This window comes from Veillonella sp. VA137, from assembly GCF_003992015.1.
In the GTDB taxonomy this organism is placed as follows: Bacteria; Bacillota; Negativicutes; order Veillonellales; family Veillonellaceae; genus F0422.
The window spans coordinates 57672-115342 of the sequence record NZ_RQVK01000007.1; the positions used below are offsets into that span (position 1 = coordinate 57672).

The 57671-nt window shown below is 38.4% G+C and carries 55 protein-coding genes (2 of these 55 cut by a window edge); 49 read left to right on the forward strand and 6 right to left on the reverse strand.

All coding sequences use genetic code 11. The features are described from left to right. The 6 genes from EO116_RS04725 to trxA all read left to right on the forward strand — a co-directional run. Positions 1-66 carry the end of a lytic transglycosylase domain-containing protein gene (locus EO116_RS04725; RefSeq protein WP_127160862.1) on the forward strand. It extends 498 nt beyond the left edge of the window, so only the last 66 of its 564 coding nucleotides appear in the window; the start codon falls outside the window, past its left edge; its stop codon occupies positions 64-66. 11 nt (positions 67-77) lie between these two features. Beyond that, entirely contained in the window at positions 78-722 is a 645-nt protein-coding gene (locus EO116_RS04730; RefSeq protein WP_127160863.1) for a hypothetical protein, read from the forward strand. Between the two features lie 112 nt (positions 723-834). Then, complete coding sequence (locus tag EO116_RS04735) at positions 835-2847, forward strand: ABC-F family ATP-binding cassette domain-containing protein (RefSeq protein ID WP_127160864.1); 2013 nt, start codon at positions 835-837, stop codon at positions 2845-2847. A gap of 9 nt (positions 2848-2856) precedes the next feature. After that, positions 2857-3783, forward strand: a complete 927-nt coding sequence (gene gluQRS, locus EO116_RS04740; protein ID WP_127160865.1) for a tRNA glutamyl-Q(34) synthetase GluQRS — start codon at positions 2857-2859, stop codon at positions 3781-3783. A 24-nt stretch (positions 3784-3807) separates the two neighbouring features. Next, on the forward strand, positions 3808-4179 hold the full coding sequence (locus tag EO116_RS04745; RefSeq protein ID WP_127160866.1) for a CoA-binding protein: 372 nt from the start codon (positions 3808-3810) through the stop codon (positions 4177-4179). A gap of 12 nt (positions 4180-4191) precedes the next feature. Continuing rightward, positions 4192-4515, forward strand: a complete 324-nt coding sequence (gene trxA, locus EO116_RS04750) for a thioredoxin (protein WP_009354160.1) — start codon at positions 4192-4194, stop codon at positions 4513-4515. Between the two features lie 187 nt (positions 4516-4702). Here the strand turns inward: trxA and EO116_RS04755 are convergent, their stop codons facing one another. After that, positions 4703-6031: a threonine/serine exporter ThrE family protein gene (locus tag EO116_RS04755; RefSeq protein ID WP_127160867.1), complete on the reverse strand. Its 1329-nt coding sequence runs from the start codon at positions 6029-6031 to the stop codon at positions 4703-4705. Between the two features lies 1 nt (position 6032). Beyond that, positions 6033-6299: a DUF896 domain-containing protein gene (locus tag EO116_RS04760; protein WP_240629133.1), complete on the reverse strand. Its 267-nt coding sequence runs from the start codon at positions 6297-6299 to the stop codon at positions 6033-6035. Between the two features lie 152 nt (positions 6300-6451). On the opposite strand from EO116_RS04760, the gene nth reads away from it, so the two are divergent. The 15 genes from nth (at position 6452) to EO116_RS04835 (ending at position 19580) form a co-directional block, all read left to right on the forward strand. Next, positions 6452-7087 (forward strand): endonuclease III, encoded by a 636-nt coding sequence (gene nth, locus EO116_RS04765; RefSeq protein WP_127160868.1) that lies wholly within the window; start codon positions 6452-6454, stop codon positions 7085-7087. A 1-nt stretch (position 7088) separates the two neighbouring features. Then, positions 7089-8600 carry a hypothetical protein gene (locus EO116_RS04770; protein ID WP_127160869.1) on the forward strand — a complete coding sequence of 504 codons (1512 nt, stop codon included), beginning with the start codon at positions 7089-7091 and terminating at the stop codon, positions 8598-8600. A gap of 2 nt (positions 8601-8602) precedes the next feature. Beyond that, entirely contained in the window at positions 8603-8893 is a 291-nt protein-coding gene (locus EO116_RS04775) for a YdbC family protein (protein WP_009354108.1), read from the forward strand. 86 nt (positions 8894-8979) lie between these two features. Then, on the forward strand, positions 8980-9177 hold the full coding sequence (rpmE, locus tag EO116_RS04780; protein WP_009354094.1) for a 50S ribosomal protein L31: 198 nt from the start codon (positions 8980-8982) through the stop codon (positions 9175-9177). Positions 9178-9249: 72 nt separating this feature from the next. Continuing rightward, positions 9250-10140: a DUF1385 domain-containing protein gene (locus tag EO116_RS04785; protein ID WP_127160870.1), complete on the forward strand. Its 891-nt coding sequence runs from the start codon at positions 9250-9252 to the stop codon at positions 10138-10140. 12 nt (positions 10141-10152) lie between these two features. Next, a complete protein-coding gene (gene prfA / locus EO116_RS04790; RefSeq protein WP_062402531.1) occupies positions 10153-11235 on the forward strand; it encodes a peptide chain release factor 1 in 1083 nt (360 codons plus the stop codon). Then, complete coding sequence (gene prmC, locus EO116_RS04795) at positions 11228-12184, forward strand: peptide chain release factor N(5)-glutamine methyltransferase (RefSeq protein ID WP_127160871.1); 957 nt, start codon at positions 11228-11230, stop codon at positions 12182-12184. The genes prfA and prmC overlap by 8 nt, the downstream gene beginning before the upstream one ends. A gap of 264 nt (positions 12185-12448) precedes the next feature. Then, positions 12449-13543 (forward strand): L-threonylcarbamoyladenylate synthase, encoded by a 1095-nt coding sequence (locus tag EO116_RS04800; protein WP_127160872.1) that lies wholly within the window; start codon positions 12449-12451, stop codon positions 13541-13543. A gap of 18 nt (positions 13544-13561) precedes the next feature. Next, positions 13562-14005 (forward strand): low molecular weight protein arginine phosphatase, encoded by a 444-nt coding sequence (locus EO116_RS04805; RefSeq protein WP_127160873.1) that lies wholly within the window; start codon positions 13562-13564, stop codon positions 14003-14005. 175 nt (positions 14006-14180) lie between these two features. Next, on the forward strand, positions 14181-14618 hold the full coding sequence (gene rpiB / locus EO116_RS04810; RefSeq protein WP_127061067.1) for a ribose 5-phosphate isomerase B: 438 nt from the start codon (positions 14181-14183) through the stop codon (positions 14616-14618). A 171-nt stretch (positions 14619-14789) separates the two neighbouring features. Continuing rightward, positions 14790-15551 carry a 5'/3'-nucleotidase SurE gene (surE, locus tag EO116_RS04815; RefSeq protein WP_127160874.1) on the forward strand — a complete coding sequence of 254 codons (762 nt, stop codon included), beginning with the start codon at positions 14790-14792 and terminating at the stop codon, positions 15549-15551. A 265-nt stretch (positions 15552-15816) separates the two neighbouring features. Beyond that, positions 15817-16401, forward strand: a complete 585-nt coding sequence (locus tag EO116_RS04820; protein ID WP_127160875.1) for a biotin transporter BioY — start codon at positions 15817-15819, stop codon at positions 16399-16401. Positions 16402-16492: 91 nt separating this feature from the next. Further along, on the forward strand, positions 16493-17197 hold the full coding sequence (gene bioD / locus EO116_RS04825) for a dethiobiotin synthase (RefSeq protein WP_127160876.1): 705 nt from the start codon (positions 16493-16495) through the stop codon (positions 17195-17197). 131 nt (positions 17198-17328) lie between these two features. Continuing rightward, the gene (gene bioA, locus EO116_RS04830; RefSeq protein WP_127160877.1) at positions 17329-18675 is read left to right on the forward strand and encodes an adenosylmethionine--8-amino-7-oxononanoate transaminase; all 1347 of its coding nucleotides are present in this window, start codon (positions 17329-17331) and stop codon (positions 18673-18675) included. Positions 18676-18752: 77 nt separating this feature from the next. Continuing rightward, complete coding sequence (locus EO116_RS04835; RefSeq protein ID WP_127160878.1) at positions 18753-19580, forward strand: Rpn family recombination-promoting nuclease/putative transposase; 828 nt, start codon at positions 18753-18755, stop codon at positions 19578-19580. Between the two features lie 154 nt (positions 19581-19734). Here EO116_RS04835 and EO116_RS04840 read toward each other — a convergent pair whose 3' ends face one another. Continuing rightward, positions 19735-21462, reverse strand: coding sequence for an NFACT family protein (locus EO116_RS04840; RefSeq protein WP_127160879.1), 1728 nt, complete (start codon positions 21460-21462; stop codon positions 19735-19737). A gap of 497 nt (positions 21463-21959) precedes the next feature. Between EO116_RS04840 and EO116_RS04845 the strand changes: the two genes are divergently transcribed. The 18 genes from EO116_RS04845 to EO116_RS04930 all read left to right on the forward strand — a co-directional run bounded on the left by EO116_RS04845 (position 21960) and on the right by EO116_RS04930 (position 34700). Next, on the forward strand, positions 21960-22841 hold the full coding sequence (locus EO116_RS04845) for a YicC/YloC family endoribonuclease (RefSeq protein WP_127160880.1): 882 nt from the start codon (positions 21960-21962) through the stop codon (positions 22839-22841). 24 nt (positions 22842-22865) lie between these two features. Further along, a complete protein-coding gene (gene gmk / locus EO116_RS04850; RefSeq protein ID WP_127061051.1) occupies positions 22866-23498 on the forward strand; it encodes a guanylate kinase in 633 nt (210 codons plus the stop codon). 30 nt (positions 23499-23528) lie between these two features. Continuing rightward, positions 23529-23741 carry a DNA-directed RNA polymerase subunit omega gene (gene rpoZ, locus EO116_RS04855; protein ID WP_009354099.1) on the forward strand — a complete coding sequence of 71 codons (213 nt, stop codon included), beginning with the start codon at positions 23529-23531 and terminating at the stop codon, positions 23739-23741. A 179-nt stretch (positions 23742-23920) separates the two neighbouring features. Continuing rightward, positions 23921-24415 (forward strand): YajQ family cyclic di-GMP-binding protein, encoded by a 495-nt coding sequence (locus EO116_RS04860; protein WP_062402554.1) that lies wholly within the window; start codon positions 23921-23923, stop codon positions 24413-24415. A 54-nt stretch (positions 24416-24469) separates the two neighbouring features. Next, positions 24470-25588, forward strand: a complete 1119-nt coding sequence (cbiD, locus tag EO116_RS04865; protein ID WP_127160881.1) for a cobalt-precorrin-5B (C(1))-methyltransferase CbiD — start codon at positions 24470-24472, stop codon at positions 25586-25588. Continuing rightward, positions 25564-26190 (forward strand): precorrin-6y C5,15-methyltransferase (decarboxylating) subunit CbiE, encoded by a 627-nt coding sequence (gene cbiE, locus EO116_RS04870; protein WP_127160882.1) that lies wholly within the window; start codon positions 25564-25566, stop codon positions 26188-26190. The genes cbiD and cbiE overlap by 25 nt, the downstream gene beginning before the upstream one ends. After that, a complete protein-coding gene (cbiT, locus tag EO116_RS04875) occupies positions 26187-26768 on the forward strand; it encodes a precorrin-6Y C5,15-methyltransferase (decarboxylating) subunit CbiT (RefSeq protein WP_062402561.1) in 582 nt (193 codons plus the stop codon). Before cbiE ends, cbiT begins: the two co-directional genes overlap by 4 nt. Position 26769: 1 nt before the next feature. Continuing rightward, positions 26770-27528 (forward strand): precorrin-4 C(11)-methyltransferase, encoded by a 759-nt coding sequence (gene cobM / locus EO116_RS04880; protein ID WP_127160883.1) that lies wholly within the window; start codon positions 26770-26772, stop codon positions 27526-27528. Next, entirely contained in the window at positions 27528-28628 is a 1101-nt protein-coding gene (locus tag EO116_RS04885) for a cobalt-precorrin 5A hydrolase (RefSeq protein WP_240629134.1), read from the forward strand. The genes cobM and EO116_RS04885 overlap by 1 nt, the downstream gene beginning before the upstream one ends. Further along, positions 28625-29314, forward strand: a complete 690-nt coding sequence (gene cobJ / locus EO116_RS04890; protein ID WP_240629136.1) for a precorrin-3B C(17)-methyltransferase — start codon at positions 28625-28627, stop codon at positions 29312-29314. Before EO116_RS04885 ends, cobJ begins: the two co-directional genes overlap by 4 nt. Continuing rightward, a complete protein-coding gene (cobK, locus tag EO116_RS04895) occupies positions 29311-30063 on the forward strand; it encodes a precorrin-6A reductase (protein ID WP_127160885.1) in 753 nt (250 codons plus the stop codon). The genes cobJ and cobK overlap by 4 nt, the downstream gene beginning before the upstream one ends. Positions 30064-30073: 10 nt before the next feature. After that, positions 30074-30739, forward strand: coding sequence for a precorrin-8X methylmutase (locus EO116_RS04900; protein ID WP_009354093.1), 666 nt, complete (start codon positions 30074-30076; stop codon positions 30737-30739). Positions 30740-30774: 35 nt separating this feature from the next. Beyond that, positions 30775-31737, forward strand: coding sequence for a FecCD family ABC transporter permease (locus EO116_RS04905; protein ID WP_370447265.1), 963 nt, complete (start codon positions 30775-30777; stop codon positions 31735-31737). Beyond that, positions 31737-32510 carry an ABC transporter ATP-binding protein gene (locus EO116_RS04910; RefSeq protein WP_127160886.1) on the forward strand — a complete coding sequence of 258 codons (774 nt, stop codon included), beginning with the start codon at positions 31737-31739 and terminating at the stop codon, positions 32508-32510. The genes EO116_RS04905 and EO116_RS04910 overlap by 1 nt, the downstream gene beginning before the upstream one ends. Positions 32511-32877: 367 nt before the next feature. Next, the gene (locus EO116_RS04915; protein ID WP_127160887.1) at positions 32878-33060 is read left to right on the forward strand and encodes a hypothetical protein; all 183 of its coding nucleotides are present in this window, start codon (positions 32878-32880) and stop codon (positions 33058-33060) included. 59 nt (positions 33061-33119) lie between these two features. Beyond that, a complete protein-coding gene (locus EO116_RS04920; RefSeq protein WP_206168324.1) occupies positions 33120-33320 on the forward strand; it encodes a hypothetical protein in 201 nt (66 codons plus the stop codon). A gap of 103 nt (positions 33321-33423) precedes the next feature. Next, entirely contained in the window at positions 33424-34137 is a 714-nt protein-coding gene (locus EO116_RS04925) for a DUF4241 domain-containing protein (RefSeq protein ID WP_127160888.1), read from the forward strand. Between the two features lie 89 nt (positions 34138-34226). Then, on the forward strand, positions 34227-34700 hold the full coding sequence (locus EO116_RS04930) for a DUF2004 domain-containing protein (protein ID WP_127160889.1): 474 nt from the start codon (positions 34227-34229) through the stop codon (positions 34698-34700). 63 nt (positions 34701-34763) lie between these two features. Here the strand turns inward: EO116_RS04930 and EO116_RS08770 are convergent, their stop codons facing one another. After that, positions 34764-34853, reverse strand: a complete 90-nt coding sequence (locus tag EO116_RS08770; protein ID WP_370447266.1) for an ATP-binding protein — start codon at positions 34851-34853, stop codon at positions 34764-34766. 250 nt (positions 34854-35103) lie between these two features. On the opposite strand from EO116_RS08770, the gene EO116_RS04935 reads away from it, so the two are divergent. After that, positions 35104-35970 (forward strand): BRO family protein, encoded by an 867-nt coding sequence (locus tag EO116_RS04935; protein ID WP_127160890.1) that lies wholly within the window; start codon positions 35104-35106, stop codon positions 35968-35970. 154 nt (positions 35971-36124) lie between these two features. On the opposite strand, the gene EO116_RS04940 is transcribed toward EO116_RS04935, so the two are convergent. Together EO116_RS04940 and EO116_RS04945 are read right to left on the reverse strand one after the other, a co-directional pair. Beyond that, positions 36125-37069, reverse strand: a complete 945-nt coding sequence (locus EO116_RS04940) for an ABC transporter substrate-binding protein (protein WP_127160891.1) — start codon at positions 37067-37069, stop codon at positions 36125-36127. 74 nt (positions 37070-37143) lie between these two features. Next, positions 37144-38115, reverse strand: a complete 972-nt coding sequence (locus tag EO116_RS04945) for a sirohydrochlorin cobaltochelatase (RefSeq protein WP_370447267.1) — start codon at positions 38113-38115, stop codon at positions 37144-37146. A gap of 373 nt (positions 38116-38488) precedes the next feature. Between EO116_RS04945 and EO116_RS04950 the strand changes: the two genes are divergently transcribed. From EO116_RS04950 to trpC, 9 genes are all read left to right on the forward strand, one after another. Next, positions 38489-40807, forward strand: coding sequence for a YadA-like family protein (locus tag EO116_RS04950; protein WP_127160893.1), 2319 nt, complete (start codon positions 38489-38491; stop codon positions 40805-40807). A gap of 288 nt (positions 40808-41095) precedes the next feature. Continuing rightward, entirely contained in the window at positions 41096-46234 is a 5139-nt protein-coding gene (locus tag EO116_RS04955; protein ID WP_240629135.1) for a TonB-dependent receptor domain-containing protein, read from the forward strand. 424 nt (positions 46235-46658) lie between these two features. Beyond that, positions 46659-51893, forward strand: coding sequence for a TonB-dependent siderophore receptor (locus tag EO116_RS04960; protein ID WP_127160894.1), 5235 nt, complete (start codon positions 46659-46661; stop codon positions 51891-51893). Positions 51894-52137: 244 nt separating this feature from the next. Beyond that, the gene (locus tag EO116_RS04965; protein WP_127160895.1) at positions 52138-52566 is read left to right on the forward strand and encodes a YbaN family protein; all 429 of its coding nucleotides are present in this window, start codon (positions 52138-52140) and stop codon (positions 52564-52566) included. 354 nt (positions 52567-52920) lie between these two features. After that, positions 52921-53676 carry a type I 3-dehydroquinate dehydratase gene (aroD, locus tag EO116_RS04970; RefSeq protein WP_127160896.1) on the forward strand — a complete coding sequence of 252 codons (756 nt, stop codon included), beginning with the start codon at positions 52921-52923 and terminating at the stop codon, positions 53674-53676. A gap of 574 nt (positions 53677-54250) precedes the next feature. Continuing rightward, positions 54251-55714 (forward strand): anthranilate synthase component I, encoded by a 1464-nt coding sequence (trpE, locus tag EO116_RS04975; protein WP_127160897.1) that lies wholly within the window; start codon positions 54251-54253, stop codon positions 55712-55714. 1 nt (position 55715) lies between these two features. Next, a complete protein-coding gene (locus EO116_RS04980; RefSeq protein WP_127160898.1) occupies positions 55716-56294 on the forward strand; it encodes an aminodeoxychorismate/anthranilate synthase component II in 579 nt (192 codons plus the stop codon). Positions 56295-56308: 14 nt separating this feature from the next. Then, positions 56309-57325, forward strand: coding sequence for an anthranilate phosphoribosyltransferase (gene trpD / locus EO116_RS04985; protein ID WP_127160899.1), 1017 nt, complete (start codon positions 56309-56311; stop codon positions 57323-57325). 25 nt (positions 57326-57350) lie between these two features. Beyond that, a protein-coding gene (gene trpC / locus EO116_RS04990; protein ID WP_127160900.1) for an indole-3-glycerol phosphate synthase TrpC crosses the window boundary here: on the forward strand, positions 57351-57671 show its 5' end (the start). Its footprint extends 1293 nt past the window's final position; only the first 321 of its 1614 coding nucleotides appear in the window; its start codon is at positions 57351-57353; its stop codon lies off the right edge, out of view.

Genomic DNA, 57671 nt, shown 5'->3' on the forward strand with positions numbered 1-57671 from the left:
GATTACGTGAAACGCGTGATGGCGCATGAAGCACAGTATCAAGCATTGTATAGTCAATTACGATAAAGGTAAATAGTATGGATGCAATAATAAAAGAATGTGAGGAACTTGACGTATCTTGGTTAGAACCTACCTTGGGTGACTTTCAACTCGTGGTGGAGAAAAAAGCCCTATCATCTACAGTATATAGCTTATTTTATTATATAAATGATGCCAATTGGCGGTGGTGGGTCCTCTATGATAAAGAAGTAGGAGATTACATGGTGCGCATTACGGTGCCTTTGGTAGACTTTGTAGACATTGCATTCGTTCGCGAGTCATTAGCGCCTTTTATGGACAATTTGAAAGCTAACTACAAAGTATCGATAACGAAACGGTTCCTAGAACCACAAGAGGGCTTTGTCTACGAATATAAGAAGAAGGGTATACCACAGTGGAATTATACAGAGGTATTACCACAAACGGTGGAAGGATATCATTTAGATGTAACGCCTCGTACAGCCTTAGATATGATCAATGGGTCTTATGTCATTGGTACCTATATCAAAGATAATGAGGAAACAGGAGTCGTCTTATTTTACAATACATTCCGAGATGAATTTTTTGGAGAAACTAGACAACAAGGCTATCCAGGAATTACACATGACTTAGATGCCACAACCATAGATAAGTTTGAACAAGCGATACTTAATCATTTACAAGACGTATTACAAAGTTTATAGCCTATCTGTAAGAATATATTTTCTAAGATGGAAACTAGTATGTCAGAGATAGGATTTACTTGTAATATCTATGCATAACTAATATAGATACAAACAGGATAGGAGCAGTATTTTGGAACAAATCCGAATAGAAAAATTAGGGAAATCCTTTGGGGTACGAGAAATTTTTTCGAATGTATCCTTTACTATACAACAAGGAGAGAGACTTGCTTTAGTTGGTCCTAATGGAGCAGGCAAATCGACGCTAATGAAATGCATACTAGGCATAGAAGAACATGATGCGGGCATCATTGTGAAAGACAGCAGTATCACCATTGGTTATTTACAACAAGATGTAAATTTAGGTGATGCTAGTTTAGAAGAAGAAATTCAAACGGCTTGGGCTGATGTACAGCACTTAGAATCTCAGTTACAAGCGTTAACGACAGAATTAGAAAATCGAGATGCCACAGAACAAGACTTGCGTCGTTTATCCTATTTACAAGAGCGATTAGAATGGCTTGGTGGCTATGATTATGAAAAACAAAGCCAACGTATTGCTTATGGTTTAGGATTTAATGACGAAGATTTAAAGAAGAAAGCTAGTGAATTTTCTGGGGGACAAAAAACGCGTATTAACTTGGCGAAAGCCTTGGTGCGTCGTCCTGACTTTTTATTTCTTGATGAGCCTACTAACCATTTAGATATGCTAATGTTAGAGTGGTTAGAGGGATATTTAAAATCCTACAAAGGTGGCATTGTTATTATTAGCCATGACCGATATTTCTTAGATCAAGTGGCGACAGAAGTAGTGGAATTATCTCATCATAAAGTACATACCTATAAAGGTAATTATAGCCAGTTCTTAAAACAACGAGAACAGCAACGAGTGGCGTATCAACGCGCCTATGAAAAGCAACAAGAACACATTCGTAAAACAGAAGAATATATTGACAAATATCGAGCAGGTATAAAATCTAAAATGGCACGGGGTCGTCAATCACAGTTAGATAGACTAGAGAGATTAGAGGCACCAGATCAAGATAGAGAGTTTACCTTTAGTTTTCCTAAGCCAGAAATGAGTGCAGACCGAGTATTGATGGTGGAAGATGTGTCCATTGGATATGATGTAGAACATCCAGTGGCTACCCATATTACGACGACCTTACGTCGAGGAGATGTGGTAGGCTTAATTGGTGCGAATGGAGCTGGAAAATCAACTCTTGTAAAAACAATTATGGGGGAACTTAATACACTTGATGGATCGATTATCACAGGCAATCGTGTGCAGACAGGCTACTTCTCACAAGAACATGAAGAATTACATCCTAGTTGGTCTGTGTTACAAGAGATTATGGCTCCTTATGATATGTCAGAAGAATCTGCTCGCAGCGTATTAGGTGCCTTTCAATTTAGAGGGAATGATGTATTCAAGTTAGTAGGAGATTTATCAGGTGGCGAACGGGCAAGGGTAGCCTTATTACAGTTATTTTTAGAAGGTCGTAACTTCTTAATCCTCGACGAACCAACAAATCATTTAGACATCCCTACACGAGAAACAGTGGAGCAAGCCTTACAACAGTTTGAGGGCACATTGCTCATTATTTCTCATGACAGATATTTGCTGGATGCTGTGGCAAAACGCATTGTGGTCTTAGATAATGGTGGCATTGAAGAGTTCCATGGTAATTATTCGTATTATAAAGAAAAAATGTTGGAACGATCTGTGTTAGCAGCACAACGATTAGAAGCGGAGCAGATGAAGTGCAACAATATGTCCAGCAATACAGTAGGAAAGGCTGACAATGCTAGAGATACAGCAGTGCGTGCAGATTCTAATGCTGAGATACATAAAGGTATATTAGAGGCTGCTATAACAGAGAAACAAGATACTAGCTATTCAGAAGCAGTGACAGCCCCTAAAAAGAAAACGAATTTTTTTATGCTAGAAAAGGAATTAGCCAAAGTAGAATCAGATATTGCACGGTATGAGGCGACTGTTAAAATGTATACGGTACAGCTACAGGACCCATCTATCCAAGGAGATATAGCAGAATATGAACGATTATCTCAAGAGTTAGCCAATACAACGTCACAGTTAGAGGCTCTCTATGAGCGGTGGGAACATCTTAGTGAAGAGGCTTAGGAGGTTTCTATGAAAGGTCGTTTTGCCCCCAGCCCTACAGGCCATATGCATGTAGGGAATTTGTGGGTTGTTTTCCTCTCGTATTGGTCCACACGACGTCAAGATGGTGAATATATAGTGCGCATAGAAGATGTAGATACACAACGATCTAAAGCAATCTATGCAGATCATATACTAGAAGATTTATCTTGGCTTGGTTTTACTTGGGACGAAGCACCTACGTATCAATCCGAACGTTTGGATATATACGAGAGATATTTACAAGAATTACGTAACCAAAAACGGTTATATCCATGTTATTGTAATCGAGCTCGCTTACAGGAAATTAGTAGCGCTCCTCATCAAAGTGAAGCCCATCATGTGTACGATGGATATTGTTTAACTCATGAGCCGACTATAGGTGAAAGATCTCCTTCATGGCGATTTCATATGAAGAATATAAGAGGATCCTTTCAGGATATATATCGAGGCGCGGTAGATTATGAAATCCAATCTTGTAGTGATGATATCGTGTTAAAACGATGGGATGGAATGATTGCCTATCATTTGGCGGTGGTCATTGATGATTATGAAATGGGTGTGACAGAAGTCATTCGAGGCAATGATTTACTGCCTGTGACGGGTCATCAAATTGCGCTGGCCCAAGCCTTGAGGCTTCCTGCTTTGCAATATGGTCATGTTCCTATGCTAGTAGATGCAGAAGGGTATCGTCTGTCTAAACGGCAACAAAGTATCACCATACGTGATCTGCAGAACCAAGGAGCTACACCAGAGAGGCTGTGGGCATGGTTTGCACTGGAAACGGGACTACTCACAATAGGAGACCTACCGATTTGCAAGAAAATTACACTTTCAGAGTTACTCGCAATTGACATTCCGAAAAATCGATTAGAACAAGATACAATTAAATTGACAAATTTCGATATTGTGGTATGATAGTACAGTAATGAGGTGATACGTATGTCAATGGAAACAGCGATCCAAGAAAAAACGTGGGCCGTCTTAGGTGCCACAACGAGAACCGATAAGTTCGGATATAAGATTTTCAAACATCTTGTGAATAAAGGATATACAGTGTATCCAGTGAATCCTAATATTACATCTATCGATGGCATACAATGCTATCCAAGCTTGCATGAGTTGCCAGTAGTACCTACTGTAGTCGACTTTGTTGTGCCAGAAAAAGTTGGTTTAGAAGCTCTAGATAGTTGTAAAGAGTTAGGGGTTAAGACCGTTTGGCTACAACCAGGTGCGGATAAACCGGCAGTAGTGAAAAAGGCAACTGAGTTAGGTCTTGAAGTGATTCAAGATTGTGTATTGATTCAAATTTAATAGGAGGCTTACATGAGCGCAATTATTGATGTAACATCTGCAAATTTTAAAGAAGTAGTAGCAACAAATGATAAAGTAACTGTTGTAGATTTCTGGGCACCATGGTGTGGATACTGTGTTCGCATGATGCCAGTATATGATGAATTAGCTGCTGCATTGGGTGACAAAGTGACATTGACAAAAGTAAACACTGATGAACAACCTGAATTGGCACAATTCTTCAAAATTGAAATTCTTCCTACATTTGCTATCTTCAAAAATGGTGAAATCGTAGATCGCAAAATCGGTTTCATTCCATTAGAAGAATTAAAAGCAGCTGTAGAAGCACATCTATAATACATACTAAGGACTGATACATTCAGTCCTTTTTTGTTTGCCTTAATGAGGTTATACTTCTAGCATATTAATACGTCTGCATTAGGTAACAACATGTATTCTTAAACATAGTATGCACGTTATTAATTATGGATTATAGAAAAAGCATGTATCTCAATGACAATGCGTCAAAAGATACATGCTTTTCTTATGTATACCGTTTATCTAATAAACTTTCTAATTTTTTTTCTTTTCGAGCGTCTAATACTTTGCCTGCCAAAATGGATGGTATTGCTACGCCCACACCAATGGATATAATGATAAGAATTGCGGTAACACCACTTTGAATCGCTTCTACGAGTGTAGTAGAAGTCAATGAGTTAATGTGTAACATGGCATATAAAAATCTATAGATGAATACACCAGGTACGAGAGGTATTGCTGAAGGTATAGCTAAGACAAGAGAAGATGTTTTAGCATATCGAGCGGCTTTCAAACAGAATAAACTTACCATAGCAGCTGCGATGAAAGTAGCACCGAATACAGAAAAACCTAGATGTAATATAAGTGTGTTTTTTACTAAGATTGCGATAAGACCACCAATGCCTATTAATGGTAATAGTCGTTTTGGTGTATAAAACATAACAGCATAGCCCGCAGCGCCCACAACAGCAGCTCCTAATAAAACGGGTGAAATACTGTCTGGTACAATGCTTAAATGGGTGAAGTCATAGGAATGATTAAAATATTGAGCCATACTAATGCCAACGGTCATACTTCCTACGATGAGTAGGGTATGTACAGCCCTAGAGATACCTGCCAAAATATGATTATTTAACAAGTCGTCCACTGTATTGATGAGAGGTATTCCGGGCACCATGAACAATGTACAAGCAATCATGGCATAGATGACATCAGCAGAGTCAAAAACACATCCGGATAGAAATGCTAACCCAGAGGATACTGCAGCAGCAGAGGCAATACTGATATAGCCATTAATTTGGAAACGTTTCAAAATTAATAGGACAATAAAGCCAAGGAGAGCGCAAAATGTTGTAATCCAAGCAGAGATGATGGTGCCACCAAATAAAATAGGAAAGGCACCACATGCAAAGCCTGCAAACACAGCAGAGGTTGCATTGGAATAGGGTGGATCGTTTTTGGCAATTTCTTCTAACTTTTGGGAAAACTCATCTAATGTATATACTTTTAGTAAAGCAGTCCAAGTTAATACGCTGATAGCTGAAATAACTTCCATATTGGCACCCATATATTGTACCTTACGGAAGGATGTAATACATTCACTTTCACCATGAATATTGATGAGAATATTAGAGTAGGCAATATGAATATGTAAATAGTCTTTAGGGATGCCCATATAAGCTGCAGCACGGCGCATATCACGAACAATTTGGTTCGCATTAGCACCATTTTCAGATAGCAAACAGCCCATACGTAATAAGATAGTTACCTTCTTGCGAATTTCTACAAAAGGTTCTTCTAAAATCTGTAGGTCTTGCTTTGTATACTGGGCCATCTTAATGAGACTTCCGTAAATATTTTGTGTCTAAATCTACATCAACTTCCACAGTATCTGCGTCAGGTTCAGCATCTACAAACTCAATTGATTCCAAATGTTGTACCACTTGGGCACGGATAAAACCTAAATACACTTCATATAAATCTTTTTTTTCTGCTAACTCTTCTTCTGTTAAGCTTTGGCCAGATTTTTTTTTCGCTGCCAATGCATTAATGCGTGTTAACGCTTCTTCCATAGTCATATCTTTTTTTTCTTGTTCTGTCATAGATAATCTCCTTATTTGTTAGCGCACACCCTTTGTGGTATGATACACTATATATTAGTGTTAGATGAAAGTATCTAACTGATGATATTCATTGTAGATTTATATTATAACACAGTTTATATAGTTTTTTCATCTTAGAGGAGAAGGCTCCGATGCGAATCACAAAAGCCATCAAGGCAGAGCAAATACGAATATTGGGAGAAGTCTACCATGATGCAAAACCGGCACTAGAGTTTACTACGCCTTTTGAATTACTAGTAGCGGTAGCATTATCTGCACAATGTACTGACGAACGAGTCAACATTGTAACAAAACGACTCTTTCCGAAATATAGCGATCCTAAAGACATGTATGAATTAGGTATACCTGGATTAGAGGCGCTCATTAAAGATTGCGGGTTATATCGTTCCAAAGCTAAACATATTCATGAAACATGCAAAATTTTAGTGGAACAATACAATAGTGAAGTGCCCCGAGATTTTGATACCTTAGTCACATTGCCAGGGGTTGGTCGTAAAACAGCCAATGTATTAGTATCCATACTATTTGATACGCCAGCCATTGCGGTAGATACTCATGTGTTCCGAGTGTCCAATCGGTTAGGTATTGCCAAGGGTAAAACACCAGACGAAGTAGAAAAGAAACTGAAAAAAGCAATTCCTATGGAACACTGGAGTGCTGCACATCATTGGCTGATCTGGCATGGCCGAAAGATTTGCAAAGCACGAAAACCATTATGTGACGAATGCCCTTTATATGATGTATGCCAATCGGCGGGGAAGGTATAATATGACAGAACAAATGAGACGTCTCATTGAGACTTTTACAAAAGTAGGTATTACAGGACCAGCTATCGTACAAGAAATAGCAAGATTTAGAGTATTAGATCAAATCATTTCCCAAAGTGGTGAAGTCCGTGAGTGGGGCATTACACCGAAAGAACTATTTGAGCTTGCTCAAACATCCACAGTAGATATGTTTGGACCCCTGCCATATGATGAAACAGGATTCAAGGAAATTTATGGAATTTCTTTTAGTGTTGAGCTAATGGATTTCATCAGTGCCACAGGTTATTATGAAGGCGTGTCTGCAGGTCGTCAGTGGTCTGTACCGATGCAAGAAGTGATTGACTTTCATAAGAATACAGAGGGGATTATTCTCTTTGCCTATTTTGAGGAATATGCAGCCATTGCAGAAGAAATAATGCAAACCCTTCCCACAGATCGTTTGCTGTTTTATACAGCCTCTGAAAGCTGCTATGACCTATTCCGTAGTCTATATCCATTAGCACCAGTGATCAATGAATGGCCAGAAGATGTCATCTTTGACCACATTGTAGCAGCTACATCCGGCATGTTCACAGCCCCAGTAACGACGATAGAAGAAATGGCGGCTCGTGTGAATAATGTAAGCGAAAAAGGCACTGTACGTTACTTCATTCCAGTGTCTGCAGTACAAGATCAATTGAATATGAATCGAGTAGCCTTGCAGTTCATGATTCTTCAAAATCATTTAGAAGTAGTTCGAGAATGGGCTCCATTGCAAACGTATGAATTCCGTTATGGAGTAGGTCCTGTGAAAAAAGTAGATCTTTCTATTTGTGAAATTGTTGAAGATGGATACAAACAAACAAACTTTATTCCACTACCGCATGAAGTATTAGCCTCTATGGAAACATTTAGCTTAGCTCATTATGGACTTTCATTATATGGAGTGCAAGTAAGTATGAATCCGAAGCATCCAACTATGGGTGAGGATGGATACATGCATGGCGATTATCGGATTCCAACCTATATGCAACGCATGTTTGAAGCCTTGGAAGGATACTATTTACGAGTGTCTATGAAAGGTATCGATGTATCGGTTACATTGGAACACAAACAGGGTATTCCATTAGGTGCTTCTCCAGAAGATGCAACTGTACAAGAAGTAATGGAACAATCAATTTTACAAGATGATACAGTAGCATATCATTGGTATTTTAATCATCCAAGTGCACCATTCTTGTGGTATACCTATTTCAACAGTGAAGAAGGAAAACAAGTAGTACGTACATTAGCATCCATGGTAACTACTACACCAGCCTTATTGCAATTAATGGGTAGTTGTCGTCGTCAAGTAGTGAAAGAAGAGGCGCTAGCTACATTTACTACAAGCTTTACCAATTCATTACAACAATATGAAACAGAAAAAACGCAAGCTGAAACAAACTGGGCCAATGCTTTGGTAGGATTGGCTAAAGATATTGTGCCAGAACCAACTGTCTTATCAGATGAAACAAAAGAAGTAGAGGAGGGCTAATCATGGCTGTGGTTAATTATTCAATTTATAAAGTACTAGGTACACTTTCAGAAAATAAAGATGGCATGAAAAAGCAACTAACATGCACAAGTTGGGGACGTTACAATCCTAAATTCGATATCCGTGCTTGGGATGAAGATTACTCACAAATGACAAAAGGTGTAACCTTAACATTAGAAGAAATTTTAGAACTAAAAGAAATCTTAAACTCTGTAGATTTAGAAGAAGCTTTAGAAGAAGCAAAACAAGAACGAGCAGAGGCTAAAAAATTAGAAGCAGAAAAATCTGAATAAGTCACAGTCCCTAGTATTGCATAGAGTATAGCATTCGTGATATAATCTATAGGAAAAGTTTAGACGTTGAAAAGAGGTGTATATACATGAAAGAAGGAATTCATCCTAATTATGCGGAAGCAACTGTAACTTGCGGTTGTGGAAACACATTCAAAACTGGTTCTGTTAAAGGTGATCTTCGCGTGGACGTTTGCTCCAACTGCCATCCATTCTTCACAGGCCAACAACGTGCGGCTAAAGCTCGCGGTCGTATCGAACAATTTAACAAACGTTACGGCAAATAATTACGTAAATAACCTATACAAATTAATTGGCAGAGCTAAGGCTCTGCCTATATTTGTTTTACAGGAGACCCTATGACTCAACAGCGAGTAAAAAAATATGTAGGTGGACAAGCCGTCATTGAAGGGGTTATGATGCGTGGTCCTAAGATTATGGCCACAGCTTGTCGAAAACCAGATGGAACCATCACGGTTAAAGAAGAACCTACGAAATCTATCCAAGACAAGTATCCCATATTAAAGTTGCCATTTCTGCGTGGAGTAGTAGCTTTATTTGAATCCTTAGTGATTGGTATGAAAGCCTTATCCTTTTCGGCACAGGCCTCTGGAGAGGAAGAGGAAGAGGTATCTAATAAAGAAATTGCCATCACTATGGCTGTATCTGTACTCATTGCAGCTGCATTATTTATCGCCTTACCGACATGGTTGGCAAAATTTATGCCAGGTGCAGGCACAGATCATATGATATTGAATTTATATGAAGGAATTATTCGTTTAATCCTTTTTTTATTATATATTTTTGCTATTGGACTCACTCCAGATATTAAGCGTGTCTTTCAGTATCATGGGGCAGAGCATAAAACAATACACACCTATGAAAATGATATGGAATTAACCGTGGAAAATGTGCGAAATCATTCTAGATTACATGCACGCTGCGGTACTAATTTCTTATTATTCGTCATGGTAGTGAGTATTATTGTATTCGCATTTCTAGGTTGGCCTAATTTAGTGGAACGTATAGTATCTAGATTAGCCTTGATGCCAGTGGTGGCTGGAATTTCCTATGAATTGATTCACCTAGCTGGACGGACACAGCATCCACTCATGAAAGCCATCATTGCTCCTGGTTTAGCCCTACAATATATGACTACGAGAGAGCCAGAGGATGACCAAATTGAAGTGGCTATTCGTGCCTTACAATCTGTGCGACCTAGTGAAGAAGATGCTTACGAAGAAGATTAGAAAGGAGTCACCGTGTTAGTAGATAAACTGCAAGTGATTGAAGATAAATTTTTAGACTTGGAACAGCGCATTTCTGACCCAGATGTGATTGCTCGCCAAGAAGAATGGCGTAAACTGACTCGCCAACATGCATCATTAACGGATACAGTGAACACATTCCGTCAATATAAACAAGTCTTAGCCGGCATTGAAGAAGCCTTAGAAGTATTAGGTGATAAAAGCCTAGATGAAGACTTCCGTGCTATGGCACAAGAAGAATTGAATGAATTAAAAGTTCGTCGAGATGAATTAGAGGCAGAATTACATATTTTGCTATTACCAAAAGATCCGAACGATGATAAAAATATTATCGTCGAAATTCGTGGCGGTGCCGGTGGTGATGAAGCAGCTTTGTTCGCAGGAGATTTATTCCGCATGTTTACAAAGTACGCAGAAACACAAGGCTGGAGATGTACCATCATCGATGCGAACGAGCCTGAATTAGGAGGCTTCAAAGAGGTCGTATTCTCTATCGAAGGCGACAGTGTATATTCTAAGTTAAAATTTGAAAGTGGCGTACACCGTGTGCAACGTGTGCCAGATACAGAATCTTCTGGACGTATTCATACGTCTACTGTAACTGTTGCGGTATTGCCAGAAGCAGAAGACATCGATATCGAAATCAATGAAAAAGATTTAGAGATCGATACGTACCGTGCATCTGGTGCAGGTGGACAGCACATTAATAAAACAGAGTCAGCTGTCCGTATTACACACAAACCATCTGGTATTGTGGTAGCTTGTCAGGATGAGCGTTCTCAGTTGAAAAACCGTGAAAAAGCCATGCGTGTATTGCGTGCTAAATTACAAGATAAGGCAGAGCAAGAGGCGACATCCGCTATGGCAGCAGACCGTAAAAGCCAAGTGGGTACAGGGGATCGCTCCGAGCGTATTCGTACGTACAACTATCCACAAGGTCGTGTGACAGACCATCGCATTAACTTAACTTTATACAAATTAAATGCTGTATTAAATGGGGATATGGATGAATTAATCCAAGCTTTAATCACAGCAGAACAAGCCGCTAAAATGCAAGAGGCAAATCAACATGGATAATGAGTTATGGACAATTAGTCGCATGCTCCAATGGACAGAGCAGTATTTTCGCTCCAAAGGCATAGAATCAAGCCGCTTGGATGGGGAAGTACTGCTTTCTCATAGTTTGGGCTGTGACCGCATGTATTTATATGTCAATTTTGATCGACCTTTGGACAAAGCTGAATTAGATGCCTATCGACCTCTAGTGGTACAGCGTGCGAATGGGTATAGCGTAGCCGCTATTACAGGGCATAAAGAATTTATGGGGTTAGACTTTCATGTGAACGAGCATGTATTGATTCCACGTCCTGATACGGAAACATTAATTGAGGATATACTAGCTCTTTATGATGTGGATGCATCGCCACGCGTTTTAGACTTATGTACAGGTCCCGGTACCATTTTATTAAGTCTATTGCATTATTTGCCCAATGCCACTGGTGTAGGTGTAGATATTTCGAACAAAGCTTTAGCAGTAGCTGAGGAGAATCGCATATCTCTGGAATTAGCCGATGTTTCAAGGTTCTGTGAAAGTGATATAAAGCAACTATTAGAACAGGTGAAAGTAGGCAAAGGTACTGAATTTAGTGCGGTATTGGATGCTTGTAAGTCTCTATTTGGTGAAGAACTAACATCCTTAGAAGGTATATTTGATGTGCTTGTGTCAAACCCACCATATATTACCACCGCAGAGATGAACACATTATCTCAAGAAGTATTGCATGAACCTCATATTGCCCTTCATGGAGGAGATTCGGGATTAGAGTTTTACATTCCTATCATTCGTGAAGGCTGGCGTTTTGTAAAAGACGGCGGATACCTTGCCGTCGAAATTGGACAAGGCCAAGAAGAGGCTGTATCAAAGCTAGCCGCAGAAACAGGATGCTATGGAGAACCAGTGTATCAACAAGATATAGCTGGTATTATTCGTGAAGTGCGTTGGGAAGTACGACGCTCTTCTATATAAAATTTTGTCCGATACATGTGATAGCGTAGATAGAGCGCCATATACTTCTCCACAAATTTACGTTCCACTGAGATTTGCTCCGAAGTATATGGCACTCTATCTGTAGTAATCAACAATATACTGTACAAATAAAAGTTTATATACGGCTCGCTTTGTGGAGGAAGGATGAGAATTGAAAATTACTGGCTCATATAGTTTAAAATAAGTTTGTTATAAGTGATATAATAGTAAATAGGAAACAGTACATAGGAAAGGAGGTACGATATGGAAGCATTAGATCGTATTGAGACACAGTTATTAACTGCAAATGATATTGAGTTAGCGGGCACTTTGCTTCGTGTAGGCGATTTAGTAGCTATACCTACGGAGACGGTCTACGGCTTAGGTGCTAATGGACTGGCAGCAGATGCGATGGATCGTATTTATGCCGCCAAGGGACGACCTTCTGATAATCCTTTAATTTTACATGTATGTGACCAGTCTATGGTACATCGTTTAGTGAAACATATCTCTCCTTTAGAACAAAGATTAATGGATACCTTTTGGCCGGGTCCATTGACGATCACCTTTGAAAAGTCTGCGCTAGTGCCAGAGCGTGCGACTGGTGGACTTTCACGGGTGGCATTACGATGCCCAGACCATGAGGTGTGTCGTGAGATGATACGTATTGCGGGTGTGCCTATTGCAGCGCCTAGTGCCAACCGTTCAGGTCGGCCAAGTCCGACTACGGCAGAAGCAGTCTTACACGATATGAAAGGACGTATTCATGCAATAGTGGATGCAGGTCCCTGTGAAATAGGTGTAGAATCTACAGTTGTACAAGTCGAAGATGATACTGTGATTATCCTACGTCCCGGTGGAGTTACAAAAGAGATGCTAGAAATGGTGGCAGACCAGGTGATATATGATACGGCATTGCATGATCCTACAGAGGCGCCGAAAGCGCCAGGGATGAAATATCGCCATTATGCTCCAGATATGCCGGTACAAGTACTAGTGGGACAGTCATTAACAGTAGCGGAACACATGAAAAACATCATAGATACGATAGTTCAGCAGGAACCTATGTTACAGGAAGATTGTACGGGAAAACCGAGAATTGGGTTATTACTTTCAGAGGAAACTTTGGAAAACTTAAATGCAGTAATTCCTAATTTTACACTGTCAGTAGATATCATTGTATATGGTGAACATGCAGAACCTACTGCATTGGCTAACCGTTTATATGATAGTTTGTTACAGTTTAACGACATTGGTGTGGATATATTACTTGTGGAAGGCTGTGCACCGGCAGGACTTGGTGTAGCTGTTATGAATCGCTTAGAGAAGGCCAGTGGTGGTCATGTGAAATTTGTGTAAAGTATAGTAGAGGTAATTATGAATTTATTATTTGTTTGCACAGGGAATACCTGTCGTAGTCCCATGGGAGAAGGAATTGCCCGTGCTGTAGGGCGTGAACTTGGAGTAGAGGTAGTGACCTTATCCACAGGGCTATTTTGTGTTCCTGGAGCTAAGGTGACCGACGAAGCTGTGGAGGCAGTTCGTGAATTAGTAGGCGAAGATATTAGTGCCCATAGTTCTCGCCCATTAAAAGTAGATTTTGTGAAAGCCGCAGATTATGTATTGGCAATGACAGAAGATCATAAAAAAATATTACTTCGCCAATTTCCTTTCGATAGTAAAAAAATTATGACTCTTGCTGAATTTGGTGGCGAAGTTGGGGATGTGGAAGACCCATTTGGACAATCTCAAGACATATATACTAAAACAGCGGAACAGATTGTACGGTATGTACAACAAGGACTTGCATTGCATAAATAAGAATGCTCCAATTGATTCATCAAATAGATTGGATACCATAGTATATAAAGAATACTATAATTGCTTGTATGTATACATCAACAATGCGGATATGTATCTACAATACAGGCGTATCATAGATATATATTAATAAGATACTATTTTATGAAGCTAGTTTTAAATAAAGGAGGACGAAATGAAAGTAGCAGTTGGTTGTGATCATGGTGGATTTCATTTAAAAGAAGCGATTAAAGGCTTACTAGAGAAACAAGGCATTGAGTACAAAGATTTTGGTACGTACTCCACAGATTCCATGGATTATCCAGATGTGGCAAAACCATTGGCAGAAGCAGTAGCAGCTGGTGAATTTGATCGTGGTATTTTGACATGTGGTACAGGTATCGGTATAGGTATTGCAGCGAATAAAGTAAAAGGGGTTCGTGCGGCATTATGTCATGATACATTCTCTGCTCATGCTAGTCGCGAACATAACAATGCTAATGTACTAACTATGGGTGAACGTGTTATCGGTCAAGGTTTGGCATTAGATATCGTGGATATTTGGTTGCATACTGAATTTGAAGGCGGTCGTCATGCAAAACGTGTGGATAAAATCTCCGCTATTGAAGAATAATAGAATAGAATAATATCGAACAAAGTAACGGCTAGTCCTAAAAATGGGCTAGCCGTTTTTATGTTCGATATAATTTTAAAATAAATATATTCGGAATCTTACAAATATAGAAATATTAGTCAATTTACTATACAATAGTATATGTAATATTACTATTAGATAGGAGACACTATGCATATTTTATTAACAAATGACGATGGCTTATGGGCCCCAGGTATACAAGGATTAGCACAGGAATTAGCAAAGCACCATCGAGTAACAATGGTGGCACCTAAGGTGGAGCAAAGTGCAAAATCTAGTGCGTTAACGGTACAAGTGCCGATTCGAGCAAAAGAGATGAGTGAAGAGGGTGACAACCCAAGAATGCTCTTTGTAGAGGGCACACCAGTAGACTGTGTGAAGTTTTCTTTATCTTATTTATTAAAAAATGATCGTCCTGATCTAGTTGTATCTGGTATCAACCATGGATTTAATTTGGGATCTGATGCAGTGTATTCAGGTACTGTCGGTGCCGCATTAGAAGGATTGATGTACGGCATTCCATCCTTGGCGCTATCTTTAGAGAAATATAGCGTGAAACGGATGGAAGAAATACTTCCTTTCATTATTGATTTTCTCAAAGTCATGTACGAAGAGGGACAATACCAAGGGTTATTGAATGTTAACTTCTTAAAAGAAGGTCCTGTGGGTTGGGAACAAGTGAAGGTATTCCATCAAGGCTTTCAAGAGTATACGAATGTCATTGATGTGCGCCAAGATGCTAAGGGTAGAGAGTACTATTGGATTGTAGGGGACCAAGGATTCCATAAGGAAGATAAACCAACCGATGTGGGACATATCAAAGAAGGATATATATCTGTGGTGCCTTTGACGTGGAAACAAGAAGATACGGCTCAAATTCCTGTGGTGGAACAGTTAATTGCATATAAATAGCGTGCAGTCATTAAAGCCTTACAACCCTGTGGAGGGAGTATTAACTTTTGGATATATTTATTATAGTATAGTTATAAATCTTTGATGTATCTAATAATATACAAACGATCTATCTATCATGATATATGATAGGATAGGTCGTTTCTTTTTATTGTAAACTCATAGTGATTATATTGGAGTTGACAATGAAAAATAATAGTGTTTTAATACTACTTGAAAGACATTTTTTATCATCTTATGTTGTGGCTCAAGGGAGGGTCCTATCATGAAAGAAGAATCAAATGTAGCAGGTACGATGAGTGCAAGGCAAATCACGATGACCGCATTATTTGTGGCGTTGGTAGCAGTAGGAGCATTTATTAAGATTCCTATTCCGTATTTGCCATTTACGTTGCAGTTATTGTTTACTACACTAGCAGGCTTAATTTTAGGTAGTCGACTTGGCGGAATGAGTGTGGTCATGTATTTAATTCTTGGGCTGGTAGGAGTTCCAATTTTTACAGAAGGTGGCGGACTTATGTATGTTGTAAAACCTACATTTGGCTATCTTCTAGGTTTTGCTATTGGTGCTTTTGTGGCGGGGCGCATGGTAGAAACTTCAGTGATATTAACATTTAAACGATTATTAGCAGCTTCGTTTGTAAACCTAGCGATTGTCTATGGTGTAGGGATGATTTATTTATATGAAATAAAGGATTTATATTTAGAAAAACCAATTGGATTAGATGTATTATTTATCTACTGTTTTGCATTACCAGTGATACCAGATATTTTCCTCTGTATATTGGCGGCAGTGATTGCAAAACGATTACTTCCGATTTTAAAACGAGAGTATACAGAACAGATGTGACATAAGGTGCATATACAGGTTGGTATGCACCTTATGTTGATAATTGTGAAAGTCACCGCAGGTGATGAACACCGTAGGAAAGGATAAAATCATGACAATAACTCAAAGCCCAAAAGGTTTATATATATTAGGAACAGGAACAGATGTAGGTAAAACATATATCACTGCTCTATGGCTTAAAAAACTTCATGAAGCTGGCCATGATGTGGCATATTATAAAGCAGCGGTTAGCGGTGCCCCTAGCATTTCTGAAAGCGATGCAGGCTATGTAAAACAAGTGGCAGGACTTTCACAGGATGATGAAACGTTACTGTCCTATGTATTTGGTGAGGCGGTATCTCCCCATTTAGCGGCTCGTCATGAAGGAAAAGTGATTGACAGAAGTGTGGTGACCCAAAATTTCTGTAACGTCGCTAGATCACATGCCTATACAACTGTAGAAGGTAGTGGTGGCATTATTTGTCCTCTATATGTAACAGATACAGAGCTATATATGCTAGAAGATGTAGTAAAAGATTTAGGCTTGCCAACTATTGTGGTGGCTACTGCTGCACTGGGCACAATTAATAGCACTGTATTAACAATCCATTATTTGCAATCCAAAGGTATACCTGTAAAAGGAATTATTGTGAATCAATATACAGGAAACACAATGGAAGAAGATAATTGTGTGATGATAGAACGATTGACAGGGGTTTCTGTGTTAGATAGAGTAGGACCTGGTGCGACATCATTGCATATGGATGTGAAAACTATGTTAGATTGCTATGATCATATAGTGAATCCCCATGCATAACTAAGTATTTGGGATGTTTTATTTACATAGCTTTATCATGTTAATATTACAACATAGGCACACTGACTTTACTGGTGTTTAAGTATATTAAATTAATCATTAGCATTTGTACGAGAGGTATAGGTATACACATGAAAGATTGGGCAAAAAAGGATTTAGAATTAATTTGGCATCCATGTTCTCAAATGAAAGATTATGAAACATTGCCACCTATTGTGATCGACCATGCAAAAGGTTGTTATTTATATGATGTAGAGGGAAAAGAATACATAGATATCATAAGTTCTTGGTGGTGTAATTTATTGGGTCATTGTCATCCAAAAGTAAACGAGGCTATTAAAAGCCAATTAGATACATTGGAGCATGTTATTTTTGCTAACTTTAGTCATCGCCCTGCCATTACGCTGGTGGAACGATTGAAAGAAGTAGTGCCAGAAGGATTAACACGCTTTCACTTTAGTGATAATGGGTCTGGTGCTGTTGAATGTGCCTTAAAAATGGCGTTTCAATATCACTATCAAACAGGTCATCCAGAACGTCAAAAATTCTTATGTCTTAGTGAAAGTTACCATGGTGAAACTATTGGTGCTTTATCTGTAGGCAGTATGGATCTATTTGCAGAAATTTACAAACCAATGTTGATGGATCAAACAATCCATACACAAGGACCAGACTGTTATCGTTGCCCTTATGATAAAACTCGTGAGACTTGTTCCTGTGAATGTTTTGAGCATATGGAAAAAGATTTTGCAGAACATGGTTCCACATTAGCAGCTGTTATCGTCGAACCATTGATTCAAGGTTGTGCAGGTATGAAAATGTATCCGCCAGAATACCTACGTAAACTACGTGAGTTGTGCGACCGTTATGGAGTGTTACTGATTGCTGATGAAATTGCTACAGGATTTGGTCGTACAGGCAAGTTATTTGCCTTTGACCATGCAGGAGTTTCTCCAGATATTATGACTGTCTCCAAAGCATTGACTGGTGGCTATATGCCGATGTCAATTACAGTAGTAGCTGAAAAAATTTATCAGGCCTTCTACGATGATTACCATACGATGAAAGCGTTCATGCATAGTCATACCTATAGTGGTAATCCATTGGGCTGTGCCGCAGCATTGGCAGTACTAGATACGTTGCGAGATGAACATATTTTGGAACAAGCTGAGGAAATGGGTAACTATTTACATGATGCTTTAGTGAAAGCCTTAGGTAATCATCCCAATGTAGGAGAAATCCGTCGTATGGGATTAATAAATGCCATCGAACTTGTTACCAATAAAGAAACAAAAGAAGGATTTGATGGCTCCTTGCGCATGGGCTATCAGATTTATAAAAAAGCATTGGATAGAGGTCTATTATTACGTCCATTAGGAAATGTTATCTATTTCAATCCACCTTTAACCATTGATAAAGAGATCATAGATATCGCCATCGAACGAACAGTACAAGCTATGGCAGATGTATTGGGATAAGCTTAAATCATTAAATATAACTCGTTAAACGATCATCTTTATGCTATAATTTAGATAGAAAAAGGAGTGTGAATCCTATGTCTATCAAGCCTTTTGAAGATCTTACGATACAAGATAATTTTATCTTTCAGAAAGTGATGCGTAATAAACGCATTTGCAAGCAAACGATAGAAAGACTTTTGGATATTGATATTAAGGATATTGAATATCTGGAAGAAGAGAAGACTATTGATGTTCGCTTAGATAGTAAGAGTGTGCGACTAGATGTATTTGTCAATGATGATGAAGGAACTATCTTTAACATTGAAATGCAGACTAGCAAAGATATGAAGGAGCTTGTCAAAAGGGCTCGTTATTATCAAAGTGCGATAGATATTGATAGTTTAGAAAAGGGACAGCACTATTCAGAACTAAACGATGTATACGTTATTTTTATATGTACATTTGAGGTATATCCAGATAAGCTTCATAAGTATGACTTTAAAAATGTATGCTTGCAGAATACGTGTAGACACTTGAATGATGGAACTCATAAGATTTTCTTGAGTACTAAGGGTGAATTGGATGATATCTCTAAACCCTTAAAATATTTTTTAGATTATATAGATGGAAAAGAACCTGAAGATAGTCTGATGTGTGAGATTGATAGTGAAGTTCATACGATAAAACAATGTGATGAATGGAGGCGAGATTATATGACGTTAGCATTTGAAATGGATCGAAAATTAAAAGAGGGAATTGAAATAGGACGAGAAGAAGGTAGAGAAGAAGGCCGAACTGAAGGTAAGGTAGAAGCTGTTATTGGAATGCTTAAAGAGAAATTGTCCGTAGAGATGATTTCTCGTATTACAAAATTAACAGTAGAACAAATTACTGAAATTGGCAAAATGAATGCATTGTTATAGAAGTGCTATAGATAATGAATTAGAATGATAAAAAGGCTGTAAGCAAACGGTTTGAATGCTTACAGCCTTTTCTATATTCTGATTATGTTGTTAGGAATCAGTAGCTCTATTAGATTACAAAGAGCCTTCTATCTTGCATGTAAGATATTCTAAACTAGTTGTTTTCTATATACCCCTCAGGTGCTTTCGGTTCTACCACAATGTCGTTGTGCGTATTAAAAATAACATACCCCAAAGGAGATCCAGGTGGCTTTTTAATGTGCTTCACTAAGGTGTAGTCCACGGTTACCTTTGATGTATCTTTTCCTTTGCTAAAGTACGCAGCGATTTGCGCAGCGGCTTCAATCATTTTAATATCTGGCTCAACGTTAGACCGTAAGATAACGTGAGATCCTTGTATATGCTGTGTATGTAACCATAGGTCATTAGGTTTTGCCCAGCGGTTGGTGAGGTATTCATTTTGCTGGTTATTTTGTCCTACATATACGTCACCATTAGGAATAGTAAAGTGCAAGAAATTATCTTTTTTAATCTTGAAAGGAATCGGCTTTTTAGATTGACGCAAAATGCCTGCACTTTCACATTCGCTGCGAATTTCTTGAACAGATTGCTTGGTCGTAGCCAAAGATAAACTGTATTGAATGGATTCCAAATACGAAAGGCGCATGGTGCTTTGTTCTAGTTGGTATTGACCATTTTTCATGCGATTTTTCATCTTACGATATAGTTTATAATAGGCCTGGGCATTTTCTGTAATGGATAATGGAGGATCCAATGGGATTGTAATATCTTCAGTCGAGTCAGATAAAACATTTTGCACCGTCACTTCCGACTCATAGTGATGAGGCAAGTAGCTATAAATCATGAGCAAATCCCCATAGGATTTATACATATCCGCTTTGGATGTGTCGTCTAGTTCAGCTTTAATTTTTTCGTGACGACCTTCCTCTTTTTTGATAGCGGCGGAAATAATTTTTTCTAACTCTTTTCCTGCCGTATGTATGGCTCCTAACTTTGCCACGTCCTGTGAAAGGGCCTCAGAAATTGTTGGATACTGGGTAGTATCAACAATGGTGTGGGGAGAACTTTCACAGAGTGGGATAGGCGTTAACAAACGTTTACCAGTAGCCGTGGTGTATTGCAATAATCCTTGTGCCCTAAGAAGTTGGGATTGCAAATTAGTAAGTCCTTCGGTGATACTGTTGATGAGCTCTGATGCCATTGGTGTCGTAGGAGTTAGCCCCATACGATAACATAGATCATCTAATAAAACTGGACCAAAGCCATTGAAGATATGACGAATGGTATTGGCTACTGTTTCTTGTGAAAAGGATTGGAGTAATTGTGTGATCTCAGGACCGGAGAACTGCATAAGATCCACACGAGATGTATTAGGAGGTAATTCATAGGGTAATTTAGGCGCCACAGAACGTACACGGTTCATAAGTGGTGTCACATGAACAAGGGATTCTAAAATGGTGCCATCTTGCACGAAAATGCAGTTGGAATATTTGCCCATTAGTTCTACATAGATTTCATTTACAACGATGGAACCATCTAAGCCTAATTTGTCAGCGGTGATACGGATGATACGGTCCCCGTGTAGTTGCTCAATATTTGTGATACGAGCTCCTTCAATGTGTTTCCGTAAATACATAATAAGTGAGGTGGGCTCCTTTGGGGCATCCACTATCGTATCTGTAACATAGATGGACGGAGCACTGCCTACGGTAATCACCAAGTAGGGACTTGTGGTAGGTGTATTAATTTTTAAAAGTATACTTGTTTTATCGATCTGCTGAATACGTTGAATCTGACCGTTTCCGACTTGCTCGTTCAGTTCTCGTATCAATACAGATAATGTTAAACCATCTAAATTCATGGGAATCCTTTCGTTATAGGTGTATTGTATTGCTATATCTGAAAGTGTAATATATCAGTGAAATCATACTCCGATACTATACAAAACTATACAAAAGACATAGCTATGTATTTATAAGATTAAAAAAATAATTGACATTACATGGTATCTTACTAGGGATACAATGCGCATGTACTATTTATTAAGAAGGGGATAAATTTTAAAAACCATCCCTATACTAGTATACACTAATCTAGAACTAGTAGATATAGGTATGTTTTGAATTAAAGGTATGACAGCCAAAATATAGCTGAATAGAGACATCGTTAAACTTGATGTTGCATTGAGAGCGATATATAAGAGAAGGATAATGCATATTTGGATTAGCAGTGAAATAAAATTTCTAACTATATTAACGTTATGGTCGATATAGATTAGAGCAAATAAAACGTTTTATTTTTAGTCTTACCGTGCTATACTGAAAGATAAGAAATAGAACGGAAACGCGAGGTAAATCCATGAACAGTATGACAGGCTTTGGTCGCGGCATAGTGACTACAGAAACAGGAAGTTTTCAAGTAGAGATAAAAACGGTAAACACAAGATATTGTGATATTACAATTAAAAGTCCTAAACAATTTAATATCTTTGAAGAAAAAGTACGACGGTTAATTCAATCTGCTTTTCAACGTGGTAAGGTAGAGGTGTCTATTTTATACAAAGAGTCCGGCGAACAAAAGAAAGAATTATTTATGAACCGAGCCTTATGTGGACAGATTAAACAATTTTTGGTAGAAGAAGGATTCTATGCAGATGTGAAAGAGGTTCCTCTATCGGCGATTATGTCCATTTCTTCGGAGTGGATCTCTGTTGAAGAACCACCTACTGATGAAGAGGCGATAGGACGAGCTTTAGAAGAGGCAACAAAATTGGCCATTGATGGTGTTCTTGCGATGCGTGCCAAAGAAGGCGTTGCGATGAAAGAAGATATTACGAAACGCCTACAAGGGATTGAAACATTATTCGCTTACATGGAAAGTCGAAGGGATGTGGCCTTAGCGCACCATGAAGAGCGATTATTGCAACGAATCCAAACTATGCTAGATAAAGTGGGCGTAGACTTTCAAGAAGAACGATTTATGCAAGAGGTGGCTATACTTTCAGATAAAGTAGATATTTCAGAAGAGATTGCCCGATTTGCCTCACATGTGGTACAATTAAAGGAAATCCTTGAGGAAGAAGGGCCTATTGGACGCAAGTTAGATTTCTTGTTACAGGAAATGAACCGTGAGGTCAATACCATGGGATCTAAGGGGAATGAAATTACAATTGTAGATACAGTTGTACAATTGAAAGTAGAGTTAGAAAAAGTAAGAGAGCAAATTCAGAATATAGAATAATATGTAAGTAGTATTGGAGTTATCATGTCTGATAAAGGAATATTAATCGTCATTTCAGGACCATCTGGGGCAGGAAAAGGCACGATTTGTGCAGAACTCCGCAAACAAATGCCAAACTTGGTCTATTCTGTATCAATGACCACACGTCAACCACGAGTGGGTGAAGAAGAGGGTATTAGCTATTTCTTCCGAGATGTAGAGACGTTTGAAAAGTTAATCAAAGAAGATGCATTCTTAGAATATGCAAAAGTGTACGATAATTACTATGGTACACCGAAAGAGCACGTCATGAACTTATTAGAAGAAGGTAAGAGCGTGATTTTGGAGATTGATATTCAAGGCGCTATGAAGGTAAAAGAATCCTACAGCGATGCTGTCTTTATCTACGTTGTGCCACCATCCTTAGATGTGTTAACATCTCGTCTGCATGGTCGTGGTACGGATGATAAAGAAGTGATTCATAAACGTTTATCTTTAGCTTGTTCAGAATTAGCATTAGCACATCGTTACGACTACATAGTGGTGAATGATGATTTGGAAGATGCCATTGAACGAACAGCATCTATCTTGCGGGCTGAAACATGTAAGATTAGTCGCAACAAAGAAAAGATTCAATACATTTATAAACGTTATAGCAATGAGCAAGGACAGCAATAATATAGTAAGTAGACAAAGGAGACTTTCATTATGATGGTAGAACCGCATTTAAAAGATTTGGAAAAACAAGTGGATAGTAAATACACGTTGGTAACATTAGCAGCTAAGCGTGCTCGTGAATTGACAGATGGAGATCCATCCCTTGTAGGTGAAGTAGGAACAGAAAATCCTGTATCTATTGCTTTATATGAAATCGCTGCAGAACAAGTAGGGTTTGAACGCACAAAAGATGGCGTAAAATAATTTGATATAACGATACTAGATACCTAATGAATAGAGGAATTAAAACTGTATTCATTAGGTATTTTTTTAACGTATACCACATTCCTAAAAACTATAATAAAACGTACTCTAAAGGTAGAAAATATAAGGGAAGTAGGGTATAATTAAACTGTTCATGTAAATAATTATTGGAGGTTTATATGGCTAAAGATTGTTCATTTGACGTTGTATCCGAAGTGGATATGCAAGAAGTAGATAATGCAGTAAATCAAGCGAAAAAAGAAATCGGCACACGCTATGATTTCCGTAATAGTAAAGCAGATATAGAACATGATGGTGATACCATTAAAATTCATTGTGATGATGAATACAAATTAGGTGCTATCATCGATGTGCTAAAAGGTAAAATGGTAAAACGTAATGTTGCTATTAAAAACTTAGAATATGGTAAAATTGAACCAGCATCCGGCGGTACTGTACGTCAAGTTGTGACCATTAAGAATGGTATCTCTAAAGAGGTGGCTAAAGATGTTGTCAAATTAATTAAAAATATGAAATTAAAAGTGACGGCTCAAATTATGGAAGACCAAGTACGTGTAGCAGGTAAAGATAAAGATCAATTACAAGCAGTGATTACCATGCTTCGTGAGCAAGACTTGCCTGTAGAATTACAATTTGTGAATTTCCGTTCTTAATCAAATAGAGGAGCATCACCCAATAGATGCTCCTATTTTATCATGTGAGGGACTATGAACGTTGAAGATATGCGTGGTGGATACACCACTGGTTCCTGTGCAACAGCAGGGGTGAAAGCTGGACTCTTAGCCCTAATCGAAGAAGAAATAGTTGATCAAGTTTCTATACGAAACCCTCAAGATGCTTTCATTACTGTGCCTATTGCGAAGGTAGAAGTAATATCGCCTACTGAGGCTATGGTAACCGTTGTGAAAGATGGTGGGGATGACCCAGATGTAACACATGGTACAGATATTGTGACCACGGTGACATTAAATCAATCGGGAAATATTACGTATGATGCAGGATTTGGAGTGGGTATAGTGACTAAGCCGGGCCTAGCCTTACCTGTAGGAGAACCTGCTATCAATCCGGGCCCTAGAACGATGATTTCCTATGTATTCGAGGAATTAGTACCTAAGGGCATGGGCATTCATGTGAAAGTATCCGTACCAGCGGGGGAGACATTAGCTAGAAAGACATTAAATGGCACTCTTGGTATAGAAGGTGGTATTTCCATCATTGGTACAACAGGTATTGTAAAACCAATGAGTGAAGAAGGGTTCAAAAACTCTTTAGTACCGCAATTGCGTGTCATGAAAGAAGCAGGCTATACAACAGCTATCTTAGTGCCGGGGCGTATTGGTCAAGAAATTGCAAAAGAACAACTTGGGATTTCTATCAATCAAATGGCAGAAACAAGTAATTTTATCGGTTTTATGTTAGAACAATGTGTCAAAATTGGATTCAAAAATATCCTCATCATTGGTCATATCGGTAAAATTATTAAATTGGCTAGCGGTAGCTTTCATACCCATAATCGCATGAGTGATGGACGTATGGAAACGATCGTGGCCTATGCAGCCTTAGAAGGGGCATCTCGAGAAGTTTGTGAAGAGTTGATGGAGTGCCGAACTACAGAAGCAGCTATGCCAATTATTGAACGGGAGCACCTAGAGGGCATTTATCAGCGCGTTGCGGAGCGGGCGTCCTTGCGCTCTATGCGCTATATTGCGCAAGATGCAAAGGTTGGTATTATCATATCTACCTTAGATGGCACTATATTGGCCATCGATGAGGTAGCGAAGGAAATAGGAGAAGAAGAATCATGGCACATACCTTGTATGTCGTAGGTATTGGCCCTGGGAATCCAGAGTATGTAGTACCTAGAGGATTACATCTAATCAAACAGGCTAAAGTTCTGGTAGGAAGTGAGCGAGCATTAGAAGATTTTGCTCAGCCAGGTCAGAAAACCTTTCCTATTGCTAAATTAGCACCTATGGCAGAGTGGATGGGACAACAACTGCAATCTAATGACATTGTAGTCTTAGTCAGCGGTGATACAGGATATTATTCTTTATTGCCGTATTTAAAAACTAAGTTTCCTAACAATCCTATTGATGTGACACCGGGTATAAGTTCTATGACATTTGCCTTTGCTAGACTTGGAGAAGTATGGCACAATGCAGATTTAATGAGCTTTCACGGTCGTCGACCAGAGGAAAAAGATTTGTATTATGCAGAAGGACGTAAGTTGGGTTTCTTAACGGATCCCGAACAAAATCCTGCGTATATTGCAAGATATTTAATCGAAGAGCATGGTTGGCCGAAGGATACAAAAGCGGCAGCCTGTGAACGATTGAGTTATGAAGATGAGCGTATTGAACGCGGTACATTAGAAGAATTACAGAAATTGGAGGGCTTTGGGCACTCCGTAATGGTGGTATTAGGATGAGACATTTTTTTGGAATTGAAGACGAGGAATTTATTCGTGGCGATGTGCCCATGACGAAAAAAGAAATTCGTATGGTAGTTATGAATGCAGCTCGTGTAGAAGAAGATAGCGTGGTTCTTGATGTGGGAGCTGGTACTGGTTCCATTTCGATTGAGGCTGCCATAGCTGCTCCGAAAGGACATGTGTATGCTATTGAACGCTTTGAGAAAGCAACAGACTTAATTCGTCAAAATCAAGAAAAATTTGGCGTAAAAAACTTAACAATTATTGAAGCCAAAGCGCCAGAAGGTATGGAAGATTTACCAGAATTAGACGCTGTTATCATCGGTGGTAGCGCTGGTGGTATGGGGACGATTATGGACGAAGCCACACGGTTGTTAAAAGTGGGCGGTCGTCTTGTAGTAACTGCTGTGACTATGGAAACAGGATATACCATTTTAAAAGAACTAAAAGGTAGACCGTATACTTATGAAGGGTTTCAAATGCAAGTGAGCCGTTTCAGAAAGGCTGGCCCGTACCATTTGTTAAACCCATTGAGCCCTATTTTTATCGTAACTGCAGTGAAACAGGAGGCATAATATGGCACAAGTACATATCGTGGGCGCAGGCCCTGGCGATCCAGAATTAATTACCCGTAAGGGGTATCGATTGGTACAAGAAGCAGATGTAGTAATTTACGCTGGTTCCTTGGTGAATCCAGCGATTTTAGAAGCTTGTAAAGAAGGCTGTGAAATACATAATTCTGCCTCTATGAGCTTAGATGATGTATTAGCAGTCACAAAAGCTAGTGTAGCAGAAGGTAAAACGGTAGTGCGTTTACATACTGGTGACCCTGCTATCTACGGAGCTATCCAAGAACAGATGGATGCCTTAAAAGAAATGGGAATTACCTACGATGTAACACCAGGGGTAAGCTCCTTCTTAGCTACGGCAGCAGCCTTGCGACAAGAGTACACATTGCCAAATGTAACCCAAACTGTCATCATCACTCGCATGGAAGGCAGAACACCTATGCCGGAGAAAGAAAAATTATCTATGTTGGCTAGCCATGGTGCGACTATGTGTATTTTCTTGTCTGTCCAAATGATTGATAAAGTGGCAGCAGAATTAATCGAAGGTGGCTATGATAAAACAACACCTGTGGCTATCGTTGTGAAAGCATCTTGGCCAGATCAACGCATCATTCGCGGTACTTTAGAAACCATTGCTGATGTGGTGGCAGAAGAAGGTGTTATTCGCCAAGCTATGATAGTGGTAAGCCGTGTGTTAGATACAGATTATGAACTATCTAAACTCTATGATAAAGGTTTTGCCCATATGTATCGAGATGCTAAGTAATGAAGATTGCTATCGTATCTGTTACAAAACGTGGGGCTAAACTAGGCCAACAAGTACGTAGTGCCTATGCGCATGATCATGTGGTAGATTGTTATGAAAAGGAAGACCGTGAAAGTGGAGACACTGCCATATCCTTTTCTTCCTTGAAAGCACATATTGAAAACTTGTGGAAAGACTATGACCGCATCTTATTTATCATGGCTACAGGCATTGTAGTACGTATGATTGCACCTTTCATAAAGCATAAATCGGAAGATCCAGCCATATTAGTGATGGATGAAGGTGGTCACTTTGTGATTAGCCTCTTATCTGGACACCTAGGTGGTGCTAATGAATGGACTAGTGAGGTGGCAATGATTACCGGTGCTACTCCGGTGATTACGACAGCTACAGACGTGAATCAGTTGCCTGCACCAGATGTATTGGCCCGAAAAATTGGTGCTAAGGTAGAAGACTTCTCTATGCTTATTAAGGTGAATGCAGCTATCGTCAATGGTGATGCTGTTAAATATTATTTGGATAGCACCTTGGCAGATGACTTTGAAAGGGCTGTACAAGCACATCAAGTGGACTATGCACTCTTTCACCCAGAGGAACCATTCCCATGGGGGGATGAGCCAAAGATTGTGATTACAGATAGAACCATTGATTGTATAGGTGTCACACTGGTGCTGCGACCACCGACTATGACGGTAGGTATCGGATGCCGTCGTGATACACCGAAAGAATTGATACTTTCAGCTGTATCAGAATCATTGCAAAATGTAGGACGATCCCCATTAAGCGTCAAAGGAGCGGCCTCAGTCATCGTAAAAGCTGATGAAATAGGATTATTGGAAGCCATGGAAACACTAAAATGGCCTATCCAATTTTATACACAAGAAGAAATGGCCCCTTGTATTGAAGAGGCACAGATTATTGAATCAAATTTTGTTAAACAAACTATAGGAGTAGGAAACGTATGCGAAACGACAGCACTATTACTAGCGCAGGGGCAGGAGCTACTGCAGCACAAAACCATATTTCCGAGAACAACCGTAGCCATTGCACGGGTTCATTACAAGTCATCGGAATCGGACCAGGTAACCCAGAATTCATGACACCAGAAGCACGTGAAGCCATTTTACAAGCAGATCGTGTGGTAGGTTACATTACCTATTTAGATTTGATTAAAGATTTGGTAGCAGACAAAGTGACTGTAGGAACAGGCATGATGCAAGAAGTGGATCGTTGCCAACAAGCAGTGGACTTGGCTGTAGAAGGTTATAGAGTGGTTGTGGTATCCAGTGGTGACCCTGGTGTATACGGTATGGCTGGTCTCGTGATTGAATTGGCTAATAAAGTGGCAGAAGAAAAACGCCCTTCTGTACATATCGTACCAGGTTTGAGTGCTGTGAACATGGCAGCAGCTGTGTTGGGAGCACCATTGATGCATGACTTCGCTGTTATCAGTTTAAGTGATTTAATGACACCATGGGATTTAATCAAAAAACGTGCCGCACTGTGTGCCGAAGGTGATATGGTTATCGCTTTATACAACCCACGCAGTAAAAAACGTATCACCCACTTAGATGAAGTTCGTGAACTAGTATTGCAACATCGTGACCCTAAAACACCAGTGGGTATCGTACAAAAAGCAGGCCGTGCAGGTCAACATATTATCATTTCTGATTTAGAACATTTCCACAAAGAAGAAATCGATATGCAAACATTAGTTATCATTGGTAATAGCCAAACATACGTGGAAAATGGTCAAATCATTACACCACGAGGATATAAACTGTGATTTGGGTTATAGCGGGCACATTAGACGGCCGTAACCTAGCAGTAGTAGTGCAAGAACATACAGGATTACCTGTGTTGGTGTCCGTAGTGAGCCAGTATGGGGCACAGTTGGCATCCCATCCAGGTATTGAAGTACACGAAGGGCGATTGAACCTTGAAGAGATGAAAGCTCTCATAAAAAATAAAGGCATTACCATGCTCGTCGATGCAAGTCATCCTTATGCAGCAATTGTGACGGCCACAGCTCGTGAGGCAGCAGCAGATTTGGAGATTCCTTTCATTCGTTTTGAACGGAAAGAAGTGCCATTGCCAGAGTATGATAAATTACATCATGTGAGTAATGAGGAAGAGGCAGCTACTTTAGCGGGTAAACTAGGTAAAGTGGTATATCTTACGACAGGTAGCAAAACTATGCATGTCTTCGCCAAGTCTGAAGCTCTACAAGATGCAGAAGTATGGACCCGTGTATTACCGACGGCGGAAGTGCTACAAATGATGGAAGATTTAGGGGTATCTCCTAAGCATACCATCGCTATGCAAGGACCATTTTCTTATAACATGAATAAGGTTATGTTCCAAGATACAAAAGCAGAGGTAGTAGTGATGAAAAACTCTGGCCTTGTAGGAGGTTCAGACACTAAGTTACAAGCTGCTATCGATTTAGATGTTCATGTCATTGTTATCGATCGCCCAACACCGGCGAAAGGGGCAGTGACAATTTCAACAGTAGAAGAATTTAAAACTATATGAGAGGATTACGATGGATTACATTAAAAACCCGAAAGCAATTGAAGATAAAAGTATGGAAATTATTTACCCATATGTGAAAGACATGGGATTTACTGAGGACGAAATTCGTGTAGTATCTCGTACCATTCATGCGTCTGGTGACGTAGAATATGCGAAATTATTCCGTACTAGTGAAGGTGCTGTAGCGGCAGGTATTGCAGCTGTTAACAATGGCGCTCATGTTTACACTGACGTGGAAATGGTGCGCACAGGGATTTCTAAACCAGCGTTGAAACTTCATAACAGTGAAGCACATTGCTTAATTCGTGACGAAAAAGTGGCTGAAATGGCAAAAGAATTAGGCGTGACACGCTCTATTGCTGCGATGCGTACATTCGGTAAAGAATTAGAAGGCCAAATCGTGGCGATCGGTAATGCACCAACTGCTTTATACGAAGTATTGCGCCTTGCCTTAGAAGAAGGTATTCGTCCTGCTTTGATTATCGGGATTCCAGTAGGCTTCGTAGGCGCTGCAGAATCTAAAGATTATTTAGCAGAAGTATCTCCAGTTCCTTATATTACAATTCAAGGTAACAAAGGTGGTAGCTCCATTGCTGCATCCGTTGTTAACGCATTGTTCTACACAGATGTAAAACGTAACGACATGTTATTTGTAGAAGGAAAAGAAAAGAAATAATGAATAGAACGAGTCAAACACGCAATGCATGGCGTATGTTTCTCGTTCTAGTGTTTGGGGCAGCAGCGATTGCTGCCCTAATCTTATCATTAGTATTTGGGTCCGCCCAGACTACATTGGCTCAAATTTGGCATACATTGTGGTCTCCCACTTTATCTGATACGAACTCACTAGTTATATGGAACATTCGCTTACCGAGAAATATAGTAGCGGCCCTAGTAGGCTCAAATCTAGCAGTAGCAGGTGCTATTTTACAAGCAGTTATGAAAAATCCATTAGCAGATCCGCAAATCGTAGGTGTTTCCTCAGGCGCAGGATTAGCTGGTGTGATTGTATTGATTCTATTTCCTTACCTAGAATATGCAGTGCCATTCATCGCCTTTATTGGCGCTTTGACGGCAGCCATTCTTGTGTATGCCCTAGCCTGGAAACAGGGCATACGACCAAGCCGTATTATCTTGGCAGGTGTGGCGGTAGCTGCATTCCTAGGGTCCATGATATCTGCCTTGCTTGTGTTCTACGGGGATCGCGTACAAGGGGCATTATTATGGATGGTGGGTGGTCTAGCCGCTCGTAGTTGGCCACAAGTATATGTCTTAATTCCGTATACCATAGGGGGCTTGTTATTTGCCTTCTTAGGGGCAAAACGATTGACCATACTCAGCTTAGGCGATGAAACAGCACGCAGTTTAGGCTTAGCCGTTGAAAAAACACGGTTTATGATGACTGCCGTGGCAGCATTACTAGCAGCCAGTGCCGTATCAGTAGCGGGCTTGATTGGCTTCGTAGGATTGATTATTCCGCACATTGCACGGATGATGTTGGGCACAGATTATCGATTCCTGTTACCGGGGTCTGCCTTCTTAGGAGCTTTTGTACTAGTCATTAGCGATACTGTGGGACGTACACTGTTTAGTCCTATTGAAATTCCAGTGGGTATCATCATGGCTTTCTTCGGTGCTCCATTCTTCTTGTATTTATTGAGGAGGGATGACTAATGAAACCAGTAATTTCTGTGAAAGATTGTCGTGTCTCCTTTGGTGAAAAAGAAGTCTTAAGGGGTATTGATTGGACGGTCTATGAAGGGGAAATCGCTACCTTAATCGGCCCTAATGGCTGTGGTAAAAGTACTTTATTACATGCCATTACTAGTGCTATTAAAAGTACTGGTACCATCCAAATTGCAGGGAAAGCAGCAACGGAGTATTCGAATAAAGAATTAGCTAGATATATGGCGTTCTTACCACAAGTACCATCTATCCCAAAAGATATGTTAGTAGAAGAACTCGTCAACTGTGGCCGATTCCCTTACCAATCTTGGTGGAAGCAACAAGGATCTCATGATAAAGAAGTAGTAGATGCTGCCTTAGAGGCCACACAAGTGAGTCATTTGCGTAATCAACTAGTATCTTCTTTGTCTGGTGGTGAACGGCAACGTGTATGGATTGCCATGGCATTGGCACAGGAGCCTAAGGTATTAATTTTAGATGAACCAACCACATATTTGGACATTAACCACCAATTGGAGATTATGGAGTTATTACAGGACTTAAATCGTCGTGAAGGGTTAACAGTTGTCATGGTTCTTCATGAATTGAACCAAGCAGCACAATATTCCCATCGGGTCGGTGTACTCTATCAAGGACAGATTTTGGCCGATGGATCACCAAAAGATGTGATGACTGAAGAATTATTAGAAAAAGTATTTGCTGTTAGAACAGACGTAGAAGTAGGGGAGTTTCCTTATATACGGATACAGGGATTGTTGTAGTACTTGAATAAAACTTAACAAGAGATCTATCATTTTGTGTATCGGCATAGTCATAACCATTGGCTATGCCGGTTTTTTGAGTTAGGATATGTACTGATGGTGTTAGTATATAAATCAATAATTGTATGATACAGTATTCGTGAATTAGTTACAATACAAAGCCTATTGACCTAGATATATCAACGGTTAATAGGCTTTTTTATTATATAGATTCCTTGACTTTTGGGTTACGAAAGCGATACAATATAAGATAAGAAATAAAAAAATAGAAGTCACACTATAAATAGTATGACTTCAAGCAAATTTGTAGAAAGGGTGCTTGCCCACCCTTTCTCTATACTATAGCATAGAGGAGGGGAAAAGCACAATGGATATTATGGAAAAGAAAAAGATGGGGCGACCAACTGATAACCCAAAAAGTAGACCAATACACGTAAGATTAGATGAAAAAACAAGTACAATAATAGATAAATATATGGATCGATATAAAGCAAGTAGAGCCGAGGCAATCCGATTAGGTATACAGCAGTTAGAAAAGTACTTGCAATAACAATATATTAATGAGTAAAATTAACAAATAATTTTAATTCCGTCGAATATTTAGGGATTGTGGAGAAGTTTAATAATCCAGAATTTAACCCCCTCGAATTAGAGGGGTTTTTAAAAGAAGCAGGTAGCAATGCCTTTACATTATCCCCACAGAAATGGGCAACGACTACAAATGCCAAAGGCTTATTTGTAAAAGTTGGTAGAGGTGGTGGTACGTTCGCACATAAAGATATTCCTTTTAAATTCGCTTCTTGGATCTAATTTTCAAAAGCAAGATGTTTGATATGGATGTGGATACTACTTTTAAAATACGTGGTGAAAGATTAGGAATAGGGTAGAACGATAAATTTTTAAAGGAGTATATATGAATACAACAAAAGAATGGATTGAAAAATATGAAACAGTAAAACATTTATTAGTTGCCCCTATGAACTATGCAGAAGTTTTTGAAAAAAATGAAATTCATGGAAAAAAACTATTTGTTTTAGAAATGGGAGAAATCATATTTCCTACGGGAGAACTTTTGGTAAGAGATCCTTTGGTTTGGTTGAGTAGAACAGAAAAGCCTTACTTAACCAAAGTACCAAGAGGAAAGTATAGCATTGAAACTTTGGTAGTAGAAATTGAAGAAGAACACTATCGTTATGTACTTACAAGAGTAAAATTTAATGAAAATAAGCCTGTGATTTATTATGAAGCTTTAAAAGGTGATGAAAACCTAGAAGGTGTAGATAATGAAAGTATTTTTGGATTTATGGTTGATGCAGGATTGGCAACTATAGTTGATGTGGAAACAAGAGATAAATATTGTGATTTTGTAGAGAAGTGGTATAAAGAAAATACTGAAAAAAATATTTATAATGATTTTTTTGCAAAGGAATTTAAAGAAAGTGCCGTGAAATATCCAAAATTTCAAAGAGAAGATGGAGACTGGATAAACTTTAAAATTCCTAATACAGATTTATCAATTCCTATGATTCAGTCTGGTTTTGGAGATGGACAGTATCCTGTATATTTTGGGTATGATGAAAAGGGAAATCTTTGTGATATTGTTTTAGAGTATATACCGATAAATTAATTTCAAAGGGGGATATAAAGTCTAATTTAAATTAGATAGATGTAACAAGTGAATTTACAGAATAAATAAAAATTATAATGAGGTAGAATATGGAAAAAATAAAACATGAATTTTTTGGAGAATTAGATTTAGTAAATGGATTAGACGATGGTATGGGATTTAGTAACGATGTTGTTGTATTGTGGGAAGAAGAGGTAAATGGAATTAATACAACACTTTGGTATGGTAAACCAGGTAAAATCACAACAGAATTATTAGATAATTTTACGAAGTTTTTACAAAATTTTGGTGAATATAACAAAAAAGCTAGAAAAGTAATAGGAGAATATCTATTAGAAGATAATACATATATTACATTTCATAAAGAAGAATTAGAACTTGATTTACCAGAAGATGTAAATGAATTTGTACAATGTATGAAAGTTACGAATATTGGATTATGGGCAGATGGAGAGAATGTAATGATTGTAGATTATATGATTTCTCCAGAAGAAAGTGATGAAATTTTAGCTGTTAAATTTGATGAGAATCTTGATATTATAGATATTTCTTGGGAAAGTTAAAATTTAAAATTAAAGGGTAACTATTAGAATATTTTGTGTAAATGTCAATATAAGAATGTACAATTACTCCATCATTTGAATATGATGACGTAATCGGTAGGAATCTTCAGATATACTAATGACATGAACATGATGAAGTAGTCGATCAATAATTGCGCTAGCTACTTGTCAGAAGAAGAGAAAACGTTAAAACTTTCTGCGAAAAACCTCTTTAGTAAGTTGCTGGATAATCGTAGTAGCCTTCTTGTAGTTGATTGGTACTGAACAGATAGTGTGTCTTTTATATTATTGAGGATATGTATTTTGTGAATTAAGGTAAAATTGAGATTATCTTTTTTGTAGAAAAAGTTCTACAATTCATGAGGACAGGGAGATCGTTGGTAGAGAAGTAAAGGAGACATAAATGGATAGCGAAACAAAATTGTTTGAGGGTAACCATATTCGATCTATTTGGGACGAAGAAAAAGAGGAATGGTATTTTTCAGTGGTTGATATAGTTGGAGTACTTACGGAACAAGAAAATGCGAGAGGTGCCAGTACCTATTGGGCAGTATTAAAAAAGAGATTAAAAGGAGAAGGAAGTGAACTGCTTACAATTTGTAAGCAGTTGAGAATGAAAGCAACAGATGGTAAACTGCGTTTGACTGATGTAGCAGATATGCAAGGAATATTTCGTATTATCCAGTCTATTCCATCACCGAAGGCAGAGCCTTTCAAACTGTGGCTTGCAGAAGTAGGAAAAGAAAGAATTGATGAAATAGTAGATCCAGAATTAATAATTGATCGAGCCTTAGAAACATATGTAAAAAAAGGATATACGAGGGAATGGATAAACCAAAGACTACAAGCTATTCAAGTACGTAAAGAATTAACAGATACTTGGCAAGATCATGGAGTTAAAGAAGGTAGAGAATATGCAATTCTAACCAACGAAATCACAAAGGCATGGTCAGGTATGACAACAAGACAATACAAAGACCATAAAGGGCTAAAAAAACAAAATCTTAGAGATAATATGACTACAACAGAGCTTATATTAAATATGCTTGCAGAAACTGCAACTAAAGATATAGCTAATGCTACTCATCCACAAGGATTAGAAGAAAACAAAAAGGTAGCAAAAGAAGGTGGCTCAATTGCTGGAGATGCAAGAAAATCTATCGAAGTAAAAACAGGCAAACCTGTCATTACTTCAAAAAATGCAATTGACTTAGGTAAACTAATAGAAGACGTTTCAAAAGCTTCAGAAGATGGAGGTGATACAAAGTAAACAATTAAACCAAAAAGTTAACTTTAAATGGACGAATAACTTGTCAATTTCCTTATAACAAAAATGACCACAAAAGAGTAATTACATACTCAGTGTGGTCATTCTATTTATTATTTACTTTGAAGCCATAGTTTAAAAATTGTTATTGTATCATCTATAATTGTACTTTCACACCATAAATGATCTTAACTAATTCAGCCATAGCCTCTGGTGTTTCCAAGCCTGGATTCAATAAGAACCATTGAGATGGTAAGAAAATAACTTTGTCATTTTTCACAGCTTGTAATTGATTCCAAGCTGGGTTGCTAGTCATTTCTTTGGCAAAGGTTGCATTGATTTCATCCTTTTTACCCATGGTAACAACAAGGATTATGTCCGGGTTATCAACGGTTAATGTTTCTAAGGAATAAGGCACTGTTTTAGAAGTTACATTATCTTTTAAATGTTGTTCTACTACATTAGTAATACCCAATTCACGAACCATGGACGCCGTGATTGCTAATGGAGTTTCTGCTGTTACCGATTTACCAGTAGCTCGTAATACAGCAACTTTGACAGGTTTATCTTTAGGGATAGCAGCTTTCACAGTATCGATTTTTTTATTGTAATCTTCGATGACAGATTTGGCCTTATCTTCTGTATGGAAAATATTGCCCAATAATGTTAATAGTGGAATATTATCATTGATTCCATCGTAGTTAATCAAAATAGATGGAATGTTATTGCTATCTAATTGTCCTTTGAATTTTTCATGTTGGCTAGGTAATCCTAATACTAAATCAGGATGTAGACCCACTAATTGTTCCATATTAGGATTGGCTGTGTGGCCTATGCTTGGTAATGATTCAATTTCGCTAGGTAATTTTTCATTACTTTCAACACGAGCGATGGCTTTGCCACCTACAGCATAGATCATTTTGGAAATAGAATTAGATAGAGCTACTACCTTGGATGGATTAGTAGGGATTGTGTAGGACTGATCTTGGTAAGATACTGTACGAGTTGTTTCGGTTGTAGTAGGGCTTGTTTTTGTACATCCACCTAGTAACAAAGAAGTGGAGAGTAGAACAGCACTACAAATTTTTAAATATGTTTTCATTGTTTATTTCTTTCAAATAAGGGGATACGAAACGTATCCCCTTATGTTTTTAGTACTATAGTATTGTTGGTAAATTATTTTACTAATGCATCATATGCTTCGGAAGCACGTTCTGCAAAGATATCACGGATTTGTTGATTTTCACCAGCACCATGGATATAAGTATCTACAGTAAATCCTTCTTTCATAAGGATATTTTTATGAGAATCAGGTTCGTCACCAGCCATATCGTTGTTTGCATGGTCACCAGCCACCATCATTAATGGCATTAATGTAACGTGTTTGATACCTTTTTCTTTCAATTGAGGGATTACTGTTTCAAGGTTTGGCCATCCTTCAACTGTGTAAAGGTATGTATTTTGGAATCCCATGGAATCGATACGATCTTGGATTACTGCATAGTACGCATTAGATGGATCTGGAGTACCATGAGCCATGATCAATACAGCAGAATCTTTTGTTTGGATCATAGGGAATTGGGAAGAGTATGCTTTTAATGCTTGTTCAATATCATCGCGTTGTTCTTCTTGGCCCATCCAGTACATTAAAGGTAAACCTAATGTCATTTTTTTGAAATCTTGTTTATGATGGTTGAATACAGCCCCAGCATAGTTATATTCCATACCTGGAATCATGTTTAATGTTGTTAAAGCAACACGAGTGTATCCATCAGCTTTTAATTGATCTAGTGCTTCTTCTGGAGTTGGATATGTAATACCTTCTTTAGCCTTAATACGGTCAATGATGATATGGGATGTGAAAGCAGTGACTACTTTCACATTTGGATGTTGTGCTTTGATTTCATTGATTGTAGCATCAATTGTTTTTGCACGAGTATCTTTGAAAGTAGTGCCGAAGGACATAACTACGATAGCATCTTTATCCATTGCGTCTTTCATCATTGGATTTTCGTATGTGCGAACACCAATAGAAGCTGCTTCTTGTAATGCTGGAGTTGCATCTTTTACTTCAGAGTTTAACATGTACGCTGCATCAGTAGATTGAGAAACGCCGAAAGCTGCAGTTACTGCTAATGCCGCAATCATAGCGCTTTTAGAAAAGAATTTCATAATAATTCTCCTTACCTAAAACTAGAATATACCCAAAAGCATGAATTTTTATTTCTCTATTCATACTTATGTATTATTATATTCCTACCTGTGATAAGTGTCAATGAAATATAAACATATAATCATGAAAGTTAGCTATAATCAAATGAAAAATCTTAGTACTTAGGGTATCAATGAGTATCAACAAAAATGAAGGGATACAAACAGGCCATTCACTCTCTGTTTAGACAGTAAACCACTATGATTTTATTGACTTAAAAAAATCACTGTGATAGACTTAACAAGTTATAAAATTATCAAGAACAATAAGAAGTCTGAGAACATAATAGAAAGGAAGACATAAGTATCTATGAAATCTATACATAATACAAAGAAAATAGCAGCAATGACTGTTATCGTAGGGGCCATGACGGCACAAGTGATGGCAGCTGATACAGCCATTGTTGTTGGCGGTAGCGGTGCAAGTGCAACAGGTCATGTAGCATTGGCTGTGGGGGCTAATGCCAATGCATCAGGTAACCAAGGGGTGGCTATTGGTGCTAACTCCGCAGCTAGCGGTGGTAATGCGACGGCTCTTGGGTTAAATGCAACTGCAACACATACAGATGCACTGGCCATTGGTACAAAAGCAGAGGCAACGAATGTGAATACTACTGTAGTAGGTGCGTATGCTGTATCTAGTGGAGATTATGGGGTGGCAGTGGGAGCCGATTCTTATGCGACAGGTAACCGTGCTATTTCTATTGGTGTAGCAATCAATGAGACAGAAAATAAACGATTTGGTGCTACCGGTGATCGCTCTATCAGTATTGGTAATGAAACACTGGCTTCTAGCACGCATACAACAGCTGTAGGAGATAGTGCTACAGCTACTAGTAATAGATCTGCTTCCTATGGGGCATTTGCAAATGCTACAGGAGTTCAATCTACTGCAGTGGGTCATGCATCCAATGCAAAAGCAAACCATAGCTCTGCCTTTGGTGATGCATCTATAGCGAGCGGTGAAACATCCGTAGCAGTTGGTTATGGTGCAAAAGCACAAGATGCAGAAACGATTGCAATTGGTTCTGGAGCGCAAACAAATGATAAAAATGCACGTGGTTCTATAGCGATTGGTAGAAGCTCTAATGCCCAAGCGGGATTATCTGTTGCGATCGGTGCCGATGCTAAAACAGAGTTAAAAAGCCCTATTAATATTCCCGATTTTTATGGCGCGACAGCTATCGGTACCGGTGCTAGTACAGGAGGTATAGGATCCACTGCGATTGGTAACCAAAGTCGAGCAAATACAGACATTGTGGGAGGAATTGTAAACTCTTACTCCACTGCGGTAGGTACATCAAGTATTTCTCAGGGGACTTATTCTTCTGCTTTAGGTACACACTCTAAAGCATTAGGCCATTATTCTATTTCCATTGGCATGCAGAAGGATAGAAAAGAGGGTACTGCGGGTGCACTTGGCTATGGGGCAGCCGCTATAGGCTTGTATGCAGCGGCAAATGGGATACAAAGTATTGCATTAGGACAAGAAAGTAAAGCAGATAAGAATCGAAGCATTGCTATCGGTTTGAGTACCATCACGGATGGTGTTGACTCTATTGCTATGGGGACTAAATCAATGTCTCATGCATCTAAAGGTGTGTCATTAGGAGCTGGTGCGACTAGTACAATTGAATCTTCCGTAGCATTAGGTGCATTATCCTCTACATCGGGTCAAGCTTTCACAGTGGGTTATGATCCAACTACAAAAGCGGCTATGGATATGAGTACAGTTGTAAAAGATGTAACAGCTTATGAGGCACAAAAAGCAATCATTAAAGAGGCGAATGAGACAATTGATACATCTAATGCCATACTTCGTACAGCTGAATATGATCGTATCTATGGAGCTACCTCTGAAATTCGCAATGCTGCAGATACTTTAACTGCAGAGCATCGAGGAAAGATTATTGATGCAGAAGCTAAAAAGTTAGAGGCTATGCAGGCGATTAAAAGTAATTTCCAAGGAGCCTCTGCATGGGAAAGCTCATTAGGTGGTGTATCTGTTGGTAATGCAGAGTTAGGATTAACTCGCCAAATTAATAATGTGGCGGCAGGTACATTAGATACAGATGCTGTTAATGTGGTCCAATTAAAACGTGTACTTAATACAAGCATCAACAACACTATGGGTGACATTATGAACCAAACGAATACATTGGTGAATGGGGTACGTCAAGATGTACAGGCGCTTCGTAGTGAAAGTCGAGAAGGGGATGCTATGAATGCAGCCTTAGCAGCTTTAAAACCGGTGGCGTATAAATCGACAGAACCTACGCAAATTATGGCGGGCGTGGGACATAACTCTGGTAAAACAGGATTGGCCCTAGGGGTAGCCCATTATACAGATGAAGGAACCATGTTTAATGCAGGCATTGCCTTTGCTGGCAAACAACGATCCTATAATGGAGGCGTTACTTTTAGAATTGGACATGGTAGTGACGATGTACCACAATATGCACCGCCTGCAACAATACAAGTACTTTCAGAAGAATTAGCACTAGAAAAATCTAATAATGAGTTACAAGAGCGTCGTATGCAAGAACAAGAGGCAAAACTCAATCGTTTATTACAACAAAATGAACGATTGCAACAAGAGGTAGCAGCTTTAAAGACGTTGTTAAAATAATACAATAGAATGCAAATAGTAGTTATACTACTACAAAGGCTATAGACTGACAGTATCAGCTATAGCCTTTTTGTGTTAACCAAAACACGGTAATATATTTGATTATATTACAATGAGAGTAGTGAATGTATACTAAATAGTGACCAATATCACATAGCTTTACAATTCGTGAATCAAATGGAGCATTTAAAATCCATATGGAGTAGATGTGATATTTGATTAGGTCTATAATACAAATGATTAATATTATCAAATTTCTTTGTATTTATAGGAAGATGGTGGAATGCTATGCATTATTCTAAGCCGTATCAGAAACGTTTACTTACTGGTGCAGTCATGAGTTGGATGGCTTGTTCTTGGTATCTACTTGGTGGATTAGCACCTGTACAGGCAGAAGGATCTGTGTTTGTTACAGCAGATCGTGCACAAGAAGAAGCAAAATATAACTCTCAACAAGTGCAAATCATTACTAAAAAAGATATTGAACAAAAGCAGGCTAAATCTGTGGAAGATATCGTATTTACACAAGCTGGTGTAAGTCGTACAGTGGACAGCATGGGTCGTGTCGGTGTATCGATTCGTGGCGCTGAACCTCGTCATACATTAATTCTTGTAGATGGACAGCCAGTGATGGGTGAATTTGCAAAGTACCAAGGTCAAGGTGATGAATTACAACGACTAGGTACAGAAAACGTTGAACGTATAGAAATTATCCAAGGCGCAGCCAGTGCAAAATATGGATCCGATGCCATTGGTGGTGTTATCAATGTCATCACGAATAAACCAAATAAAAATGCGAATATCCGCATCAATGGTGAAAGTATTCGTTCCCGTGGCGATCAAGGTTTGTTCCCATATAGTAACTTCTTTATGCGTGCTGACTCTGGACAACAAGGCAAATTACGTGTGAATATTCATGGTAGTAAACGTGATATCGTTCCTGTATATGCAGCGAGAGAAAGAAAAGAAGTTCCATTTGGTAATGCAGCTGTCAATGAACAATTTCCTAAAAATTCCTTAAGGTATTACGGAACAAACTCCAATTTAGGATTGTCTGCGATTTATGATGTGAATCAAAATAATTCGTTTACATTTACAACCGACCGTTATAACGAAGATTTAGAACGTTTTGTAAAACGTACAAACTCTGAAGATGAACCACAAGTTCATTACAAACGTGATTTAGATAGAAATAAAAGTAACCTTTCCTATGCAGGACAAGATGAAAAAAGCAATTGGAAGGTTGAATTAAACTATACTCGTACGAAAGAAGATGATGTAACCTTAACAAGCGAGTATGGTCGCAGTAATTATGAAGGTAAAAACACATTGAACTATGTGGACAATGTGGACCATAAACAATGGAGCTTTAATATCACTGGAGACACTCAAGCCAACGACAATCACTTACTTTCTTATGGTTTTGGATATACTACTGAAAGTGGCGAAGGTAGCCGTCTAAAAAGTGCACCTCATACATGGGTTAGAAATATTGATCCATGGGACTATGATAAGAGTTTAGCTGTTAAACACGGGAAACCAGATAGTACAATCTATCGTCATTCTTTCAAAGAAAATGGAGAAGGCGTATTACGTTGGGATAAAGAAAAAGAGTGGTATGGTTATGATGGTACAGATAAAACAAGTGTACCAGAGTTCACCTATGAAGACTTTAAAAACTATTTAGATCCAGAAGCAGGGTTAGATCCGGCTGCATTCCATGGTTTAGTCTATAACTCTGGATATACACCTAACAATATGGAATCCCGTAATCCAGAAGCATTGAAACGATTCAAGGCATTCAACGATAAATTAAATGAAATTCCGTACAATAAAGAACTGATTGCTAAATATGGCCCAGGTCATCAAGGAACTGAAACCATTGATGGGGTCAAACCACCTGTAATTAATAAAGATTATTTAGCCTTATTCTATTACATGGAAGATCCGTCTTTCAAAATTGTACGACCTCAATTTAATGGCGGTCATTTCAAAGATGAATACAATAAACGTATCAATCAACAAACCATGGGTAGTGCAAGATTACGGAAACAGCACTTCTTCTTGCAAGACACATGGCAAATCAACAAGGATACTCTGTTACAACCAATTGTACGTTTAGATCATAGTGATTTATTCGGATCTCATATGACGTTCAATATGGGGGTTACACACAATGTAGGTGGCAATGCCCATCGTCGCTTGAAAGCCAATGTTGGTACTAGTTATACAGAGCCAGGTATGGGTGAATTATACTATAACTGGGAAATGTTTGGACCTACGGTAACGAATGTGGCTCCATTGTCTGGTGGACGTGCTCGTTTAGGTTGGTATTGGATTGGCAACCCAACATTAAAACCTGAAAAGTCGAAAAATATAGATATTTCCTTTGAAGGAGAAAATAAAAATACCTATATGAAATTGACGGCTTTCCGCAATCAAATTCGCAACTATATGACCATTGCCAATACTGGACATTTAATGGATTTCTATCCATATCTTGATGAAAGTACTTATTTTGGTGCTACAAAATATGCTCATGCTCCAGATATGCTTTATACATTCCGCAACATTGGTAAAGCCCGTGTCAACGGTGTTGAACTAGAAGTGAAACAACGGTTAAATGACCATGCAAAATTGAAAGTAGGGTATACATATTTAGATGCAGTGAATAAAACAAATCCAGATATGCCAAAACGATTGTTGGACAAACCGATGCATAAACTCGACTTAGGCTTGGAATTAGAAGATAAAGTAAGTGGTTGGAGTGGCAATATTTGGACAGATTACTACTATGGTATGCTCGATAGTAACTCTGTTGCTGGTGGTGGTAACTATATTACATCGCAAGTAAATCCAGAAAATAATGATAAATCTATTATCACGTACGAGTTCAATACGAAAAAAACAGCAGATATGTACAAGAAGAAAACCTATGGTATTTGGAATATGATTGTACAGAAAAAAATCGATAAAGATTCCCTTGTATACTTTGGCATGAACAATGTATTCAACCATCGTGATGATGATCGTGCTCTACAAGGACGTCAGTTCCGATTTGGTATGAACTTAAAATTTGGTTCCGATGGTTCTAGTACTTCCAAACATACAGATACTAAGGCTGTAGCAATGAATGGAAGAACTCCAATCACTGAAGTTTCTGTATCGAAAGCTCAAGAAGCTCTAACGCCGTCAGTATTAGAATCTCAATTTGACCAAAGTCGAGAAAAAGGTGCTACTGTAGTGGGAGATATCCGCTTTGGTGGTGACAGTCATTTAGGCAGTGATAGACCAGCAAACCGTGTGACAGCAGTCAGCTCAATTAGTGATGGAGCATTGAAAAACTTACAAGATAAAAATGAACATGGCTTCCATAGTCGTTTACGCTTAGGTGTGGATGCTCGTGTGGGCGATCATACGAATGTAAAAGTAGTAGCTACAGCACAAGGTCAAGAAGGCGTCGATGCATCGCATGTCACAACAGGGTCTAAAGGACTTTCTCATAGCCGTTTAGAAACAATAGATGTTACAAACCATCATGCTAAATGGGACTTCAGTGTCGGTCGATTGACTGAGAAATTTGGTATGACCGGATACTGGTTTAATAAGGAGTTTGATGGATTACGTAGTGTTTGGACTAGTGATAAAGACCAATTGCGTATTGGTTACGGTGACTTCCGTCATAGTACAGGTATTGAAGATTCTGCATATACCCATGCAATTTTCACTAAATTCAAACGACCTCCAACTGTGGATGAATTCGTAGGAACAACCTTTGATTACACGGGTCTTTCTGAAGAAGAGAAAAAATTAGTAGGTGGTGCAAAAGTTGAAAAAGTCGTGAAAGATGCACCAAATACAATTAATTTCTATCAACAGTTAAAAGCGTTGCAAGGTGATTACAAATCGCTAAGTGACAAAAAAGAAGAGTTTGCTAGTGAAATTGCTACCTTGAAAGATGAAATGGACAATGAATACATTGCTGATACTCCTGAAAAGAAAGAGCAATATAGAAAAGATATTGAGGCGAAAACAAAAGAACTTGAAGAAGTTACTACGAAACTAGACGCCAACATCGAGGCCCAATATGGTGTCGTTGCTCGTATGCAAGAGCTTGCTGTAAAAGCTTATGGACATGATAAAGGATTTAAGAAATATAATGTAGCTAAAAAAGTAGATGAAGAAATTACGATTCCGATTAAACTGCCGGATATAGAGTTTAGATATACTGGTACTGTGATTACTCATGATGAGGATGAAGATACAGATTACGAAGATCCAGTGGATTCTGATAAATTCAATACAAAACCTAAGGCTAATCCAAGTGGGGCAAACTTAGATAATCCACTCTTCAAATTGAAAGTGAAAGACCTAGCTGTATTAGGTAAAGATAGAAAAGAATATCTCAAAAAATGGTTTGAAACTAATAAAGAAGAAATCATTAAAGCCTATAAAGCACGGGCTATGGAATTGGCGAAACTTTCTGTAGGCGAACATGGTACGGTAAAAGAAGTTACCTTTAAAGAAGAAAACTTGGCAAAAGCAGGAGATGCTCTCTATGAAATGAATTATTTAAATGTAGGTACTCCTGGGGAATCTTCCATTGCTAAAACATATCAATCTGGTATGTATCCATACCTTGTGGCCCGCTATTTCAATGAAATTGTAGGTGCCTTAGAAGCGACTGATGGTCATAGTAAATTGCCAAGGGAAGCATTTATTCCATACACAGGCGCCATTATTCCGGCGGAAGGCATTGTGTTACAACGAGATGTGATTCCTCCAATTAAACGTGCGGGCTATGTACAGTTACGCCATATGGTAGGTAAACAATTAGGTCTTACTGCTTGGTACTTGCGTTCTATGGGCAATGATACAAACACAGTACAATTTGCTAGTGGCTTAGGAACTTCTAGCACTACATTCAAAGGAGTGGCTAATGTAATCGGTATTGGGGCAAAATATAGTACAGGTAATGCATCTGTATCCTTTGACTATGGTCAAAACAGAACTGACTTTGGTCGATTTATGAATGGACGCACCGTGTATAACTATGTTCCAGGTAGTATCAACTTTACACCAACTGGCCGTGCTATGGGTGGAAATCCAAGCTTCTGGGTAGTACGTTTTGATATTGGTCAATCCGACTATAAACGTGCAGGTAGTTGGAATGGTTTTATCGATTATAAACGATTTGATCATGGCTCATTCTTTGGTGGTAATGGCAGTGGTTCTGTGCCAGATCGTTACCTAGACGGCATTAGTAGCTTTACCGTAGGTGGCGGTTACGTGCCTCGTAAGGATTTCTTACTAGAAGCGTTCTACACATTTGATGCAAAAGCGACTGGACAACGTGATACATTGTATGGTGGAGAAAACTTTAAACTAGGAAATTATACAAGAATTCAAGGAACATATAAATTCTAATACTATCTTATTCCATACATCCATGATGTAATGTAAAAGATTATTTTTGATGCCTAATGAGTGCGTATCTAGTACTCATTAGGCATTTTATGTATTGACACTCATGTGATTTTAAAATAGGAAAGATTCTAATACTCTTTAATGGATCGACTTAAAAGAGTATGTAATGGTTATACGTATATAGGTAGACTTATATGTACCCTTTGTTGAGCGATAGAAATATATGCTAATAAACCTAATTTATATGCGTAGTATATTATAAAAATGAGAAATATTTACAAAAAATATAACTAAATGGGCTAATTGAAAACGTTTCGGAGTGGATTTGATAGATAAATTAGTATAAAATAAAAGCAAAATGATATTTTTTGTCATTTGTGTTATTATTTGTGTTAATTTTTTTTGTATGTAGGAGTAGATTGCAATGACGACAAATCGTAGAAAGCAACAAAAATACTTCATGCTATCATGTGCGATTGCTACATGGATAGCGCTACCAGGTTTAATGTATTCTAACTCAGTACAAGCTGAGGGGTCTGTATATGTTACAGCTGATAGAGCTCATGAAGATGCTAAATATAACTCACAACAAGTGAGCATTATTACTAAAAAGGATATTGAACAAAAACAAGCTAAATCAGTAGAAGATATCATTTTCACTGAAAGTGGCGTATCAAAAACTGTGGACTCCATGGGTCGTGTGGGTGTATCCATTCGTGGTGCAGAAGCACGCCATACTTTGATTTTAGTAGACGGTCAAGCTGTATTAGGTGACTTGGCTAAGTTCAGTGGTGCAGCAGATGAAGTTATGCGCTTAGGCACAGAGAACGTAGAACGTATTGAAATCGTACAAGGTTCTGCTAGCGCTAAATATGGTTCTGATGCTATTGGTGGTGTTGTTAATATCATCACTAAAAAAGCGGCTAAAAAACCAACTATCCAAATCAATGGTGAAGGATCTCGTGCAAAAGGTGGAGAAACTGGCTATGGTAATACTAATTTCTTTTTGCGCGCCGATTCTGGACAAATGGGTAAAGTCCGTGTAGCTATTTCTGGTAGTAAACGTGATATTTTACCAGTATATGCTACAAAAGAAAGAAGAGATACAGGTGATAAGTTAGAAGGAGACTTTAAACCTAATGCACTTCGTTTCTACGGTGATACTTCTGATATTGGCTTTAATGGTATTTATGATATCAATAAAGATCATAATATTCAGGTCCGTTTAAATCGTTTTACAGAAGATTTACAACGGGATGTTAAAAATAGTACATCACCAATGGAGCCTCAACGTCATTTCAAACGTGATAGTAACCGTAATACCTTAAATATGATCTGGAATGGTCGTGGTGGTGCCAGCGATTGGAAATTAGAATTGAATCATTCTCGTATTAATGAAAATGATGTTTCTTTAATTAACTATGTTGGTCGTTCTCAATATGAAGGTAAAAACGAATTACGTTATATTGATGATGTAGACCATCGTCAAACAGATATCCGTTTCAATGCAAACTCTGCAATTGGGGATAAACACACCTTAAGCTGGGGTATTGCACAAACTAAAGAAACAGGTTCTGGTAGTCGACTAAAAAGTTCGCCTAATGTTAAAACTCGCTATATTGATCCATGGGATTATGATAAAAACTTATTAGTAGCAGGCGTGGACCGTTTAGAACGTCGACCTGGTGATAATAGTTTACGTGTTTATTCTCATATCCATGATTACAAGTTTAAACCAAGTAAAGATGGTTTACCAATCTGGGATAAAGATTATGAATACTATGGTGCAGAAAAAGAAACTGATATTCCACCAATTACCTATGAATACTTCCGTGACCATAAATTAGATGATCCTGTTAAAACAACAGATCCATCCTCTTGGTACAATAACTTAACAGATTTTGGTGTAGATGATGAGCACTGGGCAAAAATTCGTGATTTCAATGATGCATTAAAAAAAGAAAATAATATAAATGGATCATCGGTATATGTGAAATACTTTACCCAAGGGGAATCCTTAGATCCAGCAGAACGCGCTAAAGCACCAAAATATAAAGGTGTTAAGTTCCTAGAAAAATACCGTGAACGTGAACAACGCATCACGGAAGGCGAAGGTAGTATTAAAAAAAGTAATTACTACTTATCTGATGCATGGCAAGTGAACAAAGATTTATTAGTTCAACCAACGCTTCGTATCGATAAGAGTAGTTTATTTGGAACACATTTCTCTTGGAACTTAGGTGCTACCTATAATGTAAACTCTAATGCTCATCGTCGTTTAAAAGCCAATGTAGGTACTGGATATTCTGAACCAGGTATGGGTGAATTATGGTATAATTGGCAAATGTTTGCATCCAATCCAGTAGCGCAAGGCGTTGCAAAAATGGGATGGTATTGGGCAGGTAATCCAAACTTAAAACCAGAAACATCTAAAAATATCGACATTAGCTTTGAAGGAGAAGGTAAAAATGATTACGCTCGCATTGGCGTTTTCCAAAACCATATTCGTAACTATATGTCCGTATACTTTACAGGAGAATTACAAGACTGGGCACCACAATTATCAAAACAAGATAAATGGATGCAAGCACCAGATTTAATTTATAGCTTTAAAAATATTGGTAAAGCAAAAATTACTGGTTTGCAATTAGAATGGAAACATAAATTTGGTTCTAAATGGAGCACTCGTTTCGGGTGGACTCGCTTGCAAGCGTTGAATCAATCTGATTCTACAATGCCTGCGCATTTATTAGATCGTCCAACTAACAAAATCGACTTCGGTATTACTTATGAAACTAAGAAGTGGAATGCACAGCTGTGGGCAGACTATTATCATAAAATGCTTGATAGTAATACACAAAAAAATCGTTCTAACTACTGGATTAGCGGTATTGATTCTGATAGTGCCATCTATAATGTATCTAATGACTACGAAGAAAAATCATTTGGTACATGGAATGCCATGGTACAACGCAAATTTGGCAACGATTCATTAGTATACTTCGGTGTTAACAACATCTTTGATCATCGTGATGATGACAGAGCAACTCAATCTCGTGTATATCGTTTTGGTGTAAATCTTAAATTCGGAGCAGGTGGAGATAGTAAAGTTCAAGATGCGAAGATGCAAAATCCTGCATCAACAAATGGTATAAATGGTACAACTCCTATTACAAAAGTTCATGTAGATAAAGCTATAGCTACTGTGAATGGCGATGATATGGGACGTGAGCATCAATTCTTAGAAAGACCATTTGATGCCAAGAAAGAAAAAGGAACTGAATTTATTGGCGATTACCGTGCACGTTTAATGGCACATGGTGGTTCTGAACGTCCACAATCCTTGTACACAAGTACTGCATATGTAGGAAATGCTGAATATAATTTAAAAGATCAAAAAGAACATGGGTTAGAACAACGTATTCGTTTTGGTGTAGATGCAAGAATCAATGATACTACTAATGTGAAAGTTCTTGCTAGCGCTAGTGGAAATCACTCTGTAGATACAACTTCTACTGCAGTTCAATCTAAAGGCCTGAATAAACAACGGTTAGAAAATTTAGATGTAACGAATACGAATGGACGTTGGGATTTCTCTATTGGTCGTTTACATGAATCCATGGGCACAACAGGATACTGGTTTAATAAAACATTTGATGGAATTCGTGCTGTGTGGACAGATCAAAGAAGTCAATTCCGCACAGGTATTGGTTCCTTTAAAGCAAGCACTGGTATTACAGACTCTTCCTATAATCACAGTACGTACGCTACATATTTTAGAGCACCAACATTGGATGAATTTATTGGATTAAATAGTCAATTATATAATACGTTCAATGAAGGTATGTATGGAAATGAGTGGAAGACTCCGATTGAGGAAAAGGATGGAAAAAGAGTTCCTCAAAAAGGATCTTTTATGGAAAGATACTTAAATGACTTTAAAGGTAAGAACGAAAATCTATTTTTTGTAGAGCAATTGACCGACTTAGAAAATACAATGTCTAACTTATCAGAAGAAGAACGAGCTGCAAAACGTACTGAGATTGTACAGCGCATGGCTGAGATTGTTGGTAAAGCATATCCAGAATTAGCTAACTCTACTCACTTAGCATATAGAACTGAAAAACCTGGAAAAGTTATAAACATCATGTATGAAGTAGAAGATGCCAATGGCACAAAGGCATACTTAATGTCTCAAATGGATCTTTATTCATCTGGTGGAAAATTTACACCATATACTATTTACAAAGATGAAGCAGAAGCCCGAAAAGCTGTTAAAAAAGAGAAAAACGAAATCTTAAAAGAGTTGTATGGTAAATCATTAGAGTCTGTTAATTCAAAATTTGCCGCAAGTTTAGGAGACCCAACTTTATTAAGCAAGGAATACATTGATAAAAATAAAGCTAAGCTTGAAGAAGGATATAAGGCTGCTGCTGAATGGGCTGCGCGTAAACAATGGATTGAAGATAATGAATATTCTTTAGACTCACGTGATGACAAAATAAAATATTTTGATAACTATACTCTTACTGATGACGGATATTATAAGAAAGTATCTTCAAGTGCTCCTGAAGCAAAAAAACTTGATAACCCAATCAAGGAGTACAAATTTAAAAGAGTTGTGAAAATATTTGAAAAAGGAGACTACGTATCTGGTAAAGGCAGTAAAATGAATGATGTTGATATTGCCGAAACATTAAAATCTGCGAATTTTGCTACAACAACCAGTGATTACACCGAAGGCAAAATGCAGTTTTTCCCAGAACTATATTTGAGAGAATTAATTAGAGTATTAAGATCTTCTGAACAAGGAAATACTTTGCCTAGGGCAGCTCTCGAAAAAGTAATTGGAAAACCAATTAAAGTGACTGGATTAAAACTTGAACGTGATACAATACCTGCAATTGATAGAGCTATTTTTGCACAATATAAAACACAAGTTAACCCTCGTTTAGGTTTGCAAGCATGGTTCTTACGATCCTTGAACAATAATGCCCATTCCATTCAAGCTGGTCATGTGAAAACTAAGATGGTAACTCATACAGGTATTACGGGATATAATACAGATTGGGCTGGAGATATCAATCCAGATGATCCTATTTATGGTGATGTAACATCTGAAGTTCCAGACTTTACTAATGATACATACACAAGCAAACGATTGGCTAATATCTTTGCCATCGGTGCACAATATCAAGTCGGTGATAATGCTCTTATCTCCTTAGATTATGGTTTTAACCGCAGTGATTTCGGTCGCTATATGAACGGACATACAAACTTTGATCATGTACGAAATACAGCTGATTTCACAGTGAAAGGTCACTCCATGGGTGGTACGCCACACTTCTGGACAGCTCGTCTTGACATCGGTCAATCTGACTACACAAGACCTGGTAGCTGGAATGCCTTCATGGATTACAAATACTTCGCTCATGGTTCCTTCTTCGGTGGTAATGGCACAGGAACTGTACCTGATCGTTACTTAGATGGTATCCGTAGCTTTACATTGGGTGGTGGCTATGTTCCTCGCAAAGATTTCTTGGTAGAAGCATTCTACACATTCGATGCAAAAGGTATTGGACAACGTGATACATTATACGGTGGAGAAAACTTTAAATTAGGTAACTACACTCGTATTCAAGGTACGTACAAGTTCTAAGATAAAGAAATAGAAATCTTATAGATGTTGGACTATGCCTGTGTATAACTACATAGGAAGATAGACTGGCATTCAGTACATAATGATATACCATAGAGGATAGTTAACTGTGCAAGTTAGCTATCCTCTATTACATTCTATGTACACTAATATAAGTACATGGGTCTGCAATTTATGTATTCTCGTGGTACAATTACTTATAATGAGTAAATTTATCAGAATATATATTATATAGGGGGGACAAGTGAAAGAAACAGTAACAAAAGAAGTACAAGAATCAACAGGTGTGATTCGTTATATTTGGATTGTATTAGGAGCTATTAGCTTTGGCTTAGGTTCGTTGGGAATTGTATTACCTTTATTGCCAACGGTACCATTTTATTTATTCGCTGTATTTTGTTTTGCTAGAGGTTCTAAACGGTTCCATGAGAAGTTTGTAAACTCTAAGCTTTATGCAAACTACGTAGAACCGTTTAAGAATAAAAGTGGTATGCCACTGCGCACTAAAATTAATATTTTAGTGTCTGTGTCGATTCTATTAGGTATTGGTGCGTATGGTATGCGTAATATGCTTGTAGCATTGTATATTATGGGAGCCGTGTGGATAGGCCATGTCATAGCCCTTGCGTTTATAGTGAAAACAGCACCAGCTGAACCTAAAGTAAAGCAATAGTTGTTTCAATGGTAGTGCATGTTTATATACTACAGAATATGATGTGACTATACAGATAGAATATTTATATTAGCCAAATCATGAATGAACTCGTATCGTGATTTGGCTTTTATTGTGTTATGCTTATGTGGTATAGTAGTAACCATAAAGATGTCTAAGGATAACCTAGCCATTGGGTATATTGATAGAAGTTATTTTACAGGATCTTTAGTTACCATACATAGTGAGTATGACAATCTATTCGTTAAGAATGATTAGACATGCTAGATATCATATGATCTGACTGTGAAAATAAATAATGGTAGCACTATATGGATGTGTATATATATAGATTATAATTAGGAGCGGAATACTATGAAATCAAAACAACAACAAGGCCCTATACAAGGAGATCGATGTGCCATCTGCGTTCCTATTGTAGGTCCAACGATAAAAGATATATTTTCACAGGTGCAAGAGGCAGCGCAAGCGAAGGTGGACCTTATCGAGTTGCGTCCAGATATGTGGATGAAGGGCTCCTCTATATCTGAGGAAGAGTACATACCCACAATAGTAAATTTGGTAGAAGAAGTGCATTCTAAATATGAAAAGATGCCTATGTTGTTTGCGTGGCGTAGCTTAGCTGAGGGCGGAGAAACGTCCTTAAGTAACGAGAATTACGGTAACCTATTACAAGCAATTGTGGATCAAAATGTAGTAGATGCTGTGGATGTGGAATTATTTGCCTATACAGATACAATTGGTCAAATTATAAAAGAAGCACATCATCAAGGGTTACAAACGGTGATGAGTTATCATAATTTTCTAAGTACGCCAAAAGTAAAAAGACTACATATCTATGCAGAGCGTATGATATCAGCAGGAGCCGCAGTGATTAAGTTTGCCTTGATGCCAACAACAAATGAAGATGTACTTTCAGTGCTACAATTTACAAAGGAGTTAACTGAACGGTACCCACAATTGCCACGGATTACTATGTCTATGGGAAAATTAGGGCAGATGACACGGACTTGCGGCCATGTGTTTGGAAATTGTTTGACCTTTGGCACACTGGGACAAGCATCAGCACCTGGACAGGTAGAGGTGGCGGTTTTAAAGCAACTAGTATAAGATATAGGATTAATGAGATAATATAAGGGTTTACAACTACTATATTATGGTATCTACACGTTATGTTTCTAATGCTAGAAAATATAAAAAGTAGATATTAGATAAATAGCTTTTAGAGTTGGTATTTCCATATCTATAGGGAGTATCTATAGGTTATACAGGATACTCCTATAAAAATTATAGAAAATTGTTATTATTCAGTAGACAAATGTATCTTAGTATGATAATATTTGATACATAATTTAATACTCGCCTAATAAACCGATGAGGTGGAGATAAAAATAGAACGTGCACTTCCAGAGAGTGGGGGTAGCTGAGAGCCCCGCAGAACGCAGTCTATTAAATGGACCACCGAGGGTATGGGGAACGGACATTTCGTCCTAGTATAGCATAACGTGTCATGAGCGTTAATCGTGAGGGATATGATAGTATCCTGCAAAGGGGAATGCATGCATTCAAACAAGGTGGTACCGCGATTTATATGAATCTTTCTGCGCAGTAGTGCAGTTATTTGGCATATGAACTCGTCCTTGACGTATAGTCTAGGGCGAGTTTTTTTATTGCAGGAGGATTTATGAAACCATCATTAGAAACAGTGAAACAATTGGGACAAGGGTACGACATCGTACCGGTGTACGTGGAATTATTATCGGACATTCGCACACCTATTTCTGTACTGAAAGCTTTAAAAAAGGTGAGCGCTCATACATTCTTATTAGAAAGTGCTGACAACACCCATCACTGGGGGCGATATTCTTTCTTAGGATATAATCCATTGTTAGAAGTAACATGCAAAAACCATACTATGACGATTAAAGGAGATGTGACACGTACGTTTACATGTCATAATCCAGCGGAAGAGATTAGAAATATATTGAGTCAATATAAAAGCCCTAGAGTAGAAGAATTGCCAACTTTTACAGGTGGATTTGTGGGATACTTCGCCTATGAATACATTCGTTACATTGAGCCTATCTTAGATCAACACATCAGTGATACAGATCCAAGTATGGTAAACGATGTAGATCTTATGCTCTTCGATAAAGTCATTGCTTTCGACCATTACAAAAATAAAATCTATATCATCGGTCATGTACGTACAGATGATATAGAACGGAATTATGAGCGAACTCAATTAGAATTACAAGCCTTGGCAGACTTGGTGAAAAATGGCGAAGAAGCTGATATCGAACGTGGTGCACTGGAAAGTGAATTCACCTCTGAGTTTACGTCCGAAGAATACCAAGAGGTAGTACGAAAAACAAAACATTATATTACGGAAGGAGATATCTTCCAAGTCGTCGTTTCCAATCGTAGAGAAGCGAAGTTCAAGGGCAGTTTACTCAATGCGTATCGTGTACTAAGAACGATGAATCCATCGCCATATATGTTCTATATGAGTGGTAAATCTGTAGAATTAACGGGGGCTTCTCCGGAAACATTGGTAAAATTACAAGATAGAAGCGTTTATACATTCCCTATCGCTGGTACACTGCCACGGGGCAAGAATGAAGAGGAAGATAGGGCGCAAGAGGCTAAGTTAAGTAAAGATGAAAAAGAATTGGCAGAGCATAATATGTTAGTCGATTTAGGTCGTAATGACATTGGTAAAGTTTGTGAATTCGGATCTGTTCAAGTGGAAGCACTTCATCAATTACAAAGATTTTCTCATGTTATCCATTTAACAAGTACTGTAAAAGGAACCTTACGAGAAGAGTTTGATGCCTTAGATGCTATTGGCGCTACTTTGCCGGCAGGTACTTTATCGGGAGCTCCTAAAATTCGAGCGATTCAGATTCTACAAGAATTAGAGAAAAGCCCTCGTGGTATTTATGGCGGTGCCGTAGGATACTTAGATTTCTCCGGAAATATGGATGTGTGTATTGGCATTCGTATGGCGATGGCAAAAGGGGGAAGAGTCTTTGTTCGGTCTGGCGGTGGCATTGTGCGAGATAGTGTACCAGTAAATGAGTACAATGAAACTATCCATAAAGCACAATCTATGGTGACAGCCATCACATTGGCGCAGGAGGTGTAACATGGTATTACTCATCGATCATTATGATAGTTTTTCGTTCAATATATATCAATTAATCGGTTCTTTAGTGAAAGACATTAAAGTCATTCGCAGTGACGAAATGACAGTGAAAGAGATTCAAGAACTTTCACCTGACTGTGTTATCCTTTCACCAGGAACGGGACGACCAAAGGATGCAGGAGTGTACGAAGAATTACTAGAAACATGCCAAGGTGAGTTTCCTATTTTAGGCATCTGCTTGGGTCACCAGGCTATGGGTGAAGTGTTTGGAGCTACCGTAGGATATGCGAAAGAAGTGATGCACGGTAAACAAAGTGTGGCGACCCAATGTTATCCATCCATACTATGGAAAGATATTCCTCAAGAATTCCCCGTAGCACGGTATCATTCCTTAGCAGTCTTAGAAGATATCCTAGGAGATGAACTGGTGGTAACAGCTCGTACAGCAGATGGAGAAATTATGGCCATGGAACATAGAACACATCCAATTTATGGTGTGCAATTCCATCCAGAGTCTATTTTGACACCGCAAGGAACGCAAATGGTTAAGAATTTCCTGAAATACCATAAGATTATATAAGGGAGAGATAGAGTATGATTCAACAAGCAATACACCTCGTCACAGAGGGTCAAGATATGTCGTATGAAGTGGCAAAAGCAACGATGAATGCGATTATGAGTGGAGACGTACAGGAAGTGCCTATGGCAGCCTTTTTAGGGGGCTTACAAGCGAAAGGACCTAGCGTGACAGAGATTACAGCCTTTGCTGAAGTGATGCGAGAAAAAGCTGGTTCTGTGCCACATGACAGTACCGTAGTAGAAATTGTAGGCACTGGTGGAGATGGTAGTAGTACTTTCAACATTTCTACTACATCTGCCATCCTATTAGCTGCAGCAGGGATTCCGATTGCTAAGCATGGTAACCGCAGTGTATCTAGTAAGTGCGGTGCTGCCGACGTGTTAGAAGCACTGGGTGTGAAACTAGAACTGAATGGAGAGCAGAATAAAAAAGTTCTAGAGGAAGCGAATATTTGCTTTATGTTTGCCCCTGTGTACCATGAAGCTATGAAATATGCTGGACCCGTACGAAAAGCTATGGGGGTCAGAACGGTATTTAACATTTTAGGACCTTTGGCAAATCCTGCGGGAGCTACAGTAGAGCTCATGGGTGTGTACGATCGATCCTTACTGGAACCATTGGCACAGGTTTTGTCTAATTTAGGCGTTCATCGTGGTGCTGTCGTATATGGTAGTGATGGACTAGATGAAATTACTGCTACAGGCATTACGACAGTGTGCGAAATCAATCATGGCAGGTTCAAGACCTATGAGTTAGATCCTAAGGATTATGGGTTTGCCTATGCCACAGCAGATGAGCTTGTGGGTGATGACGCAAAAGTTAATGCAGAGATTACACGTACATTATTAGAAGGTAAGGATAGAAGCGGTCGTGCTACAGCAGTGATACTTAATGCGGGCATGGCTTACTATTTGGCTAAAGATGGAGAGGTAACCTTAGAGAATGCTTTTAAAACGGTGCAAGAGTTATTGTATTCTGGTGCTGGAGCAAAGGCACTTTCAAAATTTGTGAAAGCATCACAAAATGCTTAATAGTAGGTTAGAAATAGAGATAGTTATGATATTAGATAAGATTGTAGCAGCTACTGAAAAACGGGTCTGTGACGCAAAAGCTAATTTACCCTTGTCAGAGTTACAACAGCAAGTAGAAAGAATGCCTATTACGAAGGCCTTTCCTTTTGAACAGGCATTACAAGAATTAGATTTTAATTTTATATGTGAAGTGAAAAAAGCATCTCCATCGAAAGGGGTTATTGCAGAAGATTTTCCCTATTTAGAGATAGCCAAGGAGTATGAAATGGCAGGAGCAGCTGCTATTTCTGTATTGACAGAACCAGAATTCTTTTTGGGAAGCCCGCAATATTTACAAGAAATTGCT

Bases quoted from the DNA above. Each gene is read 5' to 3' on its own strand.
- EO116_RS04730 (WP_127160863.1), top strand. From the start codon at position 78: ATGGATGCAATAATAAAAGAATGTGAGGAACTTGACGTATCTTGGTTA.
- gluQRS (WP_127160865.1), top strand. From the start codon at position 2,857: ATGAAAGGTCGTTTTGCCCCCAGCCCTACAGGCCATATGCATGTAGGG.
- EO116_RS04745 (WP_127160866.1), top strand. From the start codon at position 3,808: ATGTCAATGGAAACAGCGATCCAAGAAAAAACGTGGGCCGTCTTAGGT.
- trxA (WP_009354160.1), top strand. From the start codon at position 4,192: ATGAGCGCAATTATTGATGTAACATCTGCAAATTTTAAAGAAGTAGTA.
- EO116_RS04755 (WP_127160867.1), bottom strand. From the start codon at position 6,031: ATGGCCCAGTATACAAAGCAAGACCTACAGATTTTAGAAGAACCTTTT.
- EO116_RS04760 (WP_240629133.1), bottom strand. From the start codon at position 6,299: ATGACAGAACAAGAAAAAAAAGATATGACTATGGAAGAAGCGTTAACA.
- nth (WP_127160868.1), top strand. From the start codon at position 6,452: ATGCGAATCACAAAAGCCATCAAGGCAGAGCAAATACGAATATTGGGA.
- EO116_RS04770 (WP_127160869.1), top strand. From the start codon at position 7,089: ATGACAGAACAAATGAGACGTCTCATTGAGACTTTTACAAAAGTAGGT.
- EO116_RS04775 (WP_009354108.1), top strand. From the start codon at position 8,603: ATGGCTGTGGTTAATTATTCAATTTATAAAGTACTAGGTACACTTTCA.
- rpmE (WP_009354094.1), top strand. From the start codon at position 8,980: ATGAAAGAAGGAATTCATCCTAATTATGCGGAAGCAACTGTAACTTGC.
- EO116_RS04785 (WP_127160870.1), top strand. From the start codon at position 9,250: ATGACTCAACAGCGAGTAAAAAAATATGTAGGTGGACAAGCCGTCATT.
- prmC (WP_127160871.1), top strand. From the start codon at position 11,228: ATGGATAATGAGTTATGGACAATTAGTCGCATGCTCCAATGGACAGAG.
- EO116_RS04800 (WP_127160872.1), top strand. From the start codon at position 12,449: ATGGAAGCATTAGATCGTATTGAGACACAGTTATTAACTGCAAATGAT.
- EO116_RS04805 (WP_127160873.1), top strand. From the start codon at position 13,562: ATGAATTTATTATTTGTTTGCACAGGGAATACCTGTCGTAGTCCCATG.
- rpiB (WP_127061067.1), top strand. From the start codon at position 14,181: ATGAAAGTAGCAGTTGGTTGTGATCATGGTGGATTTCATTTAAAAGAA.
- surE (WP_127160874.1), top strand. From the start codon at position 14,790: ATGCATATTTTATTAACAAATGACGATGGCTTATGGGCCCCAGGTATA.
- EO116_RS04820 (WP_127160875.1), top strand. From the start codon at position 15,817: ATGAAAGAAGAATCAAATGTAGCAGGTACGATGAGTGCAAGGCAAATC.
- bioD (WP_127160876.1), top strand. From the start codon at position 16,493: ATGACAATAACTCAAAGCCCAAAAGGTTTATATATATTAGGAACAGGA.
- bioA (WP_127160877.1), top strand. From the start codon at position 17,329: ATGAAAGATTGGGCAAAAAAGGATTTAGAATTAATTTGGCATCCATGT.
- EO116_RS04835 (WP_127160878.1), top strand. From the start codon at position 18,753: ATGTCTATCAAGCCTTTTGAAGATCTTACGATACAAGATAATTTTATC.
- EO116_RS04840 (WP_127160879.1), bottom strand. From the start codon at position 21,462: ATGAATTTAGATGGTTTAACATTATCTGTATTGATACGAGAACTGAAC.
- EO116_RS04845 (WP_127160880.1), top strand. From the start codon at position 21,960: ATGAACAGTATGACAGGCTTTGGTCGCGGCATAGTGACTACAGAAACA.
- gmk (WP_127061051.1), top strand. From the start codon at position 22,866: ATGTCTGATAAAGGAATATTAATCGTCATTTCAGGACCATCTGGGGCA.
- rpoZ (WP_009354099.1), top strand. From the start codon at position 23,529: ATGATGGTAGAACCGCATTTAAAAGATTTGGAAAAACAAGTGGATAGT.
- EO116_RS04860 (WP_062402554.1), top strand. From the start codon at position 23,921: ATGGCTAAAGATTGTTCATTTGACGTTGTATCCGAAGTGGATATGCAA.
- cbiD (WP_127160881.1), top strand. From the start codon at position 24,470: ATGAACGTTGAAGATATGCGTGGTGGATACACCACTGGTTCCTGTGCA.
- cbiE (WP_127160882.1), top strand. From the start codon at position 25,564: ATGGCACATACCTTGTATGTCGTAGGTATTGGCCCTGGGAATCCAGAG.
- cbiT (WP_062402561.1), top strand. From the start codon at position 26,187: ATGAGACATTTTTTTGGAATTGAAGACGAGGAATTTATTCGTGGCGAT.
- cobM (WP_127160883.1), top strand. From the start codon at position 26,770: ATGGCACAAGTACATATCGTGGGCGCAGGCCCTGGCGATCCAGAATTA.
- EO116_RS04885 (WP_240629134.1), top strand. From the start codon at position 27,528: ATGAAGATTGCTATCGTATCTGTTACAAAACGTGGGGCTAAACTAGGC.
- cobJ (WP_240629136.1), top strand. From the start codon at position 28,625: ATGACACCAGAAGCACGTGAAGCCATTTTACAAGCAGATCGTGTGGTA.
- EO116_RS04900 (WP_009354093.1), top strand. From the start codon at position 30,074: ATGGATTACATTAAAAACCCGAAAGCAATTGAAGATAAAAGTATGGAA.
- EO116_RS04905 (WP_370447265.1), top strand. From the start codon at position 30,775: ATGTTTCTCGTTCTAGTGTTTGGGGCAGCAGCGATTGCTGCCCTAATC.
- EO116_RS04910 (WP_127160886.1), top strand. From the start codon at position 31,737: ATGAAACCAGTAATTTCTGTGAAAGATTGTCGTGTCTCCTTTGGTGAA.
- EO116_RS04915 (WP_127160887.1), top strand. From the start codon at position 32,878: ATGGATATTATGGAAAAGAAAAAGATGGGGCGACCAACTGATAACCCA.
- EO116_RS04925 (WP_127160888.1), top strand. From the start codon at position 33,424: ATGAATACAACAAAAGAATGGATTGAAAAATATGAAACAGTAAAACAT.
- EO116_RS04930 (WP_127160889.1), top strand. From the start codon at position 34,227: ATGGAAAAAATAAAACATGAATTTTTTGGAGAATTAGATTTAGTAAAT.
- EO116_RS04935 (WP_127160890.1), top strand. From the start codon at position 35,104: ATGGATAGCGAAACAAAATTGTTTGAGGGTAACCATATTCGATCTATT.
- EO116_RS04940 (WP_127160891.1), bottom strand. From the start codon at position 37,069: ATGAAAACATATTTAAAAATTTGTAGTGCTGTTCTACTCTCCACTTCT.
- EO116_RS04945 (WP_370447267.1), bottom strand. From the start codon at position 38,115: ATGATTGCGGCATTAGCAGTAACTGCAGCTTTCGGCGTTTCTCAATCT.
- EO116_RS04950 (WP_127160893.1), top strand. From the start codon at position 38,489: ATGAAATCTATACATAATACAAAGAAAATAGCAGCAATGACTGTTATC.
- EO116_RS04955 (WP_240629135.1), top strand. From the start codon at position 41,096: ATGCATTATTCTAAGCCGTATCAGAAACGTTTACTTACTGGTGCAGTC.
- EO116_RS04960 (WP_127160894.1), top strand. From the start codon at position 46,659: ATGACGACAAATCGTAGAAAGCAACAAAAATACTTCATGCTATCATGT.
- aroD (WP_127160896.1), top strand. From the start codon at position 52,921: ATGAAATCAAAACAACAACAAGGCCCTATACAAGGAGATCGATGTGCC.
- trpE (WP_127160897.1), top strand. From the start codon at position 54,251: ATGAAACCATCATTAGAAACAGTGAAACAATTGGGACAAGGGTACGAC.
- EO116_RS04980 (WP_127160898.1), top strand. From the start codon at position 55,716: ATGGTATTACTCATCGATCATTATGATAGTTTTTCGTTCAATATATAT.
- trpD (WP_127160899.1), top strand. From the start codon at position 56,309: ATGATTCAACAAGCAATACACCTCGTCACAGAGGGTCAAGATATGTCG.